Origin of the sequence: Coleofasciculus sp. G3-WIS-01 (genome assembly GCF_040223135.1) — a bacterium.
Lineage (GTDB): Bacteria > Cyanobacteriota > Cyanobacteriia > Cyanobacteriales > Coleofasciculaceae > Coleofasciculus.
On record NZ_JAVJZI010000283.1, the window covers coordinates 1 to 57,671 of the forward strand.

At 44.4% G+C, this 57,671-nt stretch carries 45 protein-coding genes and 1 pseudogene (1 of these 46 running past the window's edge); 20 read left to right on the forward strand and 26 right to left on the reverse strand.

Annotation, left to right across the window (positions count from 1 at the left end; translation table 11 throughout):
- Both RIM23_RS30170 and RIM23_RS30175 read right to left on the reverse strand, forming a co-directional pair.
- Positions 1–79, reverse strand: a pseudogene (locus RIM23_RS30170) (IS607 family transposase); the annotation flags it as partial.
- A gap of 158 nt (positions 80–237) precedes the next feature.
- Positions 238–690: a hypothetical protein gene (locus RIM23_RS30175; protein ID WP_446372113.1), complete on the reverse strand. Its 453-nt coding sequence runs from the start codon at positions 688–690 to the stop codon at positions 238–240.
- A 396-nt stretch (positions 691–1,086) separates the two neighbouring features.
- On the opposite strand from RIM23_RS30175, the gene cobS reads away from it, so the two are divergent.
- Complete coding sequence (gene cobS / locus RIM23_RS30180; RefSeq protein WP_446372115.1) at positions 1,087–1,878, forward strand: adenosylcobinamide-GDP ribazoletransferase; 792 nt, start codon at positions 1,087–1,089, stop codon at positions 1,876–1,878.
- A 27-nt stretch (positions 1,879–1,905) separates the two neighbouring features.
- Here the strand turns inward: cobS and RIM23_RS30185 are convergent, their stop codons facing one another.
- Together RIM23_RS30185 and RIM23_RS30190 are read right to left on the reverse strand one after the other, a co-directional pair.
- Positions 1,906–2,700: a DUF3153 domain-containing protein gene (locus RIM23_RS30185; protein ID WP_446372117.1), complete on the reverse strand. Its 795-nt coding sequence runs from the start codon at positions 2,698–2,700 to the stop codon at positions 1,906–1,908.
- Between the two features lie 324 nt (positions 2,701–3,024).
- Positions 3,025–3,858 (reverse strand): WecB/TagA/CpsF family glycosyltransferase, encoded by an 834-nt coding sequence (locus RIM23_RS30190; protein ID WP_446372119.1) that lies wholly within the window; start codon positions 3,856–3,858, stop codon positions 3,025–3,027.
- A 728-nt stretch (positions 3,859–4,586) separates the two neighbouring features.
- On the opposite strand from RIM23_RS30190, the gene RIM23_RS30195 reads away from it, so the two are divergent.
- Complete coding sequence (locus tag RIM23_RS30195) at positions 4,587–7,391, forward strand: DUF4114 domain-containing protein (RefSeq protein WP_446372121.1); 2,805 nt, start codon at positions 4,587–4,589, stop codon at positions 7,389–7,391.
- Positions 7,392–7,795: 404 nt separating this feature from the next.
- Positions 7,796–8,854 carry an exostosin domain-containing protein gene (locus tag RIM23_RS30200; protein ID WP_446372123.1) on the forward strand — a complete coding sequence of 353 codons (1,059 nt, stop codon included), beginning with the start codon at positions 7,796–7,798 and terminating at the stop codon, positions 8,852–8,854.
- On the opposite strand, the gene RIM23_RS30205 is transcribed toward RIM23_RS30200, so the two are convergent.
- From RIM23_RS30205 to RIM23_RS30220, 4 genes are all read right to left on the reverse strand, one after another.
- Positions 8,855–10,033: a glycosyltransferase family 4 protein gene (locus RIM23_RS30205; protein ID WP_446372125.1), complete on the reverse strand. Its 1,179-nt coding sequence runs from the start codon at positions 10,031–10,033 to the stop codon at positions 8,855–8,857.
- Positions 10,034–10,053: 20 nt separating this feature from the next.
- Positions 10,054–10,953, reverse strand: a complete 900-nt coding sequence (locus RIM23_RS30210) for a glycosyltransferase family 2 protein (RefSeq protein WP_446372127.1) — start codon at positions 10,951–10,953, stop codon at positions 10,054–10,056.
- A 64-nt stretch (positions 10,954–11,017) separates the two neighbouring features.
- A complete protein-coding gene (locus RIM23_RS30215) occupies positions 11,018–11,800 on the reverse strand; it encodes an FkbM family methyltransferase (protein ID WP_446372129.1) in 783 nt (260 codons plus the stop codon).
- Positions 11,801–11,963: 163 nt separating this feature from the next.
- Entirely contained in the window at positions 11,964–12,794 is an 831-nt protein-coding gene (locus tag RIM23_RS30220; RefSeq protein ID WP_446372131.1) for a glycosyltransferase family 2 protein, read from the reverse strand.
- Between the two features lie 340 nt (positions 12,795–13,134).
- Here RIM23_RS30220 and RIM23_RS30225 point away from each other — a divergent pair, with 340 nt between their 5' ends.
- Positions 13,135–13,866, forward strand: coding sequence for a CatB-related O-acetyltransferase (locus RIM23_RS30225; protein ID WP_446372133.1), 732 nt, complete (start codon positions 13,135–13,137; stop codon positions 13,864–13,866).
- Positions 13,867–14,158: 292 nt separating this feature from the next.
- On the opposite strand, the gene RIM23_RS30230 is transcribed toward RIM23_RS30225, so the two are convergent.
- The 3 genes from RIM23_RS30230 to RIM23_RS30240 form a co-directional block, all read right to left on the reverse strand.
- A complete protein-coding gene (locus RIM23_RS30230; protein WP_446372135.1) occupies positions 14,159–15,499 on the reverse strand; it encodes a flippase in 1,341 nt (446 codons plus the stop codon).
- A gap of 67 nt (positions 15,500–15,566) precedes the next feature.
- Complete coding sequence (locus RIM23_RS30235; RefSeq protein ID WP_446372136.1) at positions 15,567–16,976, reverse strand: O-antigen ligase family protein; 1,410 nt, start codon at positions 16,974–16,976, stop codon at positions 15,567–15,569.
- 155 nt (positions 16,977–17,131) lie between these two features.
- Complete coding sequence (locus RIM23_RS30240) at positions 17,132–18,184, reverse strand: sulfotransferase domain-containing protein (protein WP_446372138.1); 1,053 nt, start codon at positions 18,182–18,184, stop codon at positions 17,132–17,134.
- Between the two features lie 188 nt (positions 18,185–18,372).
- Here RIM23_RS30240 and RIM23_RS30245 point away from each other — a divergent pair, with 188 nt between their 5' ends.
- On the forward strand, positions 18,373–19,836 hold the full coding sequence (locus RIM23_RS30245) for a polysaccharide biosynthesis/export family protein (RefSeq protein WP_446372140.1): 1,464 nt from the start codon (positions 18,373–18,375) through the stop codon (positions 19,834–19,836).
- A 372-nt stretch (positions 19,837–20,208) separates the two neighbouring features.
- Positions 20,209–20,961, forward strand: a complete 753-nt coding sequence (locus tag RIM23_RS30250) for a class I SAM-dependent methyltransferase (RefSeq protein WP_446372142.1) — start codon at positions 20,209–20,211, stop codon at positions 20,959–20,961.
- A 230-nt stretch (positions 20,962–21,191) separates the two neighbouring features.
- Here RIM23_RS30250 and RIM23_RS30255 read toward each other — a convergent pair whose 3' ends face one another.
- On the reverse strand, positions 21,192–21,665 hold the full coding sequence (locus RIM23_RS30255) for a hypothetical protein (RefSeq protein ID WP_446372144.1): 474 nt from the start codon (positions 21,663–21,665) through the stop codon (positions 21,192–21,194).
- A gap of 102 nt (positions 21,666–21,767) precedes the next feature.
- On the opposite strand from RIM23_RS30255, the gene RIM23_RS30260 reads away from it, so the two are divergent.
- The 3 genes from RIM23_RS30260 (at position 21,768) to RIM23_RS30270 (ending at position 29,426) form a co-directional block, all read left to right on the forward strand.
- On the forward strand, positions 21,768–25,826 hold the full coding sequence (locus RIM23_RS30260; RefSeq protein ID WP_446372146.1) for a glycoside hydrolase family 2 protein: 4,059 nt from the start codon (positions 21,768–21,770) through the stop codon (positions 25,824–25,826).
- Between the two features lie 360 nt (positions 25,827–26,186).
- Positions 26,187–26,966, forward strand: coding sequence for a glycosyltransferase (locus RIM23_RS30265; protein ID WP_446372148.1), 780 nt, complete (start codon positions 26,187–26,189; stop codon positions 26,964–26,966).
- A gap of 183 nt (positions 26,967–27,149) precedes the next feature.
- Positions 27,150–29,426, forward strand: a complete 2,277-nt coding sequence (locus RIM23_RS30270; RefSeq protein WP_446372150.1) for a GumC family protein — start codon at positions 27,150–27,152, stop codon at positions 29,424–29,426.
- A gap of 105 nt (positions 29,427–29,531) precedes the next feature.
- Here RIM23_RS30270 and RIM23_RS30275 read toward each other — a convergent pair whose 3' ends face one another.
- The 3 genes from RIM23_RS30275 to RIM23_RS30285 form a co-directional block, all read right to left on the reverse strand.
- On the reverse strand, positions 29,532–30,713 hold the full coding sequence (locus tag RIM23_RS30275; protein WP_446372152.1) for a glycosyltransferase family 87 protein: 1,182 nt from the start codon (positions 30,711–30,713) through the stop codon (positions 29,532–29,534).
- A gap of 58 nt (positions 30,714–30,771) precedes the next feature.
- Positions 30,772–31,068: a hypothetical protein gene (locus tag RIM23_RS30280; RefSeq protein WP_446372154.1), complete on the reverse strand. Its 297-nt coding sequence runs from the start codon at positions 31,066–31,068 to the stop codon at positions 30,772–30,774.
- 253 nt (positions 31,069–31,321) lie between these two features.
- Positions 31,322–32,848, reverse strand: coding sequence for a pentapeptide repeat-containing protein (locus RIM23_RS30285; protein ID WP_446372156.1), 1,527 nt, complete (start codon positions 32,846–32,848; stop codon positions 31,322–31,324).
- A 381-nt stretch (positions 32,849–33,229) separates the two neighbouring features.
- Here RIM23_RS30285 and RIM23_RS30290 point away from each other — a divergent pair, with 381 nt between their 5' ends.
- The 4 genes from RIM23_RS30290 to RIM23_RS30305 all read left to right on the forward strand — a co-directional run bounded on the left by RIM23_RS30290 (position 33,230) and on the right by RIM23_RS30305 (position 36,473).
- Positions 33,230–33,373, forward strand: a complete 144-nt coding sequence (locus RIM23_RS30290; protein WP_006101425.1) for a chlorophyll a/b-binding protein — start codon at positions 33,230–33,232, stop codon at positions 33,371–33,373.
- 65 nt (positions 33,374–33,438) lie between these two features.
- Positions 33,439–33,582, forward strand: coding sequence for a chlorophyll a/b-binding protein (locus RIM23_RS30295; protein WP_446372158.1), 144 nt, complete (start codon positions 33,439–33,441; stop codon positions 33,580–33,582).
- A gap of 180 nt (positions 33,583–33,762) precedes the next feature.
- Positions 33,763–35,100 (forward strand): nucleoside recognition domain-containing protein, encoded by a 1,338-nt coding sequence (locus tag RIM23_RS30300; protein ID WP_446372160.1) that lies wholly within the window; start codon positions 33,763–33,765, stop codon positions 35,098–35,100.
- Positions 35,101–35,423: 323 nt separating this feature from the next.
- Positions 35,424–36,473 carry an alpha/beta fold hydrolase gene (locus RIM23_RS30305; RefSeq protein ID WP_446372162.1) on the forward strand — a complete coding sequence of 350 codons (1,050 nt, stop codon included), beginning with the start codon at positions 35,424–35,426 and terminating at the stop codon, positions 36,471–36,473.
- A gap of 38 nt (positions 36,474–36,511) precedes the next feature.
- Here RIM23_RS30305 and gatB read toward each other — a convergent pair whose 3' ends face one another.
- The 6 genes from gatB to RIM23_RS30335 all read right to left on the reverse strand — a co-directional run bounded on the left by gatB (position 36,512) and on the right by RIM23_RS30335 (position 46,980).
- Entirely contained in the window at positions 36,512–37,996 is a 1,485-nt protein-coding gene (gene gatB / locus RIM23_RS30310) for an Asp-tRNA(Asn)/Glu-tRNA(Gln) amidotransferase subunit GatB (protein ID WP_446372164.1), read from the reverse strand.
- 74 nt (positions 37,997–38,070) lie between these two features.
- Positions 38,071–39,576, reverse strand: a complete 1,506-nt coding sequence (locus RIM23_RS30315) for a collagen-like protein (protein WP_446372166.1) — start codon at positions 39,574–39,576, stop codon at positions 38,071–38,073.
- A gap of 58 nt (positions 39,577–39,634) precedes the next feature.
- A complete protein-coding gene (locus tag RIM23_RS30320; protein WP_446372168.1) occupies positions 39,635–41,671 on the reverse strand; it encodes an ATP-binding protein in 2,037 nt (678 codons plus the stop codon).
- Between the two features lie 89 nt (positions 41,672–41,760).
- Positions 41,761–43,233 (reverse strand): ATP-binding protein, encoded by a 1,473-nt coding sequence (locus tag RIM23_RS30325; protein WP_446372170.1) that lies wholly within the window; start codon positions 43,231–43,233, stop codon positions 41,761–41,763.
- Positions 43,234–43,264: 31 nt separating this feature from the next.
- Positions 43,265–44,962, reverse strand: coding sequence for a response regulator (locus RIM23_RS30330; RefSeq protein WP_446372172.1), 1,698 nt, complete (start codon positions 44,960–44,962; stop codon positions 43,265–43,267).
- Between the two features lie 77 nt (positions 44,963–45,039).
- Positions 45,040–46,980 (reverse strand): PAS domain S-box protein, encoded by a 1,941-nt coding sequence (locus tag RIM23_RS30335; protein ID WP_446372174.1) that lies wholly within the window; start codon positions 46,978–46,980, stop codon positions 45,040–45,042.
- Between the two features lie 372 nt (positions 46,981–47,352).
- Here RIM23_RS30335 and RIM23_RS30340 point away from each other — a divergent pair, with 372 nt between their 5' ends.
- The gene (locus tag RIM23_RS30340; protein ID WP_446360249.1) at positions 47,353–47,724 is read left to right on the forward strand and encodes a hypothetical protein; all 372 of its coding nucleotides are present in this window, start codon (positions 47,353–47,355) and stop codon (positions 47,722–47,724) included.
- A gap of 114 nt (positions 47,725–47,838) precedes the next feature.
- Complete coding sequence (locus RIM23_RS30345; RefSeq protein ID WP_446372176.1) at positions 47,839–48,687, forward strand: hypothetical protein; 849 nt, start codon at positions 47,839–47,841, stop codon at positions 48,685–48,687.
- Between the two features lie 57 nt (positions 48,688–48,744).
- On the opposite strand, the gene RIM23_RS30350 is transcribed toward RIM23_RS30345, so the two are convergent.
- Together RIM23_RS30350 and RIM23_RS30355 are read right to left on the reverse strand one after the other, a co-directional pair.
- Positions 48,745–48,966, reverse strand: a complete 222-nt coding sequence (locus tag RIM23_RS30350; RefSeq protein WP_446335345.1) for a hypothetical protein — start codon at positions 48,964–48,966, stop codon at positions 48,745–48,747.
- A 477-nt stretch (positions 48,967–49,443) separates the two neighbouring features.
- Complete coding sequence (locus tag RIM23_RS30355; protein ID WP_446372178.1) at positions 49,444–49,611, reverse strand: hypothetical protein; 168 nt, start codon at positions 49,609–49,611, stop codon at positions 49,444–49,446.
- Between the two features lie 49 nt (positions 49,612–49,660).
- On the opposite strand from RIM23_RS30355, the gene RIM23_RS30360 reads away from it, so the two are divergent.
- Positions 49,661–50,854, forward strand: coding sequence for a DNA cytosine methyltransferase (locus tag RIM23_RS30360; RefSeq protein ID WP_446372180.1), 1,194 nt, complete (start codon positions 49,661–49,663; stop codon positions 50,852–50,854).
- A gap of 68 nt (positions 50,855–50,922) precedes the next feature.
- Here RIM23_RS30360 and RIM23_RS30365 read toward each other — a convergent pair whose 3' ends face one another.
- Positions 50,923–51,111 (reverse strand): ankyrin repeat domain-containing protein, encoded by a 189-nt coding sequence (locus RIM23_RS30365; RefSeq protein ID WP_446372202.1) that lies wholly within the window; start codon positions 51,109–51,111, stop codon positions 50,923–50,925.
- Positions 51,112–51,456: 345 nt separating this feature from the next.
- Here RIM23_RS30365 and RIM23_RS30370 point away from each other — a divergent pair, with 345 nt between their 5' ends.
- From RIM23_RS30370 to RIM23_RS30385, 4 genes are all read left to right on the forward strand, one after another.
- On the forward strand, positions 51,457–51,786 hold the full coding sequence (locus tag RIM23_RS30370; protein ID WP_446372182.1) for a type II toxin-antitoxin system RelE/ParE family toxin: 330 nt from the start codon (positions 51,457–51,459) through the stop codon (positions 51,784–51,786).
- A complete protein-coding gene (locus tag RIM23_RS30375) occupies positions 51,779–52,987 on the forward strand; it encodes a helix-turn-helix domain-containing protein (RefSeq protein WP_446372184.1) in 1,209 nt (402 codons plus the stop codon). The genes RIM23_RS30370 and RIM23_RS30375 overlap by 8 nt, the downstream gene beginning before the upstream one ends.
- Positions 52,984–53,400: a putative toxin-antitoxin system toxin component, PIN family gene (locus tag RIM23_RS30380; protein WP_446372204.1), complete on the forward strand. Its 417-nt coding sequence runs from the start codon at positions 52,984–52,986 to the stop codon at positions 53,398–53,400. The genes RIM23_RS30375 and RIM23_RS30380 overlap by 4 nt, the downstream gene beginning before the upstream one ends.
- A gap of 203 nt (positions 53,401–53,603) precedes the next feature.
- A complete protein-coding gene (locus RIM23_RS30385) occupies positions 53,604–55,934 on the forward strand; it encodes an ATP-dependent helicase (protein ID WP_446372186.1) in 2,331 nt (776 codons plus the stop codon).
- 16 nt (positions 55,935–55,950) lie between these two features.
- Here the strand turns inward: RIM23_RS30385 and RIM23_RS30390 are convergent, their stop codons facing one another.
- Positions 55,951–57,255, reverse strand: coding sequence for a sensor histidine kinase (locus RIM23_RS30390; RefSeq protein WP_446372206.1), 1,305 nt, complete (start codon positions 57,253–57,255; stop codon positions 55,951–55,953).
- Positions 57,256–57,436: 181 nt separating this feature from the next.
- Positions 57,437–57,671, reverse strand: partial view of a PAS domain S-box protein gene (locus RIM23_RS30395; protein ID WP_446372188.1) — the 3' end only. 2,891 nt of this gene lie beyond the right edge of the window; only the last 235 of its 3,126 coding nucleotides appear in the window; its start codon lies beyond the right edge, outside the window; its stop codon occupies positions 57,437–57,439.

A 57,671-nucleotide genomic window follows, 5' to 3' on the forward strand; every position in this document is an offset into this window, starting at 1 on the left:
TCAAGTTTCCTTGTTTCCACCACCTCCAGGCAGTTCGATAACTGATTCCTGCTTTTTTGGCATAGTCTGAGAGTTTCATGTCTATATATTACCCAACATGACTACATCTGACTATATTCTTATTGAAACTTTACAATACCCAGCTGTTAACAACAGAGGAAAAAGCAGAAACCCTGCCATAAACAACTGTAGCCTGGGAGCCTTGTTGTACTCGCTCTGTTCGGACAGCCAAACCGATTAGAAAGGACATTCGCCCTCATCATCAATTTGTACGTCCCACCGGGCATTGAGGACTTGGGTAACCATGGCTTCTAAGGCTTCGGCGTTGAGGGTTTCGACGGATTGCTCCTGTAACGGGTTGGATAGAGGAATCAGCCTCAGCCGACGGTTCTCCTGGATTAAATCAAAATAAGCCTGCTTTTCCGGCGTCTGATGCAGTTGCAAGTAATCAAAACTCTGGACATTGATGTAGATAGCTTGATTGGCAATTAGGGTAGAACGGCGGGAATCAGCAAATACTTCCAGCACATATCCTTCCCCTTCACTTTGCAGGTTACTATCAATTGTGTGACTATAGCGGACGCGACCCAAATCAGTGAGTAGGCGTCCCATGTCTTGTTTATTGATAATAATGCCCGTATCAATAATACAAGGGGCAGGAAGTCGGCGTGGAGGTTGATGATAACTCATGGGTAAAGCCTATGATGCATAAGGGGCTAATATTGCCTTGCCAGGAGGATTGGCATTGTGATTAGACCCGACTGCAAAACCCAATGCTTCTTTTCTTAACAACTGCCCAGCTAAAGGTTCAGTCGGAAGCTGTAGTTATCAAGAATCAGAAATTCATCCACAGGCTCGTGCCGGTGGATTGTGTTCTGAAATACTTGAGTGTTACGGGTATTACAGTAGGGTTACTAGACCATACTATCCCAATATTCGCCAGCTATTCATCGGACAATATACGTAAATTTCTGTGTAGTAAACGATGAACCCAAATCCTGACCCGCTCAATAGCTTTCTAACGCCTGTATCCCCGTGCTTCCGGGCTTCCCTGCACCGGTGTCCCCCCGGAATAAATTATTCTCTATGAAGTGGTTTAACGTTCAATCAATGTGGCAGATGGGACAAAAGTCCTGGCAGTCTTGGCTGGGTGCGATCACCTTTTATACCTGTATCCCCATTCCCCTGAGTTGGGGGTTGGACTTTGAGCGCATTGCCCGTTGGGCACCTGGGGTGGGACTATTTATTGGTGTTATCTTAGCGGTGCTAGACGCCGTATTGCAATACTGGGGGATGCCTAACTTGACCCGGAGTGGGGTTATCGTGGTGAGTTGGGTAGCACTAACGGGAGGATTGCATCTCGATGGCGTCATGGATACGGCAGATGGCTTAGGGGTACAAGATCCTAAGCGACGGCTGGAGGTTATGGCAGATAGCGTTACTGGGGCCTTTGGAGCGATGGCTGCGATCGCGCTACTATTACTAAAAACGGCGGCGCTTACTGATATTGAAACCTATCGCTGGTTGGCATTAATCAGTGTAGCTGGATGGGGGCGCTGGGGACAAGTGGTGGCGATTTCGATTTATCCTTACCTCAAACCCACCGGGAAAGGCGCGTTTCATCAACAAGGGATTCAGGTGCCAATTGATAGTCTGTGGGGGGGATTTTTACTCCTGGGGGTGTGTGGATTGCCCCTAATCTGGAGCGGAGGTAGTCTTAAGCTAGGGGTAATTCTAGCGGGAGGAGGTTGTGCGATCGCGCTTTTGACCGGGTTCTGGTTTTACCGTCAGTTGGGAGGACATACCGGGGATACCTATGGGGCGGTGGTGGAATGGACGGAATCCCTATTGCTCTGTTTACTGACAATAGTTCTATGAGCCTTGGGTAGCTGAGGCACTGGTATCTCAAGCCGTTGCCGTCCCCGGAAATGACCTATATTTAATCAAAAAACCAGCCAATACCAACAGCACAATCGCAATTGTGCCGATTCCCAGAGGGCTAGGAACCCAATACACCACACCTAGGCGGTTAAGTTGACCGGGAATCAGAGTCCACACAAGCTGACGCCCATCCTCATAAATCTTAGGCGTGATCGTATTATCACCTAGCTCAATAATGTTTGCCCCCCAAGGAGTCTGCAAACTAAACTGCAAATCCAATAGCGAACCCGGACTAACCATAATACTACCATTTGCCGAAAGCACCGCTAGCGATCGCAAGTCCAGTTCATAGTTCAACTGATTCCGTTGCACCACAAAAAAGCTACGTTGCTTTATTCTTAACGTCGAGTCCAGACTGGGTAAATCAACGCTTCCCCTATCCTTCGCACTCCCATGAGTTGGGTTCACTGGGTTAAAAAACTGATTAAACTTGGTGGTCAATTCCTCTCCATTACTAAATGGAATTGTCACCACAAGCGAATGCTTAGAATGGCGCGTCGTTTTTCCTTGGAGTTCCTTGGCACGTCGCTCAATACTTTTAAGCCATTCAGTCGCTTGAGCATTACTAAAACTTCTCAGTTGTTCCCCCAAGCGGATTTGCTGCACAATCGTGCCGTGGTTTTCATCCCTGACGTTAACTAAAACATCATAGTTGACACAGCCAGACAGGAGTAATGAAACCAACAGGACAACCCCAATCACCCGTAGGCGACTGAGAAGACGAAGGGCGGACAATCCATTTATCAATGCTGGTTTCACCAACTTTACTCCTTTATCTGTGACCGTCTTTTCCTTATATTACTTATTACTTATTGCTTTTTCTGCCGCTCAAGTATGTGGGAGCCGCAAACCTTACGCCCCTACATTTTTGCTCTAGCGTTGAATCACTTAATTATTGATAATCTCCTACTTTATGAAGTCGTTTTACTCTACTATCTGATCAGGCGTTGACGCACGCATTATTACAATAAATTCTCAAACTCTCTGCCCTTGTCCTACCTAGAACTTAGTATGTTCTCAAGCTGCAGGCTCTCCGGTACTACCAATCTGATCCTCTTTCTTACTTTCTTTATTCTCATATACTCATATAATATGAGAAGTTTGGTAGTCAATTCGATTATGCTTTTTTTGTCGGGGCAAGACTTTGAAGAACTGCAAAGCCACCAGCACCAGATAAAGCGGATTAATCAATAAATAGCGCTTCCAGAGACGAACGGGTTCTTGCAGAAATCGATAGAGCCATTCTAAGCCGAACTGTTGCATTAAGATTGGGGCTTCGTCAACTTGACCGGCATGCATATCAAAAGCAGCACCGACACAGAGTACTGGGCAATCCAAGCGATGGCGATGGATAAACGCCCACTCTTCCTGCTTTGGACACCCTAAGCCGACAAAAACCACACCCGCTCCCGATTTGCGAATAGTTTGGACGTACTCAGCATCTTCCTCTGGAGTTAAAGCTCGAAACGGTGGAGAGATTGCTCCAGCGATTTTCAAGTTGGGGAATTTTTGAGTCAGCTTGACTTGTAATTGTTCTAACGTCGGATCGGTGGAGCCATAGAGAAAAATACTCACGCCTTCAGCCGCCGCTCGTTCGCACACCCTTAACATAAGTTCAGGTCCCCGGACGCGATCGCGCAGATATTTTTCTCCGGATTTGCGAAACAGATTCATTGCCCAGCGTACAGGCTGACCATCGGGGGTAACTATGGAAAAATGATTGAGACGATAGCCATGACCTTGAGGGTCAAGATAACCGCGCATCATGCTATGCACATCTGTCGCCGCTACTGTACAGGATAGATGCCATTTAGCGTTTTGAATAATCAGGTCGGTACATTCATCATAGCTTGTCCGATGAACGCCAATCCCGATGATACTGGTTTGACTGGGGGATGGTAACGTTTGAGTATTCATTCCTCTTTCCTCTTCTATTTCCTCATATCTACCCACGGGGGGATGCGCCTTTTTATCGCCCAAATTCCCAAAACCTTTTTTCTGTAGACCTAGAGTGAGCAAGACCCACGGTAAACGGCTTTTGAGTTTATCCTTATGGTCTGGCTAAGTCTTTTGAGTTCGGTGTTAACCTAATTTTGGGTTGGAAAATAAAATCCTTTATGGAAAGCAATTTACTGATAAAGGCTCAGTTATGTCAATAGTTGTACATACATCTAAACTTAAATCCACCAATTGCCAAAGATTACTTCAAGAATATTTACAAACTTTTGTAAAGCTCTCAGTTTCCCTTGTGTAAGTAAAGAGAGTTGGTCAAATTACCATAAAGTTTTCGTGAAGATAGGGAAAGCATTTTATAAAGATTCTATGAAGAATTGATTTTTGGGTAGACAGTTGCTGATTAAACCAAGTATTTTTACTACAGACAGAGAAAATATAGTTACAGGGTTCAGTTTAAGGAGAAAAATTTGAAAAGTCCCTCGACTTGAAACATGATCTAAGCCAACTCGGTGACGCTGTTTAATTCACATCATTGTGCATGGGTGATGAGAAGTAATCCAAGATTCATGATGAATTAATACAGTGACACCCTGTGTAGAATCCCCTGACCTAGACTTCACGTTAAGTTTCAGGTTCTAGGCAAGGGAGAGATTCAATCTGGCAAAAAACGGGTGCATGCTATAGAAATTATGACTACCATTACAGTAACAAGCGCTGCTGAAAGTGGAGCGGGTTCTCTGAGAGCTGCGATCGCGCAAGCCAAGACAGGGGATACGATTCAATTTGCATCAAGTTTAGCGAATAAGACCATTACCCTCACCAGTGGTCAACTAGAGATTAAGAAAGACTTGACAATTGATGGAAGTAAGGCTCCAGGGATAACGATTAGTGGGAATAATACATCCCGTGTTTTTTTTGTTCAAGGAGATCCAGCCTGGGAACCGATAGAGGTTACCCTAAAGCATCTGACTATCGCCGATGGGAAGACGACGGAAAAGGGTGAAGACGGAGCCGGAGCCGGCGTTTGGACATTTAGCTCCACTAAGTTAACCATAGAAAATACCAACTTTAAGAACAACCATGCCAATGGTGAAGGTGGGGGAGCCATTTATGCGGGGTGGCGCAGTACCAATATTGTAATCAATAGCACATTTGAGGGGAACAGCACATCCGGGAATAGTCTGACAGGTAAGAGTGAACGAGGGGGTGGTGCGATCGCGGTTAAAAGCGAAAGTTCGCTCACCGTCACAAATAGTCAGTTTACCAACAATACTGGAATTAATGGTGGCGCGATTAACACCCTCTTGGGAGGGTTAATTGTGGAAAATTCCACCTTTACCCAGAATGACTCCACTCCCGGCGGTGCCTTTGGTCCCCATACCATGGGTTATGGGGGTGCCATTTATACCGATGGCGCTTCCGCCACTACTGATCGGAGTACCTCTGGCACAATTGAGATTCGCAATAGTCGATTTGAGGGCAATAAAGGCGCCGGACAAGGGGGAGGACTGCTTTTATTTGGGTATCCTGGTGACCAAGTGATTATCGAAAATAGCACAATTATTGATAATCAAGTGATTGCATCGGTCAACGGTGATGCGCTTGGAGGGGGATTGCGACATGGGAATAGCGAGTTAATTATCCGAAACACCACCTTTGCCAACAATCGAGCGTTAGTTCAAGGCGGTGGTTTGTGGATCGGTGAAGAATCCCCTGTTACGATTGAAAACAGCATTTTTTACGGGAATAGAGCCGAGTCAACCGATGGCAAGAACGGTTTAGGGGGAGCGATGTTGTTAGCGAATGGCTCCAACCTGACAACCATTACCCGTACCACAATTGCGAATAATTATGCTGGGTTTCAAGGCGCCGGATTCTGGGGCGGTGGGTTAAATGTTACGCTCCAAAATAGCCTACTTGCTGATAACGTCGCCCATAATGGCGGTAATGATTGGGATATTTTCCATCACACCGGTACGGTATTTAGGGATGGGGGCGGTAACTTTCAGTCCAATTATCCCAATTCAGAGGATACGAAAGTAACGGCTAGAGTGAGGGTGGTTGATCCCCAACTGAGTCCGTTTACCGATAATGGGGGGGCGGTGCAAATCTCCCCCAAACCGGGGAATCCATTAGTGACAGGGGGGGCTGTGGGAAGTCGTGTTCCAGATACTCCTCCCACGGCGCCGAGTGACTTGAGTCTGACTGGGGTTTCTGCTACAGAAATTGAATTGACCTGGGCGGATAATAGTAATGATGAAACAGGATTTAAGATTGAGCGATCGCGCGACCAAGAAAATTGGACGGTAGTAGCTACCACAGCGGCTGATGTTACCCGTTACCGGGATACCGACTTAACGGCGAACACATCATATTACTATCGCTTGCGGGCAATTAACGACAGTGGAGACTCGTCAGCTACATTCGCCCAAGGAACCACCGATAGAATAATCAACCCTGTACCCAAACCTGTACCCATCCCTCCACCTATCCAAGAACCAGCCTTGAGTCGCACATCCGAGAATGTTTTCCTCGTCGCCGGAGACTCAGATGCGGTTCAACTTCAATTTGATTTAACCGGACGCGACACCAATTGGGTTAATGAAATTGGCATTTTTTTGGTGGATGATGAGTCGGGTTATATTAATGGTATCGCTCCTGGGGAATCTGGGTATCTGGAAGCTGCCCTCAACCAATCTCAAGTTATTTTCTCCGTGCTTCCGGGGAATCAGTTTCCAGATTTGAGCTTTACCCGTCAATTGAGGATAGATGGGGATCAGGACCTTGGATTTTACCTGATTAAAGATAGTACCACGGATACAGTGCGGGCTGAGTTAGCGGCTGGAGGTACTCCGGATAATGTATTTTTTGGCTTAACTTCTGCCAATGGGGAGCAGTTTGATCCTGTACAGGTATCGGAACTGGGTGATAATCGGTATAACCTGGCGTGGGACGATGGGAACGATGGGGACTTTGATGACCTCATATTCACGGTTCAACTGGCGGAGAGTCAGCCAGGATTTGGCACCCAGTTACAAGGCGGACAAGAAGGGGAAATTATTGACTTACGGGATCAGGTAACGGGTATGGTTCCGGCTGTGTTTGGGGTGAATAGTGACGCGGACTATGATAATAGCTTTGGATTTTATATCATTGATGACCCGGATGGTCGGATTGGGGGTTTGCTTCCCGGTGATCCCGGTTATGCGGAGGCGGCGGTTCGTCAGCGATTGGACACAAACGCAGGACTCCCGGCTGGGACGTTAGTTGCTCCGTTTATTATCGCCGATGGTACAGTAGAGGAGTTTCTGGCAGAGAATCCGATCAATCAGAGTGATCAAGACGTAATGGCTTACTTTGCCTTTATCGGGGCTAACCCGGATGGGGTAGACCACGTCCGCCTGTTGGGGGATAATACCTTTGGGTTTGAGGATGAATGGAATGGAGGCGATCGCGATTATAATGATTTGGTGGTTCAGGTAAATTTTATTTAATGGAATTCCCCCTAAATCATTATTCGATGTAAGGTGTAGGGGGGAGGGTTCTCCCGTACTTAGTGTGGAAAACCGCTGTTTTGCTGATAGTTGTCTGAAAATATTGAGCAGAAAGACTTGTCCCATCAGCTTTTAACCAATAATAACATCTGCTTATCACTCCAAGTACGGGAGAGCCGAATAAGAAGCTGTCTCAATACTTTATATCCGAGTTTGAGGAATTAAATCAGCTATACTATAAAATTTATAATCAAGCCAAAACTCTTTATAGATACTCGGTATGTGAAAACTATATATAGCGATCCTAAATTTCCACAACTCATTTAGGATTGCTATAGTATCCGCCGTTAAGTTCTAGAGTAATAGTACGACAATATAGTGTTCCCTCTTTTTCTGAATATCTTATGCAGCGAAAGCTTAAACTGACGACTCTTGGCGTTGAACTTGCACAGGAGACAAGATTTCCCGATGGATGTCCCCTTCTCAAAGCATGGCTAGCTCGCTATTCCCCCCAATTTAACCAGGTAGTACAAGAGAGGTTTGAAATCGTTGAGGATAAAAACGCCGATGGGTTTTTATTGCCATCCAATGTTTCGTTCTATTCTCCTAAGCGACTCGAAGAAATTGGCGAGATGGTGGCTGATTTTGGGTTGCCTTCAATTGGTTTTGATATCAGCCATGAACGGCGAAAACCTGTATGGCTTGACTATATTATCCGCTTTTCTTGGTATCGTTCGCTTCATGAACCAGGGGCGATTATTAGTCCAGCATTCCTCGGTGGGGATGGGTTTGATTTAATGGCGGAATTGGGTATTGTTAACTGGGAACCTAAGCCAAAAGATATATCGCCAACGGTGAGTTTTTGTGGTAGGGAAGGGGGGAGACTGGGACTGGCAATCTGGAGGATGATGCCCAAAAGACTCACCCGTCGTATGGCAGCTAATTTTTTCTGTGGTACGACTCCTGGTATTCGCATGACCTGTTGCTACCCACTGCGAGTCGATGCGATGCAGGTTTTGGAAGGAGATTCTCGGATTAAGACGGATTTGATTGGGCGGGGAAAAGCGGGACTACAACCCAGCGTACAGGGGGATAGGCGTCGCCAATTCTTAGACAATTTGCAGCGTAATGCCTATGCCCTTTGTGTTCGGGGGGCTGATAATTACAGTTGGCGATTCTATGAAGCCCTTTCTCTGGGTAAGATTCCGATACTGATAGATACAGATTGTATGTTGCCCTTGGAGGAGGAGATATCCTGGGATCAGTTGATTGTCCGGGTTCCGTCTACCCACTTGCAGGAATTGCCGGATCGGTTGTGGGAATGGCATTCTCGGCTTTCTCCGTCAGAGTTTTGTGACTTGCAGCGACGGTTACGCTCCCTGTTTGAACGATTGACTCCAGCGCGGTTTTATCCAGAGGTATTGGGGAAAATCTTACAGGGGGATGTAGGAACCAGTCCCTGATCATAAGGCGGTGTCAGAATTATTACTCTGACTATTAGTCATCACATAAGAGATCACTTCGGCAAAAGACTGAGCCGCCGTTTTAGGATTTGTTTGAGCGATGAGTTGCTGGGAGCGCTGACCCATTGAGGTGATCGAGTCAGGATGGTCAAGAAAGCGGCGCATGAGAACGGCTAACTCTTGAGGAGAATAGGGATCAAAAATATAACCATTTTCTCCTTCAACCACCATTTCTGCAGCACCTGCCCATTTAGAGCAGAGGACGGGTTTGCCAAAAACCATTGCTTCTAGTGGCACCATGCCCCAAATATCCTCGAACGTGGGAAAGACAAACACATCGGTTTGCTGAAAATACCCGCCTAAACATCCATATTCTACCCAACCTACCCAGGTAACAATATCTTCTAATCGGTTGTCCTTAACGAACGCTTCCAGTTCTTCACGTTGATCTCCTGTGCCAATAATCAGCAATGAATAATCATGGTATCCCTCGGTTCGTAAAATGGAGCAGGCTTCTAAGAGCGACTTAATGCCTTTTCTGGGAGTAATTCGTCCCACATAAAGGAATATGGGGCGTTGAAGTTTTAAGTCAGAGATCTGAGTTTGTACTAGACGTTGTCGCAGAGTTGTCGCATCTGGCACCAAATAGGTTCTGGTAAAAACCCTATCTTCTTTGGCTCCCAGAGCTTGCATCAGATAAGCTTTTGCGCCGTGGCTGTTAGCGACAAAGGCGTCAGCAAACCGGGCGATTAGGCGTCTGATCAAGGAACGAATTTTGGAATCTTGAAAGTCTGAATTGGGGGAACTGCCATCGTAGATAATGATAAACCGCCACTTCACCCAAGGTTTCAAAAGCAGTGCCAAGAGCGTCCACAAGGAAAACGCTTGAGCAAAAACAATATCTGGCTTAAACCCGAGTAAATGACCGACTATGCCAGGAGATAAATACATAAAACGACGGTTATAGCCGGTGGTTGTCTTCGTCGTTTCGATAGACCGCATCTGACCGACAACTTGGATGATATTGGCACCGGGCGCTTGTGGATCAAATCCGGGCCACACCAGTCCCGTGTAAAAGATTGTATTTTTAAATTTCTTGGTGAATTCCGCTAAAACAGGTTGCCAGTACGCCCCTAGTTCTACGGAAGGAACTAGCCAAGCAATGCGAAGGTTATCCATTAATGTACCCGGATTTCGTTTCAGGTTTTATTTCCCTCGAACCTACCAAATACTGCACTCCAAAGCAATCGCCTGTAAGGTAACAGGCAATAAAAGAACCAGAATACGCCACTATGTCGCTGAGCAAAGTGTCTCCACTCCTGGAAGGAGTAAAGGACTTCTTCTTGGATAGATAACCCTTTGGGTCGATCCATTTTCTTTAAGAGGTTTGGTAGCTGTTCTGACGCTTCAATTTGGCTGTCCTGGCGTCGATTCAGGGGACAAGTTCCGACATAACCGGGAGCTATCCAAACTGTACATCCTTGTTGCTGGGCACGTAAACCGTAGTCGAAGTCTCCTAGATAATGGGTAAAGGCTGGATCGAGATTCCCTACGATTTGAGCGACTTCTCGGGGAATCAGAACACAGTTACCATTGATCGTGTCGCACTGTTTTGCCTGGGCTTCAGGTTCTATCAAGTAAAATTTCAGGGGACGCCACTGACTTGCCTGAACCATACCACCATAGACGAGGGTATTCATCTGAGAATCGCGGATAGAGCCTGTGACAATTGCTCGTTGGTATCCTTGTTGGGTAAGGTGGTCAGAGGTGGTCAGCAATATGTTTAGCGCCTCTGGGTCAAGTAGGGTATCATCGTTGAGCCAGAGGTAGTGATCGTAGTCGTGTTTGAGTGCTTCACCAAAGGCTTTGTGCATTCCCCGATTCCAATAGAGGTTCCCATCACCGGGGAGAATCTTGACTTGATGATAGGTTTGTTGTACCGCCTCTGCTGTACCATCTGTACTGCCATCATCAACTAGATAGACATCCACTGTGACTTCAGGGGGAAGTACCTGGTTGAACAACGCCGCCAGACATGCTAGGGTATTAGTCTTGCGGTTATAGCAGGTCATGAGGACGGCTGTGCGATCGCAACTCATGGGTTAACCTGATTGTGAATTGTTTCTATCATTATTTTGCCGTAAATCTCTAAGGGAATTTCCTTTATTTAGGAATCGCGAATAAATGAACTCGCTTGTTGATTTCCGCTTGAGGATCAAACTCTACCGGTGCTTCAAGTTCATCCCATTGAATCCAACAGTGATAACGACTAATATCAATCAAGTCCAGAATTTCTGGCACTGAAGTATTTTGTCGCGATAAAACTTCTGTATGAAGTTCAATTTCCAGCTTAGGAGTGCTTTCTAAAATGTTTTTTGCACCCTTGAGGACTTCAGATTCGTAACCCTCAACATCAATTTTGAGTAAGGTTGGTTTGATGTTTTTCTGTTTAGCGTAACTATCAAGTGATATCATTTCAACATCTTCTACTCCATAAATCAAGTTTTTGATCATGCCCCAAGAGATGATATTTTTAGGGGTCACAGATGCATTTGATTTTCGGAACATCCTTACTTTTCCCTCATCTGCCCCTGTAGCTTTTTGTTCAATAGTCACATTGCTGATAGAATTTAGTTCCATATTCTGTTTAGCAATCCGGGCATTATGATGGTTGATCTCAAAGCCAATCACTTTACCTGTCTCACCTACCCATTTAGATAAAAGCAGGGTTGTCCAGCCATGATGAGTCCCACATTCAAAAATTACATCTCCTGGTTCAATGAGCTTTTCTTTCAAAAATCCCATTTCTTGATTTAAATCACTATCAGATGATGAGGTTGAAGGAATATACCATTCTTGACCATCTAAATCACCAATCACAAAATTAAATGAGAGTCCATCACAATTTTTGTTAATTTGATAAGGCTTGAAATGTTTGATATTCAAAAACTTTTGTAATCGTCTTGAGTAACTATGAAATATTTTCGTAAACATACTCATTTTTTGCTTTTCAGTAATCGTTAGTTTTTATCTCGGTTAGCAATCGTTAGCTAGCTGCCACATTTTTCATAATTTAATCCCTGATCATGTTTCATGACTTGGATGATTTTTACGGATAACCCAAGCGCAGTCTTTTAAGTTTGCTCCGAACACCCAGTGCAGAACGTGCTACTCTGACAATAAGTTTGACCATGGCTAGCCAAAAGTCTAGTTCACCAATATGTTCTTTAAGTAATTCTTGATTTGACATGAGTATCTGATATTGGGCTTGAATATGCCTGAGTCGTGAATTTGTAGTTGACAGTCCCGAATCGGTCTTACGGTAATTGACTCCAAGAATACCAGAATGTTTCCATTGATTAGGATAGGCTGCTAAGCGAATTTGCAAGTCCCAATCTTCGTACAGATTACTACCATGTTGCATTCCACCAGCCTCTATGTAAAGTTTTTTAGGAATAAGCATATCTCGAATAAGTGAACCCGACCAATGGGCTAAACATCGCAATCTTTCCTTGGTATTAAGGTGAGCAAAATCGGAATTATCCCAATACACAATAGGTTCATCTTCGCTACGGACTAACTGAACATCTGAAAAAGCTATGGCTTCAGTGCTACCTTGTAGAGCTAAAAACTCCTTCTCTATTTTTTGCGGCAAATACCAGTCATCACCATCCAGGGTCGTAATTAACTCGCCTTTAGCCGCACGAATCGCTAAATCCCTATTTGCCGCAACTCCCAGATTTTTTTCTCGGAAAATCGGCTTAATTTGCGAATATTCATGAGCTAGCGATGTGATGAGTTCTCTTGAGCCATCTGTGGAGCCATCATCGGCTACAATAACTTCGGCAACTGCCATTGTTTGATTGACTACACTCATTATGGCTTGCTTCAAAAATTTTTCTTTATTGTAGTTGACAATAATACAGCTAATAGTGGTCATACTTGAGCTGCCCTAAACTGATATGATACTATATACTTATAGTTCTTTGGACTTGCTGTTTTAGTTATCATACCCCAAAAGTGGACTTTACTTACAAGGTATTTTTGTAAATATTTATGTATTCTGATTTGAGGTATGCCTAATCTTTACAAATGTGTAGCTCGTAGAAATACCAGGACACAGATACAGTTGAAAAACACAGATACAGCGCTTTCCTCTGCTATGAGGTACAACATCAATCTAGCAGTTTGAGGGATAGCGGGCTAATACTGTACTCCATAAGAGCGCGAAGCGCTGTAATTTCGGAAAACAATAAACTCAATCAAGTAATTTAATCAAAATGATTCTACGAAAAGATACATGGCAAACTCTACTTAAAAATCCTCTAACAATTTATATGCGCTTCTTGATAAATTGGATAAGAAATCGGTTTAAATTTCCAGAACTTAAACAAGGATATTTATCCATCATTTTAGATTCATATCTAGAACCGAATGTTTGTATAGATAGTAACGTATTAGTTATTGAATCTTCTATTGGCTCCTTTTCATACGTCTGTGGAAAAACCTTGATTACAAAGACTTCTATGGGAAAATTCTGCAGTATTGGTCCAAACTGTATGTTTGGTTGGGGGATACATCCTGCTAGAGATTTCGTTTCTACCCATCCTATTTTTTATTCAACGAAGAAACAAGCTGGTATCACCTTTGCTGATCAAGATTACATAGAAGAAAGGAAACCGATTACAGTTGGCAATGATGTTTGGATTGGCGCAAATGTCATTGTTTTAGATGGTGTAACCATAGGTAATGGAGCCATTATTGCTACTGGAGCCGTTGTGACTAAAGATGTTCCCCCTTATGCTATCTATGGGGGTGTTCCGGCTAAGCTTATCCGTTATCGATTTGAGCAAGAAGTGATTGATCGTTTGATGGATTTTCAGTGGTGGGATAAAGAGCAAGAATGGCTGAAAAACAATTTTCGGCTTTTTCACAATATTAATGAATTAATTAACTATTTGGATAAATCTCAGATTCCCAATACATCTGATAATTGTCCTCACATCACGTAATTAAACTCAGATTGTGTACCCTTCAAGACTAGATTACATAATTAATTTCGTATCGCTGTAATTATACGCTAAATTAGCGCAATACTCTTGAAAATGCAGCAAATCATTGTCTTTATTAGACATTTCCAGAAATTAGATATTGACTCAAGCAGGATAAGGGTTTCAGGTTCATTTTTGGAGATGTCTATTGTGTCAATGCTGTAATCCTGAGAATAGCAGCAGACAAATCCAAAGGACAGTAAAGTTTTGCTCGAGTAATTCCCTTCCGGGTAGAATGGGCAATCCCGTTTTTTTACAGTAAATTTTTTCTCAGTCTTGAAATAGCAGTGTATAAGTTAAATGACCGAATTATTAGGGTTCCAATAAATCTTAACTCTTCAATGAAAAAGTTTATTAAAATTATCACAATTAAATAGGTGATAATTGTCGCAACAGTTGCTCCCATTGCCCCATAACTTGGTATTAGTATATAGTTCAAAATTAAATTAACTATTGCACCAATGATGGTCAAAATAAGATTAAACTTTAATTTTCTTTCTATAGTTAAAATAGTACTTCTTGCAACGCCAAAACAACTATTGAATTGAGACCACACATAGACTGATAACAGAGTTCCAGATGCGGCAAAATCTGAGCCATAAATAATCTGAACAATATAATGAGATAAAAGTGAAACTGGAATGGCGCCCGCTAGCCATATCAACGTTGATAGGTCAAAATAAACCTGAATTTTATCAAGATAATCTTCCTGACTTTTTTCCTTGAGTGCCGTCAGTTTTGGCAAAATCGATGACGCTAACACCATAGGAAATAAATCTAGGAGTCGCGATATCTTAGTCGTCGCTGCATAAAATCCTAATTCTGATTTATCTGGTAACATTGAACCAAGCATTAACTGATCGATATCAGCATAAATATAGACACCTATTCCCGCCGCAATTAGCAACCACCCTTCCTTTAGCAATTCTTTCGCTCGTTTCCAGCTTGCTCGCCATGCTTGAATGTAATTGCCCTGGCTTTGATAAGCAATGACTAATCCAATTGAACCCAACACCATCTCCGCTAATCTCGCCCAAGCAAAGGCAATCAGAGGAGCTTGTAGCTGAATGAGTCCAATTCTAATCACCACCATAAACACATAGGCAAACCTCTTGGCAACAACTGTATATTTTGACTGAACTTGGGATTGGAACCAGAAATCAATCGTATTAAATGCATTAAACAGAGTGGCGGCGGCAATGATCCCAACTAGCCAGTGAGTTAACGTTTCACTAGGTTGTAGCCAATAAATTGTTCCTACAGCGGCTAATAAGGTAATTAATCCACCAGCTAGTTGAAGAATAAATGTTGTACCAAGGGTTTCATTTTTACTGGTAGGAGTTCGAGCCATATCACGTACAACAATATTTTGCAACGCTTGCAGGCTAGCGAATCTAAACATTCCCACAAAAGTCGTCGCGTAGGTGAGCAGACCAAACTGGCTTGGTCCTAGATAGCGAGTCACCCAGACTCCCACCACTAAACTCAATCCAAGTTCTAGAAATTTATCACAAACTAGCCACCCAATATTACTGAGAACTTGGCGTAAACCTGGACTAAGCTTTTGCGTGAATGAAGCGATTTTGTCGAGCATTAGAATGGCATTCCTGATTAAACTATAGTGATTGAAGATAGATTTGTGTGTACAACGATGACTCAGTTTAATCAGTATAGTGAGTCCTATCCTCAGTGGCGCTGATTTGAGGGGACGAAGAGGTTGACTCAAACGCTAAAGCGTTCTGGATAGGCGCATCATCACTGATATCCTGTGCTGCCACATCCATCGTTAACCTTGCTGTCATCAACACATAAAACGCCCAACAACTAGAGATCGCAACTAGACTGGTTTCTGTATAATTTGTGATTATTAACCAGGTAAAAATAACCAATGGTAATCCGGCTGTACTATCTTTTGTACGAATCAAATGTAGGACTCCATAATAAATATTTACTAACAATGACAGGCTAAATAAGGTCAATCCAATCCAGCCAAAATCTAATCCTAAATCTAAAAAACCATTGTGAGCATGCATGGCTTTAAAACCATTGGGAGTTCTGACGTTAAATGAAGGGTCATCCGGTCCTCGCCATTCCTGCCAAAACCCTCCATATCCATAGCCAAATAAAGGATGCTTGTTAATGGAATCGATTACATGTGCCCAAATGTATGTGCGACCTGATATGGTCATGTCTTTGTCTAGTTTCTCAACGATAATATACTCGGCGTTCTCTGAAATCAAAATTATTAAACATACGGCAATGGCTAGAAATACACCCATGCAAGCAAAAGCCGTTTTCGGTGGTAAACGCTTGATAAATCTGAGAAATCCTAACAGAGCTATTAAAATGACCACCAAAGCTCTGCCCATACCACTGCCAGCTTGCTGCACAAATGAAAAAGCTAAAGTTGCTAAAATAATCAAGATAAAATTGTACTTTTTCGGTGAATCGACTGAGAATAAGTACAGGATAATTGCGCTCACAGCCATGGTCGGTCCAGCATAATTTTTATGTCCCAAATGTTCTTTACCAAATACCAGAAAAAGAATAACGGCAATCCCATGATACCAAGTTAACAGGGTTAATAACTCTTTCCAGCTATATTGCTTGCCTATATAGATTAGTGCTAGGGTAACTCCTATATGAACGATACTTGCTTTTAACGTATACCCTGGAATGTTAGAGACAGAAAAAGACAAAAGCATAATCAGAATATAACCACAAAAAAATAAATTATTTTTAAAAAAACACGAAACTACATACACTCCATCTTCAAGATTATTCTTCAATCTTGGGGCTAATAAAACAAGACAAACACTATACGTCGCTAGGGTCAGGCTCAGAGTCGGCAACGTCGTATCCCTTAGAGACAATACCTGAGGATGAAACTTATTCATCAGTCCTACACTGACTCCCCCAATAATCATGATGAATACAGTGGCACAGGTTTGCTCAAAAAGCTTAGACCATCGACTATTTGAATTAAGTAATTGAAACGCGATAACAAAATAGACTGATCCAGTTGAAAATAGTAAAGTCAGAACCAAAGGATGTAAAATTAGCTCTTTCATTCTTTTACGTGATGGCGATACCGTCTTTGTTCCCCTATTAACAAGTCTTAACTTAGCGGAAGCCTGATAAATTGCTACCAGTAGCCTTGCACCTGAGCCCGAAGAACCAGCCTGACTGAGATGCTCTCACTCTGTTCAGACCGAAAAAACTATAATTATTCCCTTAAGCGATAATCTAACCCAAATCTTTTCATAATATCCATAATTGCATCTTGTTCTGATTGAGTAAGTTCAGACTTCCAAGAATATAGTCTATCCATGCTTTTGCGTTTATCATAGGTTTGAACTTGTTTTTCCACGGAAGTTGGAGATCTTCTACTCCAATTTTTTTCTAAAGCTAAGTTGTCAAATTCTATTTTCATTTCTGCTAAAACTCTTTTTAAATAAGCTGGACCTTCAAGAACCATTTCGTCATAGTTGACGATAGAAAATCTATGGTTATTCTGTTGATTTGGAAATGAATCTAGTATATATTTTTCTGTTAGAGCCCAGTAGCCAGCAAGACGCGATATCAGGTTCTGTTGGTCTAATTCTAAAATCTCCTTTTCCCATCTAGAGAAATAATTTTTACGACCATCATTAATCTGGAGTAATTGCTTGGAAAGTGAAAGTTGCTCAAAAATAGCTCTCCAATACTGTATTCGCATAATTGTATGAATAAGGGCACGAGGATCTCTATAGATATGAATAACCGAAACTGGCCAATCATTGTAAATAGCTTTTAGACAAAGGGAAGCCCTGACAAATTTTACAACAACCCTATCTCTAGAATAGTAGCTGATGGGTCGAATAGTCATTTGAGTATTTCGATGAGGCAATAGATCTAGCAAAGCTTTGTCTACGATGAATTTAAGATATGAGCCTTCGCCAAAATTCTGCTCTTGATAAGGTATCAATAGGTTGAGAAAAGTAAAATCATGTTGTGGCGGATTAATTTCTGGTATAGCCTTATAGAAATAACCCGCTCTTGGTGAAAAAGGTTCAAAAACGGCTTTAGCGTTTGTGGTTGCAGATAAAGTATCTTGTAACCAGGTTGTTCCACTTCTCCAAAAACCATTTATTACTATGCATTTAGATATATCAATTTTCTGGGATTCCCACCAATTGATCGGATAGAAGATTTTCGATTGCGCTTCTCTGACTATCAATTCTGTTTGGCTTTGAAGTTTGAATTTCAGTTTCTTGGGCTTTCTGGTAATCCAATGCATATTTTTTATGGTAACTCTAGTAATGAAGAAGAAAATAAACAAAGCAGTCACTAGAAGTGTCGAAACATAATCTACGCGACATCCCCTACTTGAGGCGGTACATAATTCTTAATTTTTTGAACCGAAGGTAAAAATTAATTATACAGATAAAATTGGAGAGTATCCAGTCTACAGCCAAGAGATAGCCTATGCGCTATGTACCTCAGCAACTGACCTGCCCACTCGGTGCAGCTATGTTCTTAGGAGTTTCCCTGACGCTCATCTGTCCTTGTTCTATCAGTTGGGCGCAACTGCCAACGTTTGATCAGCTACAGCCTCAACCCCCACCAGCCAGTTTGGCACAATCTCAAGCTGAGTATACCCTAGGTGGGGGCGATCGCATTCGCCTGGATATCTTGGAAGTCCCCCAGTATAGCGGAGAGTATCACATCCCGCCTGGTGGTTCACTCAACCTACCCTTGGTTGGTAGTGTACGACTCGAAGGACTCACCGAACAACAAGCTGCACAGGCAATTTCTGCTCGATATCAAAGCGTTATCAAACGCCCCCTAGTCACCGTCACCCTGCTTAGTCCTCGTCCATTTAACGTGTCGGTTTCTGGGGAAGTCAATCGTCCAGGCTCCTATACTCTATCCTTTACAGGTGGCGTCGGAGGTTCTCCAGGGGTACAATACCCAACTGTAACCCAAGCCATACAACAAGCGGGGGGAGTTACCCTCTCTGCTGATATTCGCCATGTCCAAGTTCGCCGACGCCAGCAATTTGGTTCAGGAGCCGTGACTACGGTTAATTTGTGGGAATTCGTGCAGACGGGGAATCCACGTCAAAACTTACTCTTACGTGATGGCGATACCGTGTTTGTGCCTATCTTAACGAATCTTAACTTAGCGGAAGCCCGACAAATTGCCACCAGTAGCCTTGCACCTGACCCCGAAGAACCCCTTACCGTTGCTGTGGTTGGTGAAGTGAATCGTCCTGGAACGTATACAATCGTCGGCGGAAATACGGGATCGACTCAACGGAACGTTGGCTTACCGACGATTACTCGGGCGATTCAGATTGCTGGTGGAATTAAACCCATGGCTGACATTCGTCAAATCTCGGTACGCCGCGTGACCAAAACGGGGGCAGATTATACGATTCCGGTCAATTTGTGGCAGCTCTTGCAAATGGGGGATTTTCAACAAGACACCGTGTTGCAGGAGGGAGATACAATTATCGTACCAACGGCTAGTGAGGTGAGTCCAGCCGAAGCCACTGAATTAGCAACCGCTAGTTTTTCCCCGGATACGATTCAAGTGAGTGTCGTCGGCGAAGTGACTCGACCTGGACTTGTAGAAGTACCCCCAAATACCCCCTTAAATCAAGCATTGCTAGCGGCTGGTGGATTTGATCAGAAGCGAGCGCGGAAAAGTTCGGTGGAATTGATTCGTCTCAACCCAGATGGCACTGTGTCTAAACGGACAATACCGATTGACTTTGCCCAAGGTATTAACGAGGAAAGTAATCCCATTGTGCGTAACAATGACATCATTGTGGTTAATCGCTCTGGCGTCGCCAGGATTGCTGATACACTTGAAACCCCCCTAACTGCTCTTGGTGGTGTTTTTAACGTGTTCAGACTGTTTGAGTTTTTTGGAATCTCTTTCTAGCTATACTTCACACGGTCAAAGTTTGTCATTCTGAACGGAGCGATAGCGGAGTGAAGAATCTCACCAGATGCGCGAGCTGTACTCCGCTACGCTCTGCATGACAAAAGCTCAGTTTATGACCGCGAACAGTATAGCTGTTATGGGGTCTGTTTAAGTGGCAACTGAGTTACCTTGATTTTTGACGTTAAATTTTTATGGATTGACTTTTAGCATCATTTGAGTTATTGATGTTTTGAGTTAAATATAGCGTTTTCAGATGATTCGTGTACAGCCAAGGCACTGAAAGCATTTCTGGGCAAGGGTTGCTTGTTTGTATCTCAAATGAAAATACTATATAGCTATTTATTTTCATTTAATTCAGGGGATTTGACGATGAATTTAGTTCAGCAAAAAATTTGGATTCACGGATTGACTGGGTTAGCTCGTTTTCTGGAAGAGTTTTTTATTGATGTGACAAAACCCAGTAGAAAACTTAAGTTTTTACGAGGCTTAATCTACGCTAACTATGATTATGTTGTCCGATTCCCTAAAGTAAGAGTCTGTGATTTTCTGTCGGTTTATCCAGCGGCTAGAGGTCTAGAGATTCTGATGCTCCTTCACAGAGACGAACGCTGGTCACTTTCTGATCTAGAAACGCTCTATCTCTTAGCCCTCATTTCCATGAGAAAAGCGCCCAAAATTTTTGAAATTGGCAGCGCCCATGGGGAAACAACCTACGCGATGGCGAGAATTAATCAGGATACCCATGTTTTTAGTTTGGATTTACCCGTTGATGATATCGTTGCCCATCAAAATAAAATGAGATGGAAAAATACGCCCCAAGAACAACAGCTCACCCAACTTTATGGCGACTCTAGAACCTTCGACTATAGTTCTTACTTGGGACAAATGGATATTGTGTTAATTGATGGCGATCATTCCTATTTAACCTGCAAAAGTGATTCAGCGAAGGCTTTGAAGTTAATCAACGATAAAGGAATCATCATTTGGGATGATTACAATGCATTAGAAGTGCAACGAGCCGTTAATGAATTGCTACCCACAGAGAACATTTTCCAATTACAAGGGACAGGTTTTGCTGTATTAGATCGTAGTCTAACTGACCTTCCTACTGAAATCAATTAATCTGGAAGTCGGGTAACCAACGAGGGTCTTCCTGGAAATGTAGGTTCTTCCGGATGCTTGGTGGAAAATGTAGCCGACAATACAAGTTCTCCGATAAAAAAAGCTTATAACCTAGAAATATCAAGGTTATAATCTGGCGTTATCACCACAAGTAAAGACCCAACTCTCAGATGAATCTCTTGCTTTCACCAGACAAGGGATCTCTAGGCGTCACACCATAACTCGAACCTTCAGCCTACCCACAGGTGTTGGGCAAATTGAACCGAGAAGCTAGCAAGGAGAATGGCAAAACAACTAATCGTAGCGTATCCCCAGCGTGGATGCTTTTCAAGTACTAGACCAAGTGCGATTGCTAAAGACACAATCGCAAAAACATAGCGATTCACAGAGAAGGTAGTTCCAATACTGAAAATTATTCCATAGGAGAACAAGCCATAGAACAAAAGAAGAGAGCCAATTTCACGGCGCGTGTACCACAACAAGTAGAGTCCGCCAAAAACCATTAGTAAGTAATTCAACATCACTCCTCCCAGCAGGCACAAAGCCAACCCTATGGCAAACAAGCAGTAGCCAAATAGAATTGAATTGAACTTACGGCGGAAAATCACGAAAAGGACAGCCCAGCTACAGAGAACTATAAACCAGATTGGATGCCAGGGGTTGACAAGCAGGGATCGACCAAACTCAAAGAGTTTTTTTTTCAAAGCTGTACTGGTGGCTATGGCGTCGTTATCACAAACTTATACGAAAAGGTTAGCTCAGAAGATTATTCAACAAGTTATTTTGGGATTTCCCCCCTCCAACCAATGACCCCTAAGCTGGCAAAACTATTCGGACTCTTTTTCATAGCCGCCATTGTCTTTGGATGCATTAGTCATATCTTTCCACAAAGTCAAACCCTCCCCTGTCCCACAGCACAACTCAGTACCTACCCCACCCTAGGTTCACTAGAAATCCCCAACAGCAAACGTGGGCAAATCTACCTGAACGGGATATGGCAATTTATCCCAGCCCCAGATACCACCGAACCCCAACTGCCACAGGATGACTGGGGTTCGATTTGGGTGCCAGGGGATTGGCAGCAGGAGAACTATGCTACTGTACCTGGACTCATTTCCCGAGGAACAGGAACCGCATGGCAAAACTTTAATGGCAAATCCCTCTCCAAAGCCTGGTATCAACGCACTGTGAAAATCCCCGCCAATTGGCAAGGGCGCTCTTTTTTGCTTGACCTACAGCGAGTGAGTACCGATGCCTTCCTGTACGTTAACGGTAAACAATGTGGTCAAGTGGAGTGGCCCTACGGTGCCGTAGACATCACCTCCATGGTTCCACCGGGGACAGAAGTCACCTTCAGCCTCTTGGTTGTAGCCGCCACTGATGAGCAGGCAAAAACTGTGATTATGAGTCCCAATGAAACCTATACCACGGAAGCCCAGCTAGCCTCTCGGGGACTCATTGGTGAAGTACGGTTGCTTAGTTTACCCCAAGGTTCTCACATCAGTGATATTTTTGTCCAACCCTCCACCCGACAACAGCAACTTAAACTCGATGTCGAACTGGCGAATGTAACCCAAACTGGCACTGTTAAGCTTGTCGCTAAACTGGTTAACGAGCAAGGGAAAATTGAGCGGCAATTTAGCGCCCAAGCGAACGTCAAAGCTAAACCCAGTCAAGTCTTACAACTCGCATGGGACTGGTCTAATCCCCGACTCTGGGATATTAACCAACCCAATCTCTACACCCTGCGCCTAGAAATCCAGGGCGCTGGACTTGACGATACATACGACCAACCCTTCGGCTTTCGGGAGTTTTGGATTGAAGGGCGAAAATTTTACTTAAACGGGACTGAAATTCGCCTACGTCCAATTGTCTACCAGGATCAATGGCAAGGTTGGGGAGTGGGTATCCCAGATGTAGCTGACCGGATGATTGAGGGCTATGTTTGGGCTGGCTTCAATATTGCCGAATTTTGGCCCTGGGATCATGATGAGCGGGGTCAATGGCACTTCCGAGAACTCTTGGCTGAACGCGCCGACTTGAAAGGGTTTCCCATCATCGCTCCCGCCCTGAGCATGTCTCACATTGGTTCGCCGGAACAGTGGCGTCAACCAAATCAGAGAAAGCGCTGGGAGCAGCGCATGATCACTGAACTGCGTCGCTATCGTAACCATTCATCCATTCTGATGTGGGCAAATAGCCCCAATTTTTTCGGTCACGGGGATGACCAAAACCCCCGACGCATTGGCAAAAAAACGATTGAAGGGTTCCTCGGTCAACAGGTAGCCGACGATCGCATCCGCAAATTATATCCCATCGGTGATGAAGCCGTGGCGACCATTAAAACCTATGATCCCACGCGACCCGTCCTCATGCACGAAGGGGCATCCGTTGGTGATGTCTATGCCCTAAACTCCTATTTAAATCTGATTCCCCTGCAAGAACGAGAGGAATGGCTCTCCCACTGGACAAAGTATGGCGATATGCCCTACATGGTGGTGGAATTCGGCACACCCCTTCACGCAACAATGATGCGTAGCCGCAATGGGTTTGGGGGGGCAATCACCAGTGAACCCTTAATGACTGAGTTTAGCGCCATTTACCTGGGCAAAGAAGCGTATGAACTAGAAACTCCCGCTTACCGCCAGAAAATTCGTGAATTATTTGTCCAAGAGCAGGAGTATCAGAGTTGGCACAATAACCAGGAACTCAATTTTGCCCCGGCTTTCCAGAGCTTGCAGGAATTGTTCAGCACAAACACCTGGCGTAGTTGGCGCACGTTTGGCATGACGGGTGGGATGATTCCCTGGAATCTGGGTCACGGTTGGGAGGTTTCGGACGCAGGACGAGAAAATGTGGATCTGGGGGCGTTTACACCGGGGCAACGGGGACCCTATCTCAAGCAAGTGCCAAAATCTCTCTGGTACAATTTCCAACCCCAGAGCTATATTATCCATCCAGGAGGACAAGCGATTTTGGCAAACAATCGCCCCACTTTGGCTTGGATTGCAGGAGCCGCCGAGGCGTTTACGGCGAAAGACCACAGTTTTTCCGGGGGAGAGAGACTCCAAAAGCAAGTTGTCTTGATTAATGATACTCGGGCAAAACAAGATTTTTCCTACAACTGGCAAGTGCTGTTGGCAGGTAAACCTATCGCCACAGGTGAAGAAACTGGAACGATTGAGACGGCTCAAACCCTGTTCTTTCCTATAGCATTAGATTTACCCAATGTCAAGGGCAAAGTTGACGGAGAAATTCGCCTCAGCGCTGAGATTGGCAATCAGCAGCATCAAGACAACTTCTCGTTTCGAGTGTTCAGTCACACCCCATCCCAATCGGATAAGGCAAACCTAACCCCCCCAGCCCCCCTTTCTACCCCCCTCGTTCCCCCCTCGAAGGGGGGACGGGGAATGGGGGAGTCGGACTCCTCTCTCCACCCCTCTCATTCTCCCCTTGTAAGGGAGAGGACAGAGGACAAAACCTTTTCTTCACGAGAGGGGTTGGGGGAGAGGTTAACCGAACAGTATTGCACCCCATTCCCAATCGCTGTATTTGACCCAGTGGGTAAAACTAGCCAGATGCTGAAGCAGTTGGGATACAATGTTGTCCCCTGGGATGGTTCATTGACCCAGTCACTGCTGGTGATTGGTCGCGAGGTTTTGTCAGATGGGTACAAACTCCCTGGTAATTTAGCCGCCTTTGTCAGTCAAGGGGGTCAAGCCATTATTTTCCCGCAAAACCCGGAATGGATACGTCGCACAATCGGTTGGCGGGTTTCCCCCCATCTAAGTCGTCGGGTTTTCCCTGTTGATCAGACTCATCCGGTAGTGAAGGGATTGGATCAGATGGATTTGCGAGACTGGAGAGGCGAGAGTACTCTGGTTGAGGCTTATCCGGATACCACTCAGGGAGGTATGAACCCTAGTCCTCACGGTACACCATTCTATGGGTGGCACTGGGGAAATCGCGGCGCAGTCAGTAGTGCGGCGGTGGAAAAGCCGCACCATAGTTCTTGGCGACCGATTTTAGAGTGTGAGTTTGATTTAGCGTACACGCCACTAATGGAATTAAACTATGGCAAAGGGCGGCTGATTTGGAATACGTTAGACCTAGAAGACCATGTACCAATGGATGCAGCTGCACGTCAACTGGCGCAACAACTGATTGCTTATGGTTCTACTCCATCCCTTTCTGCTAAAGCTGATCAGGTTCTGTTTATGGGTAGCGATGAGGAGGCGACTCAACTGGATGGATTAGGTTTGATTTACCAACGGACAAGTTCTATCACAGCTGACGCTGAACTCGTCATCATCGGCAGCCAAGCTGCTGTAACCGATGAGGAGTTACGCGCCTACCTAAATCGTGGGGGGACGGTGTTTTTCTTACCTCGACATTCCGATGCTGCGCCTTTGGGGATTCGTCTTAAACCGGTGAAGGAGTTTGCGGGTTCGCTGGCTGTCCCTAACTGGAGAGAGACTAGTGGACTCAGCGCCTCGGATTTGCGATCGCGCACCGAACATCAGGCTTGGTTAATTCAATCTGGGGGTGAGGTGGCTGCAAATGGTTTATTAAGTCGCCTGCAAATCGGGAATGGGGTAGGGATTTTTGCCCAGATTTACCCCAACAGTTTGAACGCGGATGTCAAGACCTACTTACGTTATACCCGATGGCGACAGACGAGAGCGATCGCACAAATTCTGGCAAACTTGGGCGCCAGCTTCCAAGTTGATGGTACAATTTTCAAACGAATAGAGCAAAAATCAAACCAAAACAGCTCATCCACTACTGAAAGTGGCTTTTATCATTCCGATTACCGGGCAGATTTTGACTTAGGCGATGAACCCTACCGCTATTATCGCTGGTAGAGTATTAGTGGGGATGAATTCTCGATTTTAAAGTTTATTCCTTAAGCCATTTTGATATAAATTTAATATCAATATTTTAGGTGGCATTTAGGCGATAAAACTTCACGCTTGGCTCAGAATCACATGATAGAACGTCAACTTCGTATGAACTTGTCAAACCAAGTAGGCTGCCGTAATATTACCATACATCTTAGATAATCAATACAGAGGCGCGTCACGGTGATATTTCAGGGGTTTTACATTCTTAGCACTGAACCACTAATCGTTTCTTACATCGGAGCATTCCCGACCCTACCCAAAGGATTTCAACCCAAACATGTCTTAGAAAGTCCAGGGGGATGGTCAGCGCGATGGAAACCAATGGTTAAATTTAAGCAGCATCAAATCCAGCACCAGCTATCAGGCAGATCCTATCACCTGATGGTCAACGCCTCTGATGAAGAAGTCTGGCGCAAACGCTGGCTCATACAGGGAGCGCACGTTAGTTCCAGTGTTTATGTCAATGAGCATATCTACCAACCCCTGAATCAGCCAAAGCACTACGACGCCATCTATACCGCCCAGCTTCTCCCTTTCAAGCGGCATGGATTAGCTAAAGATATACAAAATTTAATGATTGTCTCCTACGGCGGTGACTTGCCTACGATCTGTCCCGAATTAGCACACGCTGAGTACAATAGAGAATTCATTCCCCGCCCTGAACTCGCCAAAAAGCTGAATCAGGCTTACGCAGGTCTTTGCCTTTCCGCTGTAGAAGGAGCCATGTATGCCTCAGTAGAATATCTGCTTTGTGGTATTCCGGTGGTGAGTACGCCAAGTAAGGGAGGACGCGATGAATTCTTCACTAGTGAGAACTCAATCATTGTTCCCCCTGAAGCGGATGCCGTTGCTCAAGCGGTACAACGGTGGAAAGCATCACCACCTAATCCCCACACAATCCGTGAGCAAACACTCAAACAACTTAATGCTATTCGGCACGGTCTATGTACTTATGTTGCCAAGCTAATAGAAAAAGAAGGAGGTGGTAAGAAAAACCCAGAAGAACTCATGGAAAAATATTTTGCTCAACCCGGTATCTCATCTCGTTTTGTTCACGAAAGAGACTTATCCAACGTTAATTTAGAGCAATTCAAAGTGTAATGTCATAGAAAAACTGGCGGAGCCACTTAGGTTCCGGCGATTAAAATCACTACTATACAAACAAAGGTCACCTACACAGACTAGGGAAATCCCTAAAATAGAGATATACCGACCTTGAACTGGACTCAGCCCAATTAATCCCTGCTTCGGTTCAGTCAACCCAAGACTCTAGAGGTGCTTCTGATGGATACTGAACACAATTTACAGCCATTTCCAGCCCAGTCCAATGGCAAACCGCTCAAGTCGTTGCCTCAGGTTCACTCAGCCGAAGCCACTCAAAGTGATGGACAAACCGTAGATTTAGCCTGGGTTTTGGCTGTTTTTCGTCGGAGAGCCTGGTTAATGACAGGAGTCGCCTTAACATTAATTGTCGCTTCCGCACTCTGGCTGCTCTGGAGCAAGAAACAGTACATCCCAGAATATCAAGGGTCTTTTAAACTCTTAGTTGAGCCAGTTACCGCAGAAAACCTGTTAAGAAATCAATTTTTGCAGTCTCAACGTCAAGGTGCAAATATACAAACACCCAATCTGGAACACACAAGTTTATTAGATTACGAGTCTCAGATTCGGGTCTTGCAAAGCCCCCAACTGATGAATCCAGTGCTCGAAAAGCTACAGTATCGGTATCCGGATATGGACTATAATTCCCTGATGGGAAGTCTGTCAATTGTTCGCATCACGTATGAAAAAAACGCTGAAGACTTCGGTACTAAAATTTTAGAAGTCATTTATCAAGATGAAGATATAAAAAAAATTAACTTTGTTTTGAAAATTATTGCTGATAGATACCTCGACTATAGTCTACAAGAACGCCAAAAAACCCTGACGCAAGGGATTACATTTATTGAGTCCCAGCTTCCTCGTCTCCAGCAGCAAGTTGACCAACTCCAAGGGCAACTGCAAGAGCTACGACAGAAGTATAATTTGGTCGATCCGGAGCAAGCCGACCGACAACTAACAGAACATGTGCTGTTCATTCGCAGAAACCGATTAGAGACTGCTGCTCAACTCGCTGAAACCCGTTCGCTCTACAATGCCTTACAACAACAGTTTAATCAAGCTGATCCCACGGCAGTTTTATCGACAGATGCCCAGGCTTATGGCACCCTAATCTCAGAACTGCAGAAAGTAGAAGCCCAAATCGCCTCAGAATCGGCACAATTTCGGGCAGATAGCCCCCCAATGGAAATTTTACGTGAACGGCAGCAAAATTTGCGTCTACTACTGAATCAACAATCTCAAGATGTCCTAGAAAATTTAGCGGGTAAAATCCAGGGGTTAGAAGATCGCTATCAAACCATTCTCCAAACGGAAACTCAGATTAATCAACAGCTTGAGCAGTTGCCTACTGTAACCCGACAGGTTGGTGATTTAGATAGGAATCTTAGTGTGGCGACGGATAACCTGAAGGAATTTCTGTCTAAACGAGAAACCTTAAAACTCGATGCTGCTCAACAAGAAATTCCCTGGGAGTTAATTAACCCTCCAGAAATCTGGGATAATGCAAATGGTGTGCCAGTACCGGTCGAAGCGCACTCCCTGAAGCGTCCCTTAGCTATAGCCGTAATTTTAAGTGTCTTCCTAAGTATCGGCGTCGGTTTTCTAGTCGAGATTTTCCATACAGTCTTCCACACTCCGGAAGACATCAAGGGGGCCACAAAGCTGCCAATTCTGGGGGTGATTCCTTGGACCAAATCATTTCAAAAACTCTCTAAGCAACCTAGTCAACTGGCTATTATTGCCCAAGTTGCTCATTCTAAACCTGAACAAGAGCGTCATTGGTTTTCTAAAAATCGCCGCACCGAGTACAATACTTCACCCTTTATGGAAGCCTTCCGCTCTCTATATACCAATATCCGTTTGCTGAGTACCAAGAAGTCTATCCAGTCACTGGCAATTAGTTCTGCTGTACCAGGAGATGGCAAAACAACGGTGGCTTTGTACCTGGCTCAAACTGCCGCCACGATTGGCAAGCGGGTTTTACTCGTAGACACGGATTTACGCAGTCCTCAGCTTCACAGTCGTTTAGACTTACCCAATACTCAGGGACTTAGCGATATCATTGTGACAGACTTAACACTTCAGAATGCTATCCAAAAATCCTCTCTGGACGAAAACTTGTTTGTTTTGACGGCGGGTCAGAGTTTATCCGACCCAATCAAACTGCTTTCCTCTGAAAAGATGCAGTCTCTCATGGAGCAAGTGACAGCTCAGTTTGACCTAGTTATCTACGATACCCCACCGCTTCTGGGTTTGGGGGATGGAAATCTGCTCGCGGCTCAGGCAGATGGCACAGTACTGGTGGTGGGGGTTGAGAAAACCGACCGTTCCTTGGTGATGAAAGCGTTTGATGGATTAAAGATTGCTAGAGCATCTGTTTTAGGGGTTGTTGCCAATGGTGTGAAAGCAGAGGCAACACCTTCTTATGGTGTCTACCGCCGACAGGCAATTCGATATTAACGGCTGCTCAAGAGGGTGTTTGAATTCCTGTTGCCTATTGGCGTAAAATCTGTAGATTTTACGGATTTCTTGGGCGCACGTCGGTGGGCGCACGTCGGTGCGCCCCTACGACATTCCCCAAATTTCTGCTTTACGCTTCACGCTCATTACCCCTAACCAAATGGTTACGCCAATCACCAACAGTACCCGATATTGTAGCAGTAATTCACTGGGAATAAATGTCATTAAAACATTTCGAGGAAAAAACATTATAAACATCATAGTTAAGGCAACTAAGGTCGCTTTTGGGCGATGAGACAAATGCCGCCAGAATGCTGCCATCAACGGTGCTAACGCGATTAAATCATAATGATGGGCGAAACCAAATAATACTGAAATTGCCATCAACAGTCCAATCACATCATCCATGATCAGTCGGGAACGATACCGCCAAACTAGACCCGTAATCACAATCCCCAAAAACAATAACTGTGGCATTTCCATACCCATTGTGTAGAGTAAGTTTTGAATACTAAAAACCGCTGGAGAACCCAAAACATTAGCAAATATGTCTTTATGTTTACCCAATGAGGAAAACCAGTGGGCAAACACATCAATAGGACCCGTAATCACCATGGGAACTAGGCAGAAAATCAAGGTTGTCATGGCTGCTACTGCCAAGAGTCGCCAACGCCTTTCTAAAATCAGCCACAGGATAATCAGCAGACTCAACTGTGGCTTAATTGTAGAAATGGCAATCAGAACACCACTCAACACCCAGCGTTTCCGATAAGCATAATACCAGCCACTAACAAGCGCTGCAGCAACGATTAGAGTCGTTTGTCCAAGTAAAATGATATTGAGGGTAAATGGATTAGCGATAACAATGGCTGGAATAAACCATTCCGCACTAGAACCTGGGACTCTGACTTGTTTCACCTGAGGTTGTTTAACCAGAAGTACACCAAAAAATGCCAATATTCCAGTACAAAAGACATTTAAAAGGGTCATCATTACCTTTGCTTGCGTCCAGGAAAATGCCCCTAATAGAAGACACAGGGGGGCAATCTGGGGGGGATAGAAAAAACTACCAGCACTCTGGTTTGCACCGAGTCGGCTGGCTACATCAGGATCATAAGCATTTAATCCTTTCCACCACGAAAGTCCGGCTACATACAAGTATTTTGTGTCAAAGTGTTGGTTAAATCCAATAATTGTAACAAAAACCAGTGCTGTGCAGGCGCATAGTAAAACGCCAACCCGAAAAAATAAGTTTTTTGATAGACGATAAATTAAGGAAGTTCTCATGGCTGAATTATAATTCAAAAACTTACTTATATCTAATTCATTACCTTTTAAATAGGATTCATAGTAATAGTTGTCCTTCGTCGAAGTACAGATGTTCAAAAAGATGAGATGAATATATTTTATGAATACTTTCATCGAGAAAAGGTATACCTTCACGCAAATCCCAGCATATATCACTCTTCATATTTAAATCTAGGGTAACCCAACCCTTTTTACCCTTCTTGTTTCCTGCACCAATTTCTAAATAAATTTCTTCTTTATTTTTCAATAAATTTATAATATAAAGTCTTGACTTTATCTGTTGTGCCAATAATCGAAGGATGTGTTTGAGAATTTTTTTGAGTTGGTTATTCATTGTTGGTTATTCATTGGTTGTATCCTCGAATCTAACTCCGACTCCGCACTTCAATGCTTTAGAACAAATTTATTCTGATTTTGCGGTTGGATTTTACACATAAGTCAGTTTAGATTGTACTACTGCAGCGCGGCAGAAATACTTCGGGACTTAAACAAAAATTAACACAAAATAAAGTTCTTTTTTTCGTTCAAGTCCCACTAGGTGTAGTACATCTGCACAGGGGGAACTTCAGCTCTAACGTCGCCAAAAATTAGCGAACCGCGCCTTTGAAGTTGGCGTCGCTGAGGTTCGCGCCCTGTAAGGTTACACCCATCAAAGCGGCTTGGGCAAAATCGGCTTGCGTCAGGTTAGCATAACTCAAATCTGCCCCAGTTAAGTTAGCCCCGCGTAAATCACATCGGGTTAAATTTGTATAGGTTAAATTAGCCCCAGTTAACGTGGAACGAATCAGGCTGGCATCTTCTAAGGTGGCGCCAACCAATGTAACATTACTTAAATTCGCCTCTCGCAGTTGCGCCTGCTGCAAATCCACACCACTCAAGTTAGCATTGGTTAGCGTGGCGCTGTGCAGGTAAGCTGAATGAAGAATCGCCCCCGTCAGTTGGGCATTGGTTAGGTCTGCGATCGCGAGTTTAGCATTGCTCAAGTCTGCCCCCTCCAGATTCACCCCTGTCAAATTAGCACGATTGAGTCCCGTCCCTTTCAATAGCGCCTCTTGCAAGTTCGCCTGACTCAAATCAGCCTTCTGAAAATTGCTCCCATTCACAACCGCTCCTTGCAGTGTTGTCCTCACTAAAACCGCGCCATTAAAATCAGCGTTACTGATATAAGCTTGACTTAAATTAGCACCGCTTAAGTTAGCGCTATCCCCATTCACTGTATCCAGATTGGCATGATTCAGGTTAGCGCCCCTCAAATCCGCTGAGCGAATATCGGTTACCTCTAGTTGGGCGTCGGTTAAATTAGCATTGCGTAGATCTGCACTGACTAAGTTCGCGTTGGTGAGTGTAGCTTCCTGTAAGTGCGTGCTGACTAAGCTAGCGTAGTCGAGTTGAGCCTCTTGGAGATTAACACGAGTGAGTAGCGTCCCATTCAGGTTAGCCCGATACAAGTCAGCCCCCTGCAGGTTAGCATCGCGCAAATCGGTGACCACGGCTTCATACCAATTGGCAATAAATGCCGGAAAATAGCCCAGCCAGGATAGAGTATTGTAGAGATTATCGGGTTCGACCTGAGAGGGTAAGGGGTTATTAGCATCCCGTTCTCTTAACGCCAGTTTCGCCTCCCTCAAATTCGTCCTCGCTAAATTTGCCCCAGCCAATTTAGCACCATTCAATTCGGCGTTGCTGAGATTGGCTCTCTTTAAGTTAGCCCCCGTTAGGATTGCTCCTTTTAAGTTAGCACCGCTCAAATCTGCCTGTTGAAGATTAGCATTGCTTAAATCAGCATCGGTTAAGTCACATTGAGGACAAGCATTGGTTGTCTTTAGCTGTTCCAGTTGTTGGGGGTTAGCCCCATGGGTGGCGTTGGTGAACCCTGGAGTGATGACTAGGGAAATTCCCAAGACAAGGGTTTTCCAGAATGTAGGGGCGGGTTTGACTCTTATCGTGTTTTTTTCTACGCCGATGTAACTCAACCCGCCCCAACCCAAGTTTTCCGTGTTGACGAATGTAGGGGCGAGTTTGACTTTTATCGTGTTTTTTCCTACCTCGATGTGACTCAACCTGCCTCGACCGACGTTTTCAGTGTTGAATGGGAGAATGAAAGGGATTTTCATGATCACAGTTGTGCGCGATCGCTCGTTTTTTGAACCTGTTTGAACTTACATCTTGCACCAGTCTCACCAACCGCCTTGGGGTGAAACCCAAGAAACCAAAAGCTTGCAGTCGTCTAAAGACGAATGCATCTCTAGTGTTAGTCCATTTTAATGGACTTAAGCTTTTAGCCCGGAGTTTGAACTCCGGGCGGGTGTCGGGGCTTACGCTTAACCCTTCACTTGTCTTCCCCTGATCCTAGACGTGCCATGGCACGTCTCTACATAAGCAAAATTAATCATCCTCATACCAGATTGTGTGGCTAATGAATCTAAAGAAATATTGCGGTTTTAGAAAAAGTACGTTACATTTTATTACAGAGACAGATACAGGAGACACCACTCATGCAAGAACAAGAAACAAAGTTTGGCTTTACCTCATTTGCTGAAACCTGGAATGGTCGCTTGGCGATGCTGGGTTTCGTCATCGGTATCGCGACCGAATTACTCACAGGTCAAGGCATTCTGCAACAACTCGGCTTAATGTAATGGCAAAAGACGGGTAATTGGACAAGGCGAAAACGTACACCAAAGGGTATTTAGAGGGAATAGTTATGCAAGAACAAGAAACAAAGTTTGGCTTCACCTCATTTGCTGAAACCTGGAATGGTCGCTTGGCGATGCTGGGTTTCGTCATCGGTATCGCAACCGAATACCTCACAGGGCAAGGCATTCTGCAACAAATCGGTTTAATGTAATGCAGCGATACCTGACTCCTTCCTAGAAGACGCTTCGTATCCCTACGGCTCGACTCAATCGTTGGTAGCCAAGACATCTAGAACTGATTATTCGTGTACAGAACGATTATAGGACTGAGGGCTTTTGCCTTCGGTCCTTTCCCGTTATCCTAAGAGTTTGTCTGTTTAGAGTTATTCAGTATGTCCTCCCAACTATCGAGGAAACCCAGCGCTATCAACGTTGTCTTTGTCGGCTTTATTGCTGTCGCTATCCTATTTGCCGGGTATACCGACAGGATGCAAGCCATTACTGACGCCAGTTTTGAATCCGCCAAAACCGCCGTCGAGTTAGCCATTGGCTTGATTGGGGTGATGGCACTTTGGTTAGGATTAGTGCGGGTTCTGGAAGCGGGTGGACTGATGTACAATCTGGCAACTGTGCTCAAACCCTTGATGGTGAGACTTTTTCCCGATGTACCTCCCACCCATCCAGCAATGGGGGCGATGATTCTGAATATTTCTGCCAATATGCTGGGTTTAGGGAATGCGGCGACTCCATTTGGCATCAAGGCAATGGTGGAGTTAAATAAATTGAATCCGTTTCCAGGAACGGCAACTGATGCGATGTGTCTGTTTCTGGCAATTAATACATCAAGTGTTGCCCTATTTCCCTTGGGTGTAATTGGTGTACGAGCCGCAGCCAATAGTAGTGATCCCGCCGCAATTTGGCTACCTACGTTGTTGTCTACGACTTGTTCTACCCTTGTCGGGGTTTTAGTGGCGTTGTTTTTACGCAAAAGGAGTCAAGTATCTGAGGCGAGTATAGCCGATGAGTCAGGACAAGAAACGGTATTGCAAATAGAGGATGAAGTCAAGCCCGTTGAAGAACCTGATTTTTCACATTTGTTGTATCCAGCCGGTCTAGTTTCTAAAATTATCGCTTGGGGTTTTATGGCTGGATTTCTCTTTTCTATGGTTTATGGGGTGATTACCAGCCAAAGTTTAGGTGGTTTCTTCGACCAAGATTTTCTTTCCTATTGGCTAATTCCCACATTAATTTTATTGATTATCACCTATGGTGTCGGACGAGGGGTGAAAGTTTATGAAGCGGTGACGGAAGGGGCGATACAGGGGTTTGAGATTGCGATTCGGATTATCCCGTTTTTGGTCGCTATTTTAGTGGCAATTGGTATGTTTCGGGCGTCGGGGGCGATGGAAGCACTCTCAATTCTATTAAATCCGATAACCAGCTTAATTGGTATGCCTGCTGAAGTATTACCGATGGCGTTAATCCGTCCTCTGTCTGGAGGCGGAGCATTTGGTATCTTGAGTGAAGTAGTGGAACGAGCGCCGGATTCCTATAGTGCGTTTTTGGCTTCGACAATGATGGGTAGTACAGAAACAACGTTTTATGTTTTGGCTGTTTATTTTGGCGCCGTTGGCATTACTCGTATCCGTTATTCACTTGTGGCAGCTTTATTGGCAGATGCGACGGGGTTAATTATGGCTTGTGTTTTTTCGGCTCTATTTTGGAGATGAATTTGTCATTGGTTATTTGGATACCCAGGTTATTTTATGGAGGATGAGAAACTTGGGGTAGGGCGGGTTTATTTACATCTTTATCTCTCGCAACAGATAACAGTATAATCCGCCCCTACAAATGTATGATTGATACCTATTTTTTTAACGCAGAGGACGCAGAGGTTAACGCAGAGGTACGCAGAGGTATGCAGAGGAATTGTGTATTTGATGGAAAAGTTTATCGTAAAAACAATATATATGAAAGTAAGCTGATGTAGAGTTGAATTGTGTATTTACTGTTGCCTGTTCCCTGTTTGCCAACAAATGACGAATGACGAATAATGGGTATTTTTCCAGCTCCTAAATTTAATACGTTTACACTTGAGTGCTTTCAACTGGAATCTGGTGTTGTATTACCTCAGGTTAATTTAGCTTATCGAATTAGTGGTACACCGTCATCACAACCACCAATTGTCACTTGTACGGCTTTTTCTCAAAGTTATTATGATCTGGCTTATCTGCAAGGTCCTGATTTGGCTTTAGATCTAGAAAAAGACTGGATTATTCATACGGAGTTGTTGGGGAATGGGCGCAGTAGTTCTCCGAGTAATACTCCGCCACCGTTTAACGGTGCTAATTTTCCGGCGGTAACGATTCGGGATAATGTGAATTTACAATTGGCATTTCTAAAGCATCTTGGTGTTAAAGAGATTCGTGCTGTTGTTGGTGCGAGTATGGGGGGACAACAGGCAATTCAATGGGCGGTGAGTTACCCGGAAATGGTACAAAAATCTGTTATAATTGCCGGAAGTTGTCGGGCTACCTGGCATGTTCGTTTATTTCTCAATAGTTTAATATCCTGTATTCGTTCTGATCCGGCGTTCCAAGAGGGCAATTATACAGAACCTCCGTTGTTAGGACTTTCGCGTATGTCTGAAGCTTGGGCGCCTTGGGCTTTTTCGCCAGAGTTTTATTCATCACAAATGTATCAAAGGTATCCTGATACTCAGGCGAGTTCTTTGGATGAATTTTTGGCTAAATGGCGCACCCGCTATCATGAAAAAGATGCTAATGATCTTTTATGTCACTTTCAGACTTGGGCGGCTCATGATGTTAGTTTTACCCCTGGTATGAATGGATCATTAGAAAAGGCTTTGAGGGGGGTGAAAGCAGAGGTTCTCTTTCTACCCATTCGCACTGATGCCTATTTTGCTGTCACCGATGTCGCCGCAGAAGCCGCACTCATTCCTCATGCCCAACTTATGGTGCTAAACTCAGTCTACGGTCATGCTGCGGCGTTTGGACCAGATAAGGGCGATCGCGAACAAATCAATCACGCGATCGCGAACTTCCTCAATTTTGATTCGCGATCGCACCATCTTGGCGATTGAGCCATGGTGGGTTACGCTTCTCTAATACACCCGACAATTTATCCTTTCAATTTTTTCCCTAAAATTTGGTTGGTTAATTTAGGATTTGCTCGTCCACTGGTTTTCTTCATCACCTGTCCGACAAAGAAACCTTGCAGCTTGGTTTTACCATTCCGATACTGTTCCAATTCCTTGGGATTAGCGGCAATCACTTCATCAATGATGGCTTCGAGTTGGGTGACATCAGAGATTTGAATCAGTCCCCGACTTTCAGCTATTTCCTTGGCTGAACCACCTTTCGACAGCAGTTCCGGGAGAATTTCTTTGGCAATTTTGCCACTGATTGTATTGTCTTCAATGAGCTGAATCAGTTCTGCCAAAATTAACGGTTTGAGCGCAATTTCTGTAATCGTTAGTTTCTCGGTATTCAGATAAGCCGCAATATCTCCCATTACCCAGTTTGCCGTTTGTTTTGGATTGGCATTTGCGGTTACAACGGCTTCAAAATATTCGGCAACCAGTTTATCCTCGGTTAATACACGAGCATCATACGCCGAAAGCCCATATTCGCTTTCATAATGATGCCGTTTTTGGGCGGGAAGTTCGGGGAGTTCACTGCGCCATTGTTCTAATTGTTCTTTGGAGACTTCAATTGGGGGTAAGTCGGGTTCGGGGAAGTAGCGGTAATCGCTAGAGCCTTCTTTGACTCGCATACTAATTGTGCGTTGACTTCCTTCTTCCCAGAGGCGGGTTTCTTGGATAATGGGTTCCCCGGTTTCAATTGCCTCAATTTGCCGTTCTATTTCGTAGTCAATGGCTTTTTGAATGGCGTTAAAGGAGTTCATGTTTTTGATCTCGACTTTCACGCCAAACTCTTTTTGACCGACGGGGCGCACGGAAATATTCACGTCACAGCGCAGGGAACCTTCCTGCATGTTGCCATCGCTGATACCCAGATAGCGCATAATCCGGCGCAATTCTTGGGCATATTCTGCGGCTTCTTTGCCAGAACGTAAGTCGGGTTCTGAGACAATTTCCAGGAGGGGGATACCCGCACGGTTGAAATCAACGAGGGAGTAGGTGGAACCGGAGAGTCTGTCACTTCCCGCATGGACGAGTTTTCCCGCGTCTTCTTCCATGTGCAGGCGAGTGATGCCGATTTTTTTGTCAATGGGGTTTCCGTCGTCATCGATGAGTTCGATTTCTAACCAACCATGTTCGGCGATGGGGAGGTCATATTGAGAGATTTGATAGTTTTTGGGTAGGTCGGGATAAAAGTATTGTTTGCGGTCAAATTTACTATAGGGGGCGATTTGGCAGTTGAGGGCTAATCCGGCTTTGACGGCGGATTCCAGGACTTTTTGATTGAGGACAGGTAGCACTCCAGGAAGTCCCATGCATATCGGGTCGATGTTGGTGTTGGGGGGATTGCCAAATTCTGTGGAGGAGTAGGAGAATATTTTGGTGGCGGTGTTGAGTTGGCAATGGGTTTCTAGACCAATTATGGCTTCGTACTTGGTTTTTGCAGGTGCTGTGGTGGTCATAGGTGTTTCTTTGCTGTTTTTGGGTTTATCTCTGGGGAACTGTTTAGAAATACGGCGTTATAAACTGCCTTATTTTATCGAATTTCTCCGCGCCAATTCATTTCCTGGTGCGCTGAGTTTCCCGCAAAGGAACGAGTGGCGATTAATTCAATCTCAATCGCGACTCCGGGACGCAGGTATTCAGCTTCTATGGGGAGTTTGCCTATTTCTAGGGTATAGCGGTTGTTATGGCGGGTGACGAGTTCCGCCGGAATAATCCCGTCATACCGGGTTCTATAATCATAGAATCGACGGAAGCGATCGCCGGAATTGGCGGTGCGATATTTTAACGAGAATTGGGTGTCCAGCATGTCGGACTTCCCAGCTAAATCCACGACACTAAAGGTTAAGTCTGAACGATTTCCGGCAAAATCTGCCCGCGTCAGTTGAGTGGCTTCTTTTTCTAGTAGCGCATTGGTGACGACAAATCTCGTTACACCCCCCTGTTGAGACATTGTGCCATCAAACCAAACCTCTTTGGGCAAGGATACATCAATGCGTTGATCGGATTTGAGACTGAGGGATAGGGGTTGATTATAGAAATCGCTAATCGCCCGTTGTGCATTCCAAACCAACTCAAAGGAACCTTCTAAACGTCCGACAAACTCCCGATACTGGTTGGCGATAATCGAATTGGGTGCGAGTAAAGCGGTTGCACCACTACGAGTTTGCCATTGATTTACAGAGAGTGCGATCGCGCCGTTTTGCAGTTGGGGTAGAGTAACTGTAACGGTGGGTCGATCTTGTGGTAGCGCTTCTGTACGATTAATTAATGTCAGTGTACCCAGGCTTCCCTCTTTTCCCCCTTGACCCTCTCGACCATCTCGACCATCGTCCCCGTCTTTACACTCAAATCTCTCTGTTTTACAATCAACTTCACCATTGTCTGATTTTTTGGTACAGGTTTCCACCTCCCAACGTTGATCATCACATTCACACCCATCTCCCCCATAAGCGCCGCGTCCAGAACGTCCACCTAGTCCGCCAACGGAACGCACATAAATTTGTTTTAAATCCTCTCGATTTGTATAATAAACCGTCAATGACCCACCATTCCCACCATCTCCGCCATTCCCACCATCTCCGCCATCGCCTCCATCCGCCGCTTGCAGGTCATACTCCACGTTTTGGGGTTGTCGAGAACAATCTCCATCCTCTCCGCGTTTCCCATCATCCCCATCCCCGCCATCTCCTCCCGACAAATCCAGATTAATCGGAGAACCATCAGTAAAAATCGTGCGATTTTCCCCATCTCGTCCCCGTCTCCCCACAGGTCCATCGGTACCATCTCGACCATTATCTCCAAATTCCCGTTCTGGATGACTACTCCACGCCACTAAGGGACAGAATAGGGATTTTGATGTCGGGGGTAGGATAAAGGAGAAGGTTAGGGTTAATAGAATTAAGGATAGCTTTCCAGAGAAATACATTGACACCAATAGAATTCTGTCTTCCTTGGGGTAAATTTCCCCAATTAAGGGATGACTGGCGTTCTTGGGGATTGGTTCCAGATGGAAAAAGTTTGTCGCGGCGGGTTTCACGACTATTGTTTCCCTTTCACCCAGATGTGACTAAACCCGTCCCGGACATGACGAATGACTAATAACTAATAACAGGTAACTCAATTTCAAACGTTGTTCCCTCACCCTCGACTGAATGACACCGGATTTTCCCGCCATGTTTCTCAACCACAATTTTATAGCTAACCGATAATCCTAATCCTACGGCTGTCCCCACAGGTTTTGTCGTGAAAAATGGGTCAAAGAGTTGTCTTTGTACCTCCTCACTCATCCCACAGCCATTATCGGTAATGCGAATAATTACAACGTCTTGTGTTGGGGGATTGGGGATTGAAGAATTTTTGATGTTTGATGTGGGGTTGGGCGAAGCATTCGCGTTGGGATTTGGGTAAAATTCCGATACATCTGCATCGTTTGATGTGGGGTTGGGCGAAGCATTCGCGTTGGGATTTGGATAGAAATTCGATCCATCTGCATCGTTTGATGTGGGGTTGGGCGAAGCATTCGCGTTGAGATTTGGATAGAAATTCGATACATCCGCATCGTTTGATGTGGGGTTGGGCGAAGCATTCGCGTTGAGATTTGGGTAAAACTCCGATACATCCGGGCGCGAATGCTTCGCCCCTACGGATTTCCCGACGGATTTCCCGACGGATTCCCCGACGAATTCCCCGACGAATTCCCCGACGGATGGGAATGAAACTTGATGATGAATAACGTTTGTCTCTATTCTAATGATACCCGGTACATCCTTCACTTCTATCGCATCAATGGCATTATTCAACAGATGGATCAACACCTGATGCAACTGACTGGCATAACCCCTAAAGAATGGCAATTGACTATAGTTTTTGATCACCTGAATCTCTGCCTTTTTTCCTTGGGACTTGAGCCGATGCTGCATCAAAAATAATGTCGAATCAATTGTTTCATTAATATCAAAACTCTTTTGATCCAGTTCATCCAATGTCGAAAAATTCCGCAGCGCTTGCAGAGATAGCGTCACATCCATCAGACGTTCGGCGCCCATCTGAATCGAATTAAACATTTTTTGCCAATCTTGGGCAATAAACTCTAAATCAATCCGCTCCCGTAACTGCTGAATGTCTGGCGTCGGCTCAGGATAAGCTTGCTGATAAAGTTGCAGCAGGTTTAACATATCGCGGAAATAAGACCGACCGAGGACAATATTCCCACAAATCCAGGTAATCGGATTATTGAATTCCTGGATTAATGCCGTCGCCATGCGCCCTACGCTGGATAATTTCTCGGATTGAATGAGTTGAAATTGGGTCGTTTTTAACGCCGTTAACGTCTGTTCTAAGTCGCCTTTTGCTTTCTCTAATTGCGTCGAACTGCTGATGTCTTGAAAAACAAATACTGTGCCAATCAGATTATCGGTTTTATCGCGAATTGGCGTTACACTCCCGCCAATGGGAATCATTCTATTTTGCCGAGAAATTAATACACTATGACTGGGGATAGCCGCAGTAAACTTGTTTTGGATCGCTAAGTCGATCGGTAGGTTAACTGATTGTCTTTCCTGTGCATCAACGACTTGAAAAACTTCCGTTAATTCCTGTTCTATTGCCTCAGAAAACTGCCACCCTGTCAACGTCTGCGCCACTCCGTTGAGAAAACGGATGCGACATTGATCATCGATAAAAATTACCCCATCCCCCATTTCTCGCAAAATGGCGGTGAGGAGTTGCTCTCTAGCATAGCGATGTAAGGCAATATCAATGGCAATAAATAATTCCCGTTCTTTAATTGGCTTTAGAATATAGCCAAAGGGACAAGATACTTTGACTCGTTCCAATGTACTCGGATCAGAATGTCCGGTAACATATATAACTGGAATGGACAAACGCTCCCAAATAAGCTGTGCCGCTTCAATTCCATCCATGTCTCCCTGGAGGTGAATATCCATCAACACTAAATCAGGGCACAGTGCTGTCGCCATGTCCACCGCCTTCTCTCCCGATGTCGCGATCGCGCCAACACAATACCCAAAGGTTTCTAACTGTTCTTTCAGGTTTGTCGCAATAATTATCTCATCTTCAACCACGAGTATTTTAGTTAGTCTTTGAGAAATTTCTCTGGATATTTTTTTCATGATAAATAACTGACAAGGGTGACAGGGAACAGCACAAGTATATCCTTATACTTGGCGGTAAAAAAGAACCAAATTAAATCATTGAATGACTAAATCGATAGTCTGGAAAACGGTAACGTAACCGTAAATGTAGTACCAACACCCAAAGAACTCTCAACCGATATAGTTCCCCCATGTAAATCAACTGCCTTCTTCACAATTGCTAATCCCATACCCGATCCTCGGACAGTCCCAGCATTGCTGGCTCGCCGGAATGCATTAAAGATATGGGGTTGATCCGCTAAAGGAATGCCAATTCCTTTATCTTTGACCTCAACAATCAGTCGGTCATCTTCACAGGTGAAACTTAGATAAACAGGACTCTGTTCGGGAGAATATTTCAGGGCGTTTGTGAGTAAATTTCTTACAATCAGTTGCAGAATTTTTTTGTCCAGATAAGCGGTTTGACCTTGACCGCAACTGAGCCATTTAATTTCTGATCGATTACTCGCAATCAGGCTGTATTCTTCAATAATCTGTTGACAGAATAGTTTTAAATCCAAAGGCGCCGGATCAAGGATAAGTTGACCCGCCTCAGCTTGCCCAAAGGTTAACACATCTTCCAGCAATCCCACCATATATTTAACCGCCTGTTTAATTCGCTGGCAATTCAGCCGATTTTTCTCAGATTGTACCGATGAATCATTGGCTTCAATCAGGAAGGTTGAGGCTTGAATAATTGAGAGGGGTGTGCGATATTCATGGGAAACGGTGTGAATAAATTGCCGTTGGAACTGGTTGAGTTGTTGTTCCCTGGCTAACTGTTGGCGCAGTGCGGCTTCGGCTTGCTTGCGATCGCTAATATCTTGGAACACCAATACCGCCCCCGCTAGGTTCCCCTGGTTATCCCGAATTGGCGCGGCGCTGTCTGCGATCGGTAGGGGTGTACCATTTTTGGTAATCAGGAGAATATCATCGGTGAGATAAACGATTCTATCCTGTTCTAACGCCAGAGTAACGGGGTTATTGACAGGATGCTGGGTTTGTGAATCAATAATATTAAACACCTCTGTCAACTCCCGATTTTTGGCATCAGCAAATTCCCATCCGGTTAGGGATTCCGCCACCCGATTTAGAAACTGAATCCGACAATCTTGATCCACCAAAATTACCCCATCCCCAATTCCCCGCAACACCGCACTCAAAAATTGCTCGCGTTCATAGCGCTGTAAGGCAATTTCAATCGCAACCGATAATTGCCGTTCATTCACTGGTTTTAGAATATAACCAAAGGGCGCCGTTACCTTTGCCCTTTCCAAGGTAATTTTATCGGAATGTCCAGTTAAATAAATCACCGGGATTTGCAACTCATCCCAAATTTGTTGCGCCGCAGAAATTCCATCCATGTCCCCCTGTAACCAGATATCCATTAATACTAAATCGGGATACAGTTCCCTGGCTTTAGTCACGGCTTTTTCCCCAGAAGCGGCGATTTCCACTACTGTATAACCTAAAGATTCTAAATTTTCCTTCAGGTTGAGAGCAATAATTCTCTCATCTTCCACAACCAGAATTCTAGTCATCGTTGCTGTGTCAGTTTCAGATAAACATTCTTCACTGATCATGATCATGATCCACCTCCATCCCCTGAGATTGTAAAGTTGGTACAAAAATTGTGAACATTGTCCCGTCGCGATCGCTGGTAACCTCAATCTCGCCCTGGAGTCGATGTACCAGTTTTTTCACCACGGTTAACCCCAAACCCGTTCCCCCCGGTTTCCAGGGATAGGGACTGGGAATGCGATAGAATGGGTCAAATATTTTCGCCCGTTCCTCTGGGGGAATTTCCACGCCAGAATTACTCACCTGAATCTCGACAGTAAATTGAGAGTTGAGTGTTGAGGTAATTCCCCTATCTGACTCTAGAAGGGCGGGTTTAGTTAAGTTATCAGTTTCTCGCCATAGGTTATCTGTAAAACCCGCCCCTACATCCCCATCTCCCCAGACGCGCCATGGCGCGTCTCTACATTCCCCTCGCACCGTTACCGCAATTTCCTCCCCGGCTGGCGTATAGTTAAATGCATTATTTAGCAATTCTGTCAAGATCCGGGTCAGACTCGACAACTCTGAAACCAGGGGTGGCAAATCTGGAGCAATATCAACAGACAAACGTTGCTGCTGAAACGTCGCCCAGGCTTGAAACGGCGCAACATGCTCATAAATCCAGTCTGGGAATCGAATTGATGTTAGCTCTAGAGGATAAGCCTGAGCGTCAATCCTTTGCATATCCAGCAAATCATTAACTAGCTTGAGTCTCGGGTTACACTGCTGTTGCAAAATCGCCCAGTAACGAGCCATTGTTGTCGAATCAGCACGGATTTGTGAACTTAATAAACTCTGTTGATCCAGGATAGTTTCCAGCATCCGCACCGCCAACTTAATCGTGGATAAAGGTGTGGACAATTCTCCAGATATCGTACCTAAACCGTCATTTTGTAACTGATCTAGACATTGCAGTTCCACCAGGTCATACTCTAATTGTCGGGCGCGTTCCATGGCTTGATTCTGTTCCTGGGCTAAGCGCTGTTGCGTCGCATCTCGAAACACCAAAACCGCACCCGCGATCGCACCGTCGTTATTTTTAATCGGAGCAATGCTATCCGCAATTGGGATCGCCTTTCCCTGTTTGGGGATCAACAAAATCCGCTCTTCCAGATAAATGATGGTGTCTTTTTCCAGTACCCCTGTAATCACATCACCAACAGGCTGCTGGGTTTGTTCATCGATAATATTAAATACTTCAGTTAATTCCCGATCCCTGGCGTCAGCTAATTGCCAACCGGTTAACGATTCCGCCTTATGATTGAGAAACTGAACCCGACAGTCTTTATCCGTAACAATCACCCCATCTCCAATCCCTTTGAGGATGGCGCTGAGTAATTGCTCTCGTTCATATCGCTGTAATGCGGTTTCAATGGCTACGTAAAGGGCTTGTTCTTTGACGGGTTTGAGGATATAACCAAAGGGAGCGGTTATTTTTGCCCGTTCTACAGTACTCTGATCTGAATGTCCGGTAACATAAATCGTGGGAATTTTCAGGCGTTCCCATATTTGCTGCGCCGCTTCAATTCCATCGATATTACCTTTAAGCCAAATATCCATCAAAACTAAATCGGGATGGAACTCTGTGGCTTTGTCAATCGCCTTTTCTCCCGACGCCGCGATCGCGGGGACTTTATATCCCAGAGATTCTAAACTTTCTTTGAGATTAATCGCGATAATTCTCTCATCTTCAACCACGAGAATTTTCATTGCTTTCTTTAATCTAGGGGTGGGGGGATGTCTACTAAACATAATTGACTTATCCTTTTTTTTCGTTTTTATCTTATTTATTTTCTACTTTTAACTTGACTGGCAAAAATGATTTTAAATTCCGTCCCCGAATCACAGTTGAGTTCCAAGGTTCCATCGAGCTGCTCAACTAATCCCCAAACCAGTGTCAAGCCTAATGAGGTTGTTGTTTCAATATCAAAGGATTTAGGTATCCCCACACCATTATCACGGACAATCAGAGTGATCCGGTGATCACAATTGCGCTTAAATTCAATATTAATTTCTCCTTTAAGATTCTCTGTAAATGCATATTTGAGCGAATTAGAAACCAATTCATTCAAAATTAAACCACAGGGAATCGCCGTATCAATAGCCAGCGCAATATCCTCAACCTGATAGGCAATACGAACTTGACTGGAACTGATGTTATAAGAATCAAACAGATGGGTAATTAAATCGGGAACATATTGGGCAAAATCAATCTGGGATAAATTCTCTGAACGATATAATTTTTCATGAACCAAAGCAATAGAAGCAATGCGATTTTGACTATCCTGCAACACCAACGCCACCTCTTGATCTTTAGTCCGCCGCGACTGCATTTGTAGCAAACTACTGACAATTTGCAAATTATTCTTAACCCGGTGATGAATTTCCTTGAGCAAGACTTCTTTTTCTTTCAGGGAGGCTTTGAGTTGTTCTTTAGCTTGTTTTTGCACGGTGATATCTTGTTGAACGGCGACAAGTACGGTGCCATAATCAGGATGCTCAAATAGTGATGTTGTGGCTTGACACCAGAAAGGTGTGCCATCTTTCTTAACATTCTGGATTTGGTAGGTATATTCACCCTTTTGCATCACGTTATGGCTAATAATCCTTTTCACCTCTTCCGCACTGATTTCATCATCCTCGTAATTGATAATAGATACCGACTTTCCAGTGAGTTCACCTTTGTCATACCCAAACATCTGCTCAAACTTAGGATTCGCATAAACAATCTGCCCCTCAGTCACACTAACCAAACAAATGCCTTCTGCCATATTTTTAGTAATCACAGCCTGTAGATTTAGCTCTTTTTCCGCTTCCTTGCGGTTGGTGATGTCAGTAACCCGGACTAAATTTAAGGCGCTGTCAGTTACCTGGATTCGCTTCACCGCTAAGTTTCCCCAGAAGCATCTGCCTTTTTTGGTGATATATTCAACTTCTTTACTCCAAACCCCGTACTGATTAATGGCTTGATTGATGCTGTTTAACTCTTCTAGGGTGAATCGGTATTTTTGTAGAGTATGCCCTTCAATATTAATCAGTTCAGCTTCACTCGCGGCTTCAAATAAATTAACGGCAGGTTGATTACAGTCGATGGTTAATCCGGTTTCTGGATTCACTAAAAATAGAGCATCGGTTGATTCATTAAAAATCGCTTCTTTTAATTCTCGGCTGCGACTCAAAGCTAACTCTGTTTGTTTGCGATCGCTGATATCCACGCAATAACCCACAACCTCAATCGGGTTGCCCATTTCATCCTGAATCAGTTTCCCTTCATCGCATAGCCAGTGATACGTGCCATCACCATGGAGAAAACGGTATTCAAAGGAGTAATTTCCCTGTGCTAATTTTTGGGGTAATTGCTGGAGAATTGAGTTAAGATCCTCAGGATGAATATGATTTAACCATAAATGAGACCCGTTCAAAAATTCCTGTGCGGCGTAACCCAAAACATTGGCGACATTTTCACTAATGTATGTCAGCTTGTAATTCGGATGAGGTTGGGTGCTAAAAATCACCGCAGGGCTGGAGGTGAGGAGATATTGCAGGTGTTGCTGATGTTGACGTAATCTGTCTTCAGTGGATTTGCGATCGCCTGTACTATCACCAAATTCCTGAATCACTGTAAATTCTTCACCCCTGAGCGCCTGCAACTTCGCCTCAGCCTGCTGTAAGCGATCGCGCAGATCCCGTATTTCTTGTTGGAGTTTTGCTTTGACTCGCTGGTTCATATTCCTCCCAAACTAATTGAGACTTTGACCCTTCAAGTTTGAGTTTTAATCGTTAAGATAAAAGAATCTTTTCTTGATCATAATCATGAATTTATTATTCAATTTAGCAAATTCCTTAATCAAATCTGGGAAAATTTAATAAATATTAATTTGCTTGATCAGCAAAGATTATAAAACCAAAAAAAATATTTATTCTAACTTTAAAAGGTGAAAAAATTGTGAATGAATTGCGCCGAATAAAGGTACCCTTCAGGTAACACACCCCACAGCCCACACCTCAAAGCCGACACCCAGTCTCTTTTTTAGCTTTATTGTCACCCCTTGAGCAGTGTACAATCTGGCTATATTAGACTTATAAGCTGGGAGTGCCTTGTGTATTATTTTCAGGAACCGCCTTATTTATTGTTAGTGATGGGTTTACTGGCTGGGATTACCTGTGGTGCAGCCTTTGAAGCCACGCTGAAACAAAAGGTGCAGGAATGGGCAAAGAACCGTTCCTCACGCAGTCTGGCTCAAATGCAAGGATTCCCCTTACTCATCCCATTCCTGGGAATTTCCGCCGGAATTTGCGTATTTCTGGCGGCTGGGCTAGAAATTTTTAGCTTTCCCACATTCTTGGCTTACACCATCTCCCTACCCCTAACTCTATTCATTGGTTGGTTAGTGTGGTATCAGTTGGGTAAACTTTTAGCACAGCTAGACAGAGGCGGCTCAAAAGCCATAGACCTCGACGCCTGGGAATAAAATTTGTCATTTGTCCTTTGTCATTGGTAAGGCTTTGAGGGGGGTTGACACCTTTTGTGCCCTAGAGCCTTCTGCAATAACATCTTTCCGATGAAGGAAGCTTCCAGACGCGCCATGGCGCGTCTCTACAATCCCTGCTTCCAGACGCGCCATGGCGCGTCTCTACAATCCCTGCTTTTCCTATCTACTATTCGCGTATTCGCGATCGCACAATCTTTGGTGTTAAACTCATCATTAACCACGCTGCTCTCGTTAATCTTCGCCATACTCCTAGCCCTTGTTCATCTATTGGGTGGAAAAATGCGCTTTCTTGATGCGATTCCTCGCAGTCAGTGGTTATCATTTGCCGGGGGAGCATCGGTGGCTTATGTTTTTGTGCATTTATTGCCAGAACTTAATCAGGGACAACGAACCATTGAGCAGACAGAAGGATTTGCCCTCGCATTTTTGGAAAGCCATGTTTATTTAGTTGCGCTTCTGGGATTAACAGTATTCTATGGCTTAGAACATCTGGTTAAACTGTATCGGCAAAATCAGCACAAGCTTGGAAATCTACTCTCTCAAGGGATATTTTGGTTACACATTGGTTCATTTTCCCTTTATAACCTTTTAATTGGTTACCTACTCATTCATCGCGAGGAACCGGGATTAGAGAGTCTCTTATTCTTTTTTATCGCCATGGCTTTGCACTTTTTTGTTAATGACTACGGATTACGGGAGCATCACCAAGACGCTTATCACCGCATCGGGCGCTGGGTTTTAGCTGGTGCGATTTTGTGCGGTTGGGCGATTGGACAAGCCACGGAAATATCTCAAGCCGCCCTAGCCGTACTGTTTGCCTTTCTAGGTGGGGGAATTATTCTCAATGTGATTAAAGAAGAACTACCAGAAGAACGGCAAAGTCGCTTTTGGGCATTTGCTTTGGGGGCAATTCTCTATGCTGGGTTGCTCATTTTGGGTTAGATTTTTCAGCTATTCAGGAAAGACAAAATAGTCGCCTCTTTAAGTATCGATGGCTAATCAAGCACTTTCTTCAGATTTTCCATATTTGGCGTAGACCTGTTGAGGGGTGGCTGGCATTACGTTATAGTATTCTTCGCTACCGTTGCTCTTGCCAGTAGGAGCTTGGTATCCACAGACAAACTCCGCTGTGCCGTCACTGAAGATATAAGCCCCACTATAGTAGCCCTCTTGGTTAGGACTTCCAAAGGTTTCTTTGACAATTTTGGTTTTGTTGCTCATCGAAAATCTCCTGCTACTACTGCCTATCATCTTAAAAGTTTGAAAATTACTGTTGTCCCTCCCTGTGGCACAACAGCGTGACTGCTCTCTAGGTGTAAATAATCTAGGTGTAAATACGGCAAAAATGCCATTGCCAGCCTCCCTATCTAATCCCTTAAATGTTCCTGATGACTCATTCTCATCATAAAGCCTTTTATCTTATTTAACATTAAGTTTAATGTCAAGTCAATACAACTATACTTAAAGTATGATTCATTCAGCTTTAAAAAATGCCCGCCAAGTCAAGTAAGCCGCTCTCAGGGCTGACTCACCTGGACAAGGGTTACATAGAAACCAGCGTCGGCAGGGAACTCGGTAATCCTTACCCTTTAACTGACCTTAAAAATATCCACATACTGACCCATCAAAAGGTTAAGGTAGGGATAAGATAAGAGTGCGATCGCGTCTTAAAATAGGAGAATGCTCCCACAAACTACCCTACTGGTGTGACACAGCTAAAATGCTGGAATAGATTTGACGGTTTGATGGGCGCACGCCGTGCGCCCCTACAATTCTAATCCACCAATTAAGGTGTGCCACGCCACTACCTGGATTTCCTTGAGCAAGAACTTCAACTTTCCCCGCGCCCTGACATAAGTAACTCATTCTGGATTATCTAAAGTGGTATAATATTTCTATCCTTTATAGTTAATAAATGAGCCTTAGACCAAAACTTTTCTCTTTCTTTTCGGGAATTGGATTTCTTGATTTAGGCTTTGAAGCCAGTGGTTTTGATATCGTATATGTGAATGAAATTAATCCCTCCTATGTAGAAGCTTACCGTTACTCTAGACAAGTTCTGAATCTGCCATTACCCGAATACGGATGCCATTATGCCGAAGCTGGAGATGTTGAGCAACTGATAGAAGGTGAACAAGCCTTAAATCTCTGGTATTTAATCCAGGATGCTCGCAAATCTACAGACATTATTGGTTTCATTGGTGGTCCTCCCTGTCCCGACTTCTCAGTTGGAGGGAAAAACCGAGGGAAAGATGGTGATAATGGTAAACTTTCGGCTGCTTATGTTAAATTAATTTGCCAATATCAACCGGATTTTTTTCTCTTTGAGAATGTTAAAGGATTGTGGAAAACTAAAAAACACCGTCTTTTTTTTGAACAGCTAAAAGATCAGCTAAATCGAGCTGGCTATCTATTAACAGAGCGTCTAATTAACGCGATAGAATACGGCGTTCCTCAAGATAGGGAGAGGATTATCCTACTCGGATTTCATCGAAGTTTAGTCAAAGATATAGGACTATCGCCAACTGCCCAATTTATGCCTGAAGGTGTTTTTCCCTGGATGACTTCTATTGTATATCCTAAGCCAAGGATTTTCGCTTGTCCTTGGGCTGCAACTGATCCCTTTCAGGAAAATTCACACCGCCCTTGCTCTAATGATATTATTCAGGAACTAACGGTTGAATATTGGTTTCGGAAAAACGATGTACTTAACCATCCCAATGCTAAACATCATTTTAAACCGAGAGCGGGACTCAAGCGATTTCTTTCGGTGGCGGAGGGAGATGATTCACGAAAGTCTTACAAACGTCTTCACCGATGGCGTTATTCCCCGACAGCTTGTTACGGAAATAACGAAGTTCACTTACATCCTTATAAAGCGCGTCGTTTATCTGTTGCGGAAACGCTGGCTATACAATCGTTACCGAAAAACTTTGTCCTTCCCGATGACATGTCACTGACAAATATGTTTAAAACAATTGGCAATGGGGTTCCTTACTTAGCATCTAAGGCTATTGCTCAAAGTATTCTGGATTTTTTATCAACAACAGAATGGCATTACGAACAGCCAACACAAAAGCGACTAAAGTTACCCTTATTATCCAGCTAGTTAATGAATTATGGAGATAAATCTCAGTTACACATTAGGATGAATAGCTAGGGCATCGCACCGTAATCTTAGAGTAATTGTTTGATATAGTTTTCTTGAGCAAGTTGTAGGGTAGTTTCACTGTCAAAATTTATAACATTAACCTCTGCGCCTCTAGCAAGTAACTGCACAACTAATTTCGACCAGTTATTTCTGATGGCTTTATGCAGCGGAGTATCACCATTAAAATCTAGATCATTAAATATCAGCCCCTGAATTGACTAAAAATAAGGCAATCTCCTGTAATCCTGTACGATGCAAGGGTGGTACCAGATGTAAGGGAGTGCGATTATTTTTTTCATGCTTAGCGTTAACATCTCCCCAAGCGTAATCAAATAGTTTCTCAATGATTGGCTCTACCCGGATTTCTCACCACAATTGCTCAAAGGAGCATACAACCTGGATTAACCGTAGAATAAGGCTTTCAACACTCTGTCAAAATTCCGTGTCGGGCAAGATGGATAACCCAGTGGAAATGCTCGCCTCCCTTCAACTCCAGAAATAAAGTTTACCGATGTGGTAAAATATTTACTAATATGGTAAACTTTATTTTGTAAACTCTTATGGAAATTGATTTTAAGGACAAGGAATTAAAAGCCCTGTGTGAACAGGAGAAATTGGCTCAGCGTAAGTTGGGCAAACAGATGGCTCGGAAGTTAAAAGCCCGATTAGGTGACTTAATGGCAGCTTCAGCAGTGATTGAACTGCGTGCGGGTCGTCCTCATCCTTTAAAAGGAGACCGAGCAGGGCAGTATGCTGTGGATCTAGTGCAGCCAAAGCGTTTAGTGTTTGAGCCAGATCACGACCCAGTGCCCCGAAAAGAGGACGGTGGCATTGATTGGAGTCAAGTAACACGAGTCCGCATTATTTGGATAGGGGATTATCATGACTGAAGTCTTACAAACTTTTACGCCGGATTGGATCTCGCCCCCTGGAGATACGATTGCTGATTTAATCGAGGAACGAGAGTGGAGTCAGGCGGATCTAGCAAAGCGTCTAGGTTACACCACCAAGCACGTTAGTTTACTGATCAACGGCAAAGCGCCGATTACGGAGGAAACAGCGCTTAAGTTAGAAAATGTCCTAGGTAGTACTGCAGGTTTTTGGTTGCACCGGGAGGCACAGTACCGTGCCAAACTTGCTCAACAAGAAGCAGAAATGGATTGTCAGAAGTGGGTTTCTTGGTTAGATGAATTACCAGTTAAGGAACTGATGGATCAAGGGGTGATCCAAAAACAGCGCAGAAATGCCAAGACTAAGCCTGCTATTGTCCGGGAGTTGCTCCGTTTTTTCGGGGTAGCCTCACCGGAGGAATGGCGAAACTACTACGCCAGCATGGAGGCGGCTTTCCGCCGTACTCGGACTGAGCAAAGTGATGTGGGGGCAATTTCAGCCTGGTTACGCCGGGGAGAAATTGAGGCGGAAGGATTGAACTGTCCCAAATACAACAAAGCCAAGTTTAAGAGTGCGGTTCAAGCAATTCGGCAACTCACGTTATTGTCTCCGGAAGAATTCATGCCTCAGATGCGTCAGCTTTGCTGGGATGCAGGAGTTGTGTTCTTTTTAGTTCCAGCGATTCCACGGGCACATACGAGTGGGGTGGCTCGCTGGTTGAATCCTCATAAGGCACTGATTCAGCTTTCGCTCTACGGCAAAACCAATGATCGCTTCTGGTTTACATTCTTTCACGAGGCAGCACACATTTTGTTGCATGGAAAGAAAGAGATTTTTTTGGATGAGTTGGATGGAGGAGACAAGCTGGAGTCGCAGCAGGAAACAGAAGCCGATCAATGGGCAAAAGAGTTTTTGATTCCGCCAGAGTATGATGCACAATTGGCAAGCCTAAAATCGAAACAGGCAGTGGTAGAGTTTGCCGAACAGCTTGGTATTCATCCAGGGATCATAGTGGGTCGTTTACAGTATGAGGGGGTGATTCCAATGGATTGGATGAATAAATTGAAGGAGTCTTTTCGTCCGATTCCTAAAACGGTGACAGCCGATCGAGTACGAGATAAGTTAGAGGCTTTAGAGATTACGGAGGAAGATATTACAGATGCAGTCGCCTGGGTACGCCAAGACTCTGAGCTATGGTGATGCGAGTTGTTTTCGATACGAATACGGTGCTGTCTGCGTTAGTGTTTAAAAAAGGACGATTATCTTGGATGCGGCAAGTCTGGAGCCAGCAATGGGCTATCCCACTTATTTCTGAGGTGACAGAGGGCGAAATTCGCCGAGTGTTGAACTACCCAAAATTTAAGCTCTCTCATAGCGAACAGCAAATCTTACTGGATGAGTATTTACCGTTTTGTGAGCGTGTTGAAATCCCTGAGCCACTACCTGTTGTTCCAGATTGTCGAGATCCAAAGGATGTTCCTTTTTTATGGTTAGCAACGGTGGGTCATGCGGAGTATCTGGTTACGGGCGATCGAGATTTATTGGCATTGGTAGACGTGTTTCCAGTTCCAATTATTACGGGAGATGTGTTTCAGGGGTATTTTGATATCTGAACACAAGGGGTAATAAATCAGACAAGAGGCGGATCGTCTGTTAAGTAAAAAGTAAAAAGGTAAGAGAAAGATGAAATTTATCTTTTAATTTTTTACTAGCTTTATCAGGTTGTGGAGTTCAATATCTTGATGGTTAGGGCTTGCTGCACAACTCGAAAACCTTCAGAAAAAAGATTCAATACTTATCACTTTTTCCCTAAACAATGCCAGATCATCCCAACACCAGTCAAAATACCTTACCACTGTCCCTAACTGCCTTCAGAGAGCAGGAATTGCAACGCCTGCGGAACAGCTTACGCCAAGGACAACAACCGATGGCAGATTGGCAGGGGGGAACTCTGGCGGTGTCGGCGGTACCGGGTGCAGGAAAGTCTACGGGAATGGCAGTCGCGGCAGCAATTGCGATCGCGCGATATCAACTCCATGGTAAACGACAATTGGTCGTGGTCACGTTTACGCGATCGGCAGCGGCTTCAATTAAGGCTTCGATTAAAGCTAAAATTCGTAAGGATCTCAAGTCCCTACGCTTACCCCAAAATAGTTTTGTGGTGTATACTCTTCATGGGTTAGCCCTAAATATTGCCAATCGGCATCCTGATTTATCGGGGATTAATTTAGATACGCTGACAGTTGTCACCCCCAATCAAACCCACCGCTTAATTCGTGCTTGTGTGGAACAGTGGATTGCTGCCAATCCGCGTCGCTATTCTATTTTGTTGGAAGGGATAACGTTTGATGGGGAAGAGACGGAACGATTGCGGCGACAATCGGTATTGCGAACCGAAGTGTTACCGTCTTTGGCATATACGGTAATTCACGAAGCCAAAAGTTCGGGACTATTACCCGAAGACTTATGGGGAATCAGTCAACAAACCAATGATCCTTATGGCATTTTAGCGATCGCGGCGGGATTATACGAACAATATCAACGGGTGGCGCGATCGCGAGACTTTATTGATTATGATGATATGATTCTAGCAGCGTTGCGAGTGCTAGAAGATAACACGGTGCGCCAACTCTGGCAACAGCAATTTTTTGCCGTATTTGAAGACGAGGCACAGGATTCCAGTCCTTTGCAATATCGCTTACTACAAACCCTAGCTGCTGATCCGACTAATCCTTACACACCCCTCAATTTAATCCGGGTGGGTGACCCAAATCAAGCGATTAACTCCACCTTTACTCCCGCAGACCCAATATATTTTAATCGCTTTTGTACCGAATGTCAGGAGCAGCAGCGCCTTGCTACCATGGATCAAGCGGGTCGCAGTACACCTATTATTATTGATGCCGCTAATTTTATCTTAAATTGGGTGAATCAAACCTATACTCAAAAAGAGGATGAATCCACTCGTCCCTTTCGTCCCCAAACCATCCGTACCGTACCCCCTAATGACCCACAAACCGATGCCAATCCTCAGCCAGAGGGACGAGGGTTAGAAATTTATACCCCCAGTGATATTTATCAAACCGTAGAACTTTTGGGACAACGGGTGATAGACTTATTCACCCGCAACCCCAAACATAACGCGGCGGTATTAGTGCGGGAAAATCGCCAAGGGAATTTTATCGCCCAGAAACTCGACTATCTCAAACGCCAGCATGGGATTGAGGTGTATGATGTACAGGGGAGCGATCGCCACTCACACATTCCCATAGAAATACTGGCATTATTGCAATTTATCGACCGTCCCCATTCTCCCGATTACCTAAAAGCGGCATTAGAAGTTCTAGTTAAACGCCAACTCATTCCCACCCAAGACTTAAACGCCCTCGCCACCTACCCCGAACAATTCCTCTATCCTGGACCCCTTGACCCCACTCAATCCCCTGGAGTGCTTCAAGCCGCCAGATACTGTCGCAGTCTATTAAGGGCGCGTCTAGAATTACCCCATTACCAGCTTATTTCCTTTTTAGCCCTCACCTTACAGTACGACCAATCCGAACTCGCCACAACCGATAAATTAGCCGAACGAGTCGTCAAACAAACCTACAGCAGCAGCGCCATGTCTGCTACCTTAGCCGCATTGAGTGAAATTGTTTCCTCGGAACGGTTTGAACCCGTAGAAACCGAAAACGCCGACTCTCGCTATTTACGTCACCGTCAACTAACCATTATTACCATGCATAAAGCCAAGGGATTAGATTGGGACTATGTATTTCTCCCCTTTCTCCATGAAGACACCATTCCCGGTAATCCTTGGGTACCCACGGCGGCACAGTTTTTAGGGGATTTTACCCTAGCCGAAGTCGCCCGGGCGCAAATTCGGGCAAGTTTGCATGATTTCCCCCTACCCACAGCCATGGAAGCCTGGGAGAAAGCGGGACAGCTTAAAACCGCAGAAGAATATCGTTTATTATACGTAGCAATGACACGGGCAAAGCGACTGTTATGGATGTCGGCGGCGCACAAAGGACCCTTTCGCTGGAATACATTTAGTGGTCAAGCCTCGGATAACTTGCAGATGAAAAAACCTTGTCCTGTGTTACCCGTATTGAGTCGTCGCTTCCCGGAGTCAGTTCGTTCGTCGTAGGGGTTTGGTGAGGATGTCAAATGGGCAACTCAATCACAAACTCTGTTCCTTCCCCTAGTGTAGAACTAAAATCTAGGGAACCTCCATGCTTTTCGACCACAATCTGACGCGCAATAGACAAGCCTAAACCCGTTCCTTTACCCACAGGTTTGGTGGTAAAAAAGTTATCAAATATACAGTCTTTTACCTGAGTTGACATGCCTATCCCATTATCGCTAATCCGAATAATCACGACTTCTTTATCTTCTTGAATATCGGTGTCAATTTTAATGTGAGGCAGATAATCTTGATTCAATTCCTCCAACTTTTTTACCTGTAATTCATCTAAGGCATCAATAGCATTAGCGATGATATTCATAAAAACTTGATTCAGTTGCCCAGGATAACAGTCGATAGGCGGTAAATTGCCGTAGTTTTTAATCACCTTAAGGGCTGAACGTTTATCATTTGCCTTAATTCGGTGTTTTAAAATCAACAGCGTACTCTCAATTCCATCATGGACGTTGAAATTTACCTTATGATGAGCATCCAAGCGAGAAAATGTTCGCAAAGAGTTGCTAAGCTGAAAGAGACGGTCAACCCCCTGTTTCATTGAAGATAGAATATTAGGCAGATCCTCAATCAGATAATCGAGTTCAATATCCTGACTTTTTTGCTCAATTTCAGTGCCGGAATGAGGAAACTTTTCTTGATACAGACGCAGCAGAGAAATCAGATCTTGAGTATAGTCCTTAGCACAACTGAGATTTCCATTAATAAACCCCACAGGATTGTTAATTTCATGGGCAACGGCGGCTACCAATTGACCCAGTGTTGCCATTTTCTCAATCTGTACAAGCTGAACTTGGGCTTGTTGTAAGTCCTGTAGGGTTTGTTTTAATTGAGCCGTTCGTGCATCGACTCGTTGCTCCAAATCCTGGGTGAGTTGGCGAATCGTCAGTTGATGATCCACACGCGCCAAAACTTCTTCAAATTGAAAGGGTTTAGTAATATAGTCAGCCCCTCCCAAGGTAAAGGCTTTGACTTTATCAAAGACTTCATCTAAGGCGCTAATAAAAATGATCGGAATATCACGAGTAACGGGCGAAGCTTTCAGGGCTGAGCAAACATCATAGCCATTCATATCGGGCATTAAAATGTCCAACAAAATCAGATCAGGTGCTACCGCTTTTGCCGCCGTTAATGCCATGGCACCGTTAACTGTACTGCGAACTTCATACCCATACCTTGTCAGTGCGGCTTCCAAAAGACGTAAGCTATCGGGTGTATCATCAACAATTAAAATAATTCCTTTTGATGTCTTTGGCTGATAACTGTTCATAAGCAAGTCTGACTGCCAAGGGGGGAGCAGGGGTTGTTCCAGACGTGCCATGGCGCGTCTGGAACCAGTAGAGACGTGCCATGGCGCGTCTGGGAGCAGAAAATAAATTAGAGTTTATCCAAGCTGTATTGTATTGTGGTCTGTCCCGTCTCTACAATGTCAGAAAAACGGGAGGTGTTGATCAGGAGATAGCCTTTTGCGCTATATCCATAATGACATCACAACGAAAGTTATTAACTAAATCGGTTAATGCCTTCGTGAGTAACGTCTGTTCTGGAGGTATTTGTTCGATTAGCTGAATAATCTGTTTACTATTAAGCTGGATGGCGGCTTGGTGCAACTGAGTAATCCAATTCGTCGGCATCACCCGGAAATCCTCAGAGGTTAATAGCGATGTATCGACATCGGATGAGGGT

Excerpts from the sequence above, each read along its gene's own strand:
- RIM23_RS30200 (WP_446372123.1), top strand. The coding sequence starts at position 7,796 with ATGCAGCGAAAGCTTAAACTGACGACTCTTGGCGTTGAACTTGCACAG.
- RIM23_RS30305 (WP_446372162.1), top strand. The coding sequence starts at position 35,424 with ATGGGTATTTTTCCAGCTCCTAAATTTAATACGTTTACACTTGAGTGC.
- RIM23_RS30175 (WP_446372113.1), bottom strand. The coding sequence starts at position 690 with ATGAGTTATCATCAACCTCCACGCCGACTTCCTGCCCCTTGTATTATT.
- RIM23_RS30370 (WP_446372182.1), top strand. The coding sequence starts at position 51,457 with ATGGAAATTGATTTTAAGGACAAGGAATTAAAAGCCCTGTGTGAACAG.
- RIM23_RS30190 (WP_446372119.1), bottom strand. The coding sequence starts at position 3,858 with ATGAATACTCAAACGTTACCATCCCCCAGTCAAACCAGTATCATCGGG.
- RIM23_RS30325 (WP_446372170.1), bottom strand. The coding sequence starts at position 43,233 with ATGACTAGAATTCTGGTTGTGGAAGATGAGAGAATTATTGCTCTCAAC.
- RIM23_RS30230 (WP_446372135.1), bottom strand. The coding sequence starts at position 15,499 with ATGCTCGACAAAATCGCTTCATTCACGCAAAAGCTTAGTCCAGGTTTA.
- RIM23_RS30210 (WP_446372127.1), bottom strand. The coding sequence starts at position 10,953 with ATGAGTTGCGATCGCACAGCCGTCCTCATGACCTGCTATAACCGCAAG.
- cobS (WP_446372115.1), top strand. The coding sequence starts at position 1,087 with ATGAAGTGGTTTAACGTTCAATCAATGTGGCAGATGGGACAAAAGTCC.
- RIM23_RS30355 (WP_446372178.1), bottom strand. The coding sequence starts at position 49,611 with ATGAGTTACTTATGTCAGGGCGCGGGGAAAGTTGAAGTTCTTGCTCAA.
- RIM23_RS30270 (WP_446372150.1), top strand. The coding sequence starts at position 27,150 with ATGGATACTGAACACAATTTACAGCCATTTCCAGCCCAGTCCAATGGC.
- RIM23_RS30390 (WP_446372206.1), bottom strand. The coding sequence starts at position 57,255 with ATGAACAGTTATCAGCCAAAGACATCAAAAGGAATTATTTTAATTGTT.
- RIM23_RS30220 (WP_446372131.1), bottom strand. The coding sequence starts at position 12,794 with ATGACCACTATTAGCTGTATTATTGTCAACTACAATAAAGAAAAATTT.
- RIM23_RS30265 (WP_446372148.1), top strand. The coding sequence starts at position 26,187 with ATGGTTAAATTTAAGCAGCATCAAATCCAGCACCAGCTATCAGGCAGA.
- gatB (WP_446372164.1), bottom strand. The coding sequence starts at position 37,996 with ATGACCACCACAGCACCTGCAAAAACCAAGTACGAAGCCATAATTGGT.
- RIM23_RS30295 (WP_446372158.1), top strand. The coding sequence starts at position 33,439 with ATGCAAGAACAAGAAACAAAGTTTGGCTTCACCTCATTTGCTGAAACC.
- RIM23_RS30225 (WP_446372133.1), top strand. The coding sequence starts at position 13,135 with ATGATTCTACGAAAAGATACATGGCAAACTCTACTTAAAAATCCTCTA.
- RIM23_RS30300 (WP_446372160.1), top strand. The coding sequence starts at position 33,763 with ATGTCCTCCCAACTATCGAGGAAACCCAGCGCTATCAACGTTGTCTTT.
- RIM23_RS30375 (WP_446372184.1), top strand. The coding sequence starts at position 51,779 with ATGACTGAAGTCTTACAAACTTTTACGCCGGATTGGATCTCGCCCCCT.
- RIM23_RS30290 (WP_006101425.1), top strand. The coding sequence starts at position 33,230 with ATGCAAGAACAAGAAACAAAGTTTGGCTTTACCTCATTTGCTGAAACC.
- RIM23_RS30240 (WP_446372138.1), bottom strand. The coding sequence starts at position 18,184 with ATGCATTGGATTACCAGAAAGCCCAAGAAACTGAAATTCAAACTTCAA.
- RIM23_RS30245 (WP_446372140.1), top strand. The coding sequence starts at position 18,373 with ATGCGCTATGTACCTCAGCAACTGACCTGCCCACTCGGTGCAGCTATG.
- RIM23_RS30205 (WP_446372125.1), bottom strand. The coding sequence starts at position 10,033 with ATGGATAACCTTCGCATTGCTTGGCTAGTTCCTTCCGTAGAACTAGGG.
- RIM23_RS30350 (WP_446335345.1), bottom strand. The coding sequence starts at position 48,966 with ATGAGCAACAAAACCAAAATTGTCAAAGAAACCTTTGGAAGTCCTAAC.
- RIM23_RS30280 (WP_446372154.1), bottom strand. The coding sequence starts at position 31,068 with ATGAATAACCAACTCAAAAAAATTCTCAAACACATCCTTCGATTATTG.
- RIM23_RS30250 (WP_446372142.1), top strand. The coding sequence starts at position 20,209 with ATGAATTTAGTTCAGCAAAAAATTTGGATTCACGGATTGACTGGGTTA.
- RIM23_RS30235 (WP_446372136.1), bottom strand. The coding sequence starts at position 16,976 with ATGAAAGAGCTAATTTTACATCCTTTGGTTCTGACTTTACTATTTTCA.
- RIM23_RS30385 (WP_446372186.1), top strand. The coding sequence starts at position 53,604 with ATGCCAGATCATCCCAACACCAGTCAAAATACCTTACCACTGTCCCTA.
- RIM23_RS30260 (WP_446372146.1), top strand. The coding sequence starts at position 21,768 with ATGACCCCTAAGCTGGCAAAACTATTCGGACTCTTTTTCATAGCCGCC.
- RIM23_RS30330 (WP_446372172.1), bottom strand. The coding sequence starts at position 44,962 with ATGAAAATTCTCGTGGTTGAAGATGAGAGAATTATCGCGATTAATCTC.
- RIM23_RS30335 (WP_446372174.1), bottom strand. The coding sequence starts at position 46,980 with ATGAACCAGCGAGTCAAAGCAAAACTCCAACAAGAAATACGGGATCTG.
- RIM23_RS30320 (WP_446372168.1), bottom strand. The coding sequence starts at position 41,671 with ATGAAAAAAATATCCAGAGAAATTTCTCAAAGACTAACTAAAATACTC.
- RIM23_RS30285 (WP_446372156.1), bottom strand. The coding sequence starts at position 32,848 with ATGAAAATCCCTTTCATTCTCCCATTCAACACTGAAAACGTCGGTCGA.
- RIM23_RS30275 (WP_446372152.1), bottom strand. The coding sequence starts at position 30,713 with ATGAGAACTTCCTTAATTTATCGTCTATCAAAAAACTTATTTTTTCGG.
- RIM23_RS30195 (WP_446372121.1), top strand. The coding sequence starts at position 4,587 with ATGACTACCATTACAGTAACAAGCGCTGCTGAAAGTGGAGCGGGTTCT.
- RIM23_RS30360 (WP_446372180.1), top strand. The coding sequence starts at position 49,661 with ATGAGCCTTAGACCAAAACTTTTCTCTTTCTTTTCGGGAATTGGATTT.
- RIM23_RS30345 (WP_446372176.1), top strand. The coding sequence starts at position 47,839 with ATGGCGCGTCTCTACAATCCCTGCTTCCAGACGCGCCATGGCGCGTCT.